Source organism: uncultured Senegalimassilia sp. (assembly GCF_902464545.1).
Classification (GTDB): domain Bacteria; phylum Actinomycetota; class Coriobacteriia; order Coriobacteriales; family Eggerthellaceae; genus Senegalimassilia.
Map to the genome: position 1 here is coordinate 1 of NZ_CABQJR010000023.1, position 42,376 is coordinate 42,376.

A 42,376-nucleotide genomic window follows, 5' to 3' on the forward strand; every position below is an offset into this window, starting at 1 on the left:
GGGGAAGGGGATGCCGCGCTCGCGGCCGACACCCCGTCAAAGCCTGGTGATAACGCGGTCTGCGAGGCCCGCTTCGACGGCTTCCTCTGCTTCGAAATAGGTGTCGGATGCCGTAAGCTCGAAGACGCGCTCGATCGACATGCCGCTGTGCCGCGCGATGACGCCGGCCGTGATGTCGCGGATGCGCATGAGGTCGTCGGCCCGGGCTTTCACGGAAAGCGCGCTGCCGCCGGCGCCGGCGCCGATGAGCGGGTCGTGGATCATGACCCGGCTGTGCGGCAAGATTTCGCGCTCATCGCCGGCGATGAACAGCAGCGCTCCCATGCTTGCCGCCATGCCAAGGCAAACGGTGCGGATGGGGCAGCTCACGGCTTGCATGACGTCGTAAAGCGCCAGGCCGGACTGGACTTCGCCGCCCGGGCTGTTGATATAAAGCGTGATGGGCGCCGTGGGATCTTGACGCTGAAGATGAAGCAGGCCGCGGATGACGACGGCGCAGGATTCAGCACCCACTGAGGTCATAAGCTCGAGTTCGCGTTGGTCGAGCATCTCGTCGCGGATGTCGAGGCGATTGAGGCCTTCTGCGGTTTCGCGGATGATCTGAGGTTGATAGACGAATGCATATTCGCTCATGACGAGCTCCTTCCGAGGGTGAGACGTGACAACCTAGGACGCAACAGGGAAAGCGCAAATCGGCAGCAAGCTAGCATGAGCTACCACGCGCAGGGCGCCGCTTATAAGGTTGTATGGGAAAATCCGATGCACGGCAGCTGCATCGGCAACTCCTATAGGCGCAAGGCCTATCTGCCAGGAGGCGGGTCTCGCGACCCTCGGGTGCTTATGACAGTAGCATGCGTCAAAGCAACACGCAAGTGGGGAAATGGAAAAGTTCCGAGGCTTGGGGACCGTGCCCGGCGATTGCCGCGCGACCTAAGCCTGGCTTGCCGCCCGCGCCCACCGTTTGCGCTCGGTGCCCGCGCTCGTTGCTTGTACCTTGCGCCCTCGCCATGCGACTTCTGGGCGGTTTTGCAGGTGGTTTTGGCTTGGAAGGACGCGGGGCGTCGGCGTTTCCCCAAGTCGACGATGTCTGTAGCGAGCCGCGCCTGCAGCAAACCGCCCAGAAGCCCAGACTCATGTCAAAATCAGAGCCCATTTTCTGCAAAACCGTCCAGAAGTCGTGGGGTGCTGGCATTGGGCATCGAGCGGTTGCGGTTGAGGCTGATTTCCGGGCGCCGGTGTGCACAATGGAAGGGTGTACCTTGCCAGGGTCTCCTTCTCTGTGTTTTTGTTCGGTAAAGCGATCTTGCCTGATCATGCGGAGCTGGCGGGCTTCCCGTGGCACCGTGGGCGCTTCGGCCGGTCCGCCGCGATTGCCATCGTCCCCGCCGCTCCCGGCGCGCCGTCTCTCATTCGCCTCCTTCCCCGTACTCCGAAAGCGGGGGCAATACAAGACTGCAATCGTTGAGCGGAATGGGGTACGCTGGCACCTGAGAACTGAAGCGGTCCCGCTGCTGCGGTACCGGTCGGTTCTCGTCACAAATCCCATGTGATGCGTCGTTGGACGCGGGGATGGGACGCATATTCGACCGAACGATCACCCGCCCAGTTGAACGCCAAGGTTGTATTGGAGCCGCCCTTCGGGGCTGCAACCTTGCCGATCATGAACAGGCGAAGCTGCATTGGAGCCGCCCGTAAGGGCTGTAGCTGCGTCTTTTCGAATCCGGGCTGGGGTTGATCATCTCGTTCACAGGGGTTTGCGATACCCCTTTCTCGGTCTGCGCAACGATTCGGGGGAATCTTGCGCTGCTCAGCTTGATCTGAACTGCGCCGCGTCGCTCAAACGTGGGGAAATCCAATATCACTTGCTGCGTTTTCGCAGTTCTCTTTCCAAAGGAGAATGTCATGGCTATTTCCACCGAGATCGTCGGGAAGACCTTTGGCCCGTTCGTGCGCGATTACACCTTCAAAGACCTTGAGATTTGCGCGCTTGGTTGTGGCGCCGGCTGGGACGGCCGCGTGGACCTGGAGTACGTCAACGAAGGCGACGCCAAGAACCCGGACCTGAAGGTTCTGCCCATTTTCGCCGTGCCGCTGACCGTCAACGAGGAGATGACCACCACCCTCGACTACGGCTTCGACTACTCCGGCTCGCTGCACTACGGCATCGACGTGCATTTCCATGCGCCGTTCAAGATGAACGACCACATCGAGACGTTCGTGACCCAGGAGGCCATCTGGGACCGCGGCGAGGGTCGCGGCTCGCTGTCCAAGCAGGTCGGCAAGTCGTATTCCGCCGACGGTACCCATCTGTGCACGGTCGACACCTACGACTGCTGCATCTACGATGGCGGTTGGGGCGGCGAGCAGCCGCCGAGGGACTCCGTGGAGTACCCCGACCGCGAGCCCGATTTCACGTACGAGGAAACCTACGGCTACAACTGGCCGCTGGTGTATCGCCTGATGGGCGACTGGCATCAGCAGCACATCGACTGGTCCTACACCGAGCAGACCGGCCTTGAGCGCCCGATCGCGCACGGCGTCAGCAGCGCCGGCGTGGCCATGCGTCACGTCATCTCCCTGCTGTTCCCGGGCCATCCCGAGGCTATGACGCGCTTCAAGTGCCGCTTCACCTCCCCGGTGCTGCCGGGCGTGCGCCTGCGCACCATCGTGTGGAAGACCGCTGAGGGCGAGGCGAAGTTCCGCATGGTCAACGCCGATGCGCCCGACTCCAAGCCGTTCCTGAACCACGGCATCGTCGAGTGGGACCCCGCTCGCGCCTAGCGGTTTTGCGCCGCAGCCGGGCGGCTGACGGCTGAGCGGCCGATCGATGCCGCGTAAGCTGATGACGAAGCGGCTCGCCCGGGCATTGGCTTCGTTTGAACGCGGGTTGCGCTTGAAACGGTAGCGACTTGAGCTCGGTTACGGCTTGGGAAGATCGTCCGTGGGTCGAGGATGGCTGAGACCGGGTTTCGGCTGCGAACGAAATATGATTTGCAACGTGTGGCAGGGATGCGTCCCTGCCACACGTGTTTTTGCCTGGCGTTTTACCGGCAGCGCCGGGGTGTTTTGCCGTGTCTGGCGCCAGCGTGCCCGTGTGCTCTTGTTTTCTAATGCAAATGTTGGGCTATCGGGCGGCATCGATCCTGTTAATGAGCGAATTCGCCCACGCGATAGCGTCGTCGACTTCGGGAATCAGGTTTCCGTCTGGCAACTGGTCGGCATAGATGGTTGCCCATTCCTGGCCTCCCGCAATAGTGGGAGGCCATGCTTGCATCTTGCGGTAGGCGAACAGCCTCATGCAGGTTTGACGCACGTCGGAGTAATCGCCTTCGTAAGCCTTGTCGAGCAGCTGCAAGTCGATGAGGTCGTGAGCCCGCATGCTGCTGGGCGCGCTCACGGCGTGTACCTTCTGGGCGATTTGGTGGCGCAGCGCCATGATGGGAATCGGGCCGAGCGGCGGAAACCCCAGGCCTTTGAGGATAGCGTTGGCGTCTTCGGGCGAAACGAAGTCGGGTTTGTCTGCGTCGCCGATTTCGTTGTGGCCTACTTCTAGGTCGATGGTTACTCACGGTTTGCCGTTGTATGATAGCTTCACCGAGAAAGGCTGCATCACATATTGCGGGGGAACGCCTTTGGGATGCGCCTGCCTCTCCTCGACCAACGCGCCCGTGAAGCCCTCCCATCCGGTTGCCAAAGAGCCGGCGAGCTGTTCGGAAAAGTCGTCTATGGCCGAGGCCCGCGCGATGTCGAGGTCGGTCGTGAAGCGCGTAGCCCCATCGCCCAGGCGCATCTTGATGGCGCTACCTCCCTTGACGGAGCCGTCCGGCAGCATTTGGGCGACGATCGTGTTCGCCATGATTGCTCGCTTAGCGATGAGATTCGGCTTCCCGACGAGTCTTTCGAGCGCGACGTCGAGGTTTCTCCTGCTATTCGGCCGTTTTGCTGACATCTGCGCCCTCCAGTTCCTTCTTCAATGAACGAAATTCTTGCTTGCTTACGAAGCCTTGCTTTCTGGCGGTTTCGGCTGCTGCCAGAAGGCGCTCCGGCAGCATCTTGCCTTTGCAAGCGATGATGGCGTCGTATGCGCTTTGGCACGGGATGCCATCGTACGTCGCGCCCGGTTCGATTCCGTCCACCCATTCCACCTTGAGGTTCTCCGGCAGCGCGCGGCGGCAGCGGCGGGGGGTTGCCACGAACGTGCGGGTGGGATTCGTGGGGGCCAGGCCGAGCATGGCGATGACGGATTCGCCGTAGAGCACGGCGCTCGGCCCGACGGACATGACCGCCCAGGCATACGCGTCGTTTTGCTCGGGGACCCACTGCGTGAGCTGGTAGAGGCCGTGGCCGACCTTCGTCACGCGCCCGCGCTTGGCGTATTGCACGAGCTCGTTGTTGGTGATGCCCGCTTCGCGAGCCTGGGCGGAGGTGATTAGGCCGTGGTTGTCGGCCGCGATGTCGAATATGTCTTCGTATTTCGTCATGGCAGGAGTATAACGAAAACATAATACATTTGACAACAATTGACTGTCGAAGAGGGGGTCGTCTTCAAGGCGCGCCTTCCCGCCTGAGCGCCTATGACCGCGGCGCGGGTGCCGGGGAAACTATTGTCGCGAATATGTCTCAGATTGCGAGTTTTCCGAATGGCGAACGCGGCACGGCGTGCGGTGGCTTGCGCTTGGCGCGACATACGCATCGCTCGTTACATCCCGCAAGCGAAATCGACCAGCAAACGCCCTCCCTGTCGCCGGCAAATTCGGAAAACTCGCAATCTGTGGCACGAAACGCTGAAAACGTTCCCGCTCTTCCTTTTTTTCCGCGGGGTTAACTCGGTTGTACAATGAGCGCGTTCTCTATATCGCTTGATGGAAGCGCGCGCGAAAGGATTTCGCTATGGGTACGGACATCGCTGCGGGCAACGCCATGGATGCTGCGGATACCGCCACGGACGTCGCTATGGACATGAAACAGGCTATGCGGCAGCGTCACACCGTGCGGAAGTTCACGTCCGAGCCGCTTTCGCCTGAGCTAATCTCGCAGCTTGACGACCGCGTTCGCGCAAATAACGAGCGCCTTGGGTTGGCGATCTCGCTGAAGGTGGGCGACAAGTCGGCGCTGCCCGGTGCGCTCAAGCTGTTCTTCGCCAAAGGCGTGCGCAACTATTGTATGCTGGCCGGCAGCGACAGGCCCGGGCTTGACGAGGACCTCGGCTACGCAAGCGCCGACTTGATGCTTTTTGCGCAGACGCTCGGGTTGAACACGTGGTGGATCGGCGGCACGTTCAGTCGCAAAAACGTCGAGCGGGCTGTGTCGGGGAAGAAGGTCATCGGCATCGTTGCCGTGGGTTTCGGCGCTACGCCGGGCGTTGCGCACAAGAGCAAGACGGCGCCCGAGGTCAGTTCGTACGAGGGTCCAGAGCCGCAGTGGTTTGCGGATGGCGTGCAGGCGGCGCTTCTAGCCCCGACGGCGCTCAACAAGCAGTGCTTCCGAATCGCCGGCGCAGGCAACAAGGTTTCCATTAGCGAAAACGGCGGCGCGTTCAGCGGCGCGGACATCGGCATCGTAAAGTACCACTTCGAGTTAGGTGCCGGCAACGAATTCGATTGGGCGTAGCCCTCCGCGCGTGACGCTTGTGAGATCGGGGGAGACGAGCATGGCGAAAATCGATACGGACGAGCTGCGCGATTACCTGGAGGACTATTGCGGCACGGCGGCGTCTTCTGGGTTTCCTGCGGCGTTGCTCGATGTTGCGGACATCGAGGACATGGACGGCTACGAACTCTGCGAGAAGGCGGAAGATCTCGAATCGACCTGGGGCGATTCTGGGTTGACTAGTAGTTTGCGCGCGGGTCAAGCGGGCGCGTTGGCGTTAAGGCGCTGCGACCTTTGACGCGCAAGCGCGTAACAAGTTCTCAGCAAGAAGGCGATGCGAATCGTTCCGCATCGCCTTCTTCGCGTTGTCGGGAGCGCCGCGCCGGCAATGGGCCAAGGGCCGCGATTGCGACCGCGTACCGGTTCGCAAAGACGCCTTGTGCGGGAAGGATATCTTGCATGGGGCAGATCACGCCCGCGCGGGCACGCCGACAAAACGAAAGAGCTCCCGTACAGAAGCTCTTTCGTTTTGTCGTTAAGGCTGGCTGTCGAGGTCGATCGAGGCTGTTAGCCCATGTAGTTGACGGAGTCCTCTTCGATCTGCTTGCCGGTTTTGGCGTCGACCCAGCCGTCGGGCACCTCGGACTCGGCATCCGCGTGGCAATCGGTGCAGATGAGCACCGATGCGCGATGCGACTTATGGCAGTCGCTGCACGTGTACTTGTCGTGATGCCAGGAATGCGGGTTGCGCACCATGTCGCTGGTCATCTCGGTCAGGTCGGCCTTCGTCAGCGCCTGGCCATCGCTGTTCACGTGGCAGCCGCTCTTCAGGCAGAACTGCTCGCCCGTGCCGGCATCGTTGCCGGAGTTCTGCATGAGCACTTCCAGGTTCGCCTCTTCAAGCGGGTAATAGTAGTCGCCCGTAAGGGTCGCCTGCACTTCGCCGATCTGCTGGCTGATGATGGGCTCGTGGCATGAAAGGCAGTTCTGGCCCGCTTCCTTGTGGGACACGACCAGCATGGCGCTGCTGTTGGAGACCTCGTTGCCCCATTTGTCGGTGCCCGGGGCGCCGGCCTGCTGATCGTACGTTTCCACGTAGTTGTTCATGGGCGTGTGGCAAAACACGCTGCAGAAGCTGGGGCTGTTATGCCAGGTCCAAAAACCCATGCCCGCCACCACGATGACCACAACCACAACGCCGACGATGGTGAGCTTCTTATTCTTGGGCAGCTTCTGCTTGGGCGCGGGATCTATGCGCTCTTCGCTCATTCGCTGACCTCCTCCTTGATAGTGAATCCGTTTCGTGCAAGCGTTGCGTGAAGCCCCTATCCGATTCGAATGACCGAAACTATAGGCAATCGGGAGCCTAAGGGCATCACCCCCGATGGGGGAAAGTTATGAAAGATTTGCATAATGCCTGATGAGAGTGGAGTTGAGAAGGCTTGCGGTGATGTGGGCGAGCAAGATGGTTCGCTAATCGCTGTGGCGATATCATCGCCGGGGGATCGGTCGCGAAGCGTCTGGCCGGTTTCACGTTTTCCCGTCAAGGTCGAGAGGGGCGCGGTTGAAGCAACGGCTCTTAGCGACTGCCCGACTCGGGGAGGGCCGCGATGCTACCGGCTTTCCCCGGTTGTGGCCAGGTCGATGAGCTCTTGGTGCGAATGGACCCCCAGTTTAGAGTAGATGTGCTTGATATGGCTCTTCGCCGTGTTGCGGCTGATGATCAGGTGGTCCATGATGTAGCGGCCGTTGCGCCCGTGGGCGAGCAAGCCGAACACCTCGCGCTCGCGTGCGGTCAGGCCGAACTCGTCGCTTAGGCGCGCGCAGTTCTCGTCAAGCTGGTTGGAGGCAGGCGCTGCGGCGAGGGCTTCGCGGGCGGATTCGTTCTCGATGCCCTTGCCTGCCGTGTCACCGTCCGCGGTAGCCGTGCGCTTCTCGCCCTGGCCGCACGCGGCAGACGCTTCCCCGGAAGCGTTCGGCGTTGTCCCGGCGGCTCCGCCCATAGCTGCACCAGATTCGGCATATGCTCCGTGGCCATGCCCCTGAACAGGGGATTCCTTGCAGGCCGATCGTCCGGGCTCGTGCCGGTCCGCCCGCTCTGCCTTGCTGCCCGCTGTCATTGTAGCGGCAAATGCCGCTACATCGTCCGTCGTCGCATCGGCCGGCATCTCCCCGTCGCCCGTCGCCGCGCGCACGGCATCCCCGGCGTGCTCGAAGCCGCCTTCGACACCCGCAGCCGGCGTCTTTCCGCGGCTGACCAGGGACCCTCCAGCAGGTTCGCCTTGCTCTCCGGAGCTGGGATGGCTGACCGCTGTGACCGACTCAATGGCATCGGTGAAGCTGAAGGAGCGGAAGCCGCACCACAGAAACGCGAAGAACGCGAACACCATGCTTAAGGCGAATCCGGTTGCCACGAAGAAATCGGTGTGCACGAAATCATTGGTGATATGGCCGGAAACGGCCCCGATCAGCGTGCCGATGCTGCTCATCATCTGCATCGCGCCCGCGGAAACCAGGTAGCCGTACACGTTGCGGCGTCCGATGGCCGCGATGACGGTCCAGGCAAGCACGTCGAAGCACTGCTCCCCGAAACGCAGCAGCGTGCCCGATGTGTTCGCGAATGTTCCGTTAAACGACAACGGTGTTGTCAAAAAACCTGCCATGACGATAAGCACCGAAAGAGTGAACAGCACGTCTTCGCGCTTATTTCCCCAGCTTAGCAGCAGGAAAAGAAGCAAAAGAGCCAAAAGCGGCGTGTTCGCCAGCAGCGTCGGCGGGGCGCTGGCGACTTCGTTGAACGTCAAGGCGAATCCCGAAGCTGCCGAGAACAGCAGGATGCAAACGAAGACGCCATGGAATAGCGGGAGGAACGCGGCGGGGTCGGTCAGCTTCAGGTCGTCGACCGAATCGCCGGCGCTGGTGATGTCGAGCACACGGCTTGCGGGTTTCGCAGCCCAAGCCGCCACGATGATTTGCACGGCCCCAAGCAGCAGGATGGCGTTCAGCGGCGTGCCAACGGCGCCCCTGAGCAGGTCAAGCACGCTGAAGATGAACAAACCCAATGCTATGGCGAAGCTGACCTGCTTACCGGATTCAAGCTGGAACAGGCATAATGCGAACAAACATAGGGTCAGGGCCCTTCCGGCGGATCGACAGAAGATGCCAAGCGAAAGCAGCGTGATGCTGTGGGCGCTCAGCCCTGCGGCCACGCACGCCATGGCGGCAAACGTGAACGCGCAAGCCAGCGCTACGAGCACGGGTGCGCGGACGATCCGGGGTTTTCGGTACGCGATTGCGGTTACCGCTAGGAAGGTTGCCGTGGTCACAAGCGTGGATATCTCCCTGATCCATCCGTCGGCAGAGGCGACCAAGGGGTAAAGGTACCCGTTGGTCATCGAGCCCACCAGCTTTATAGCGGCGTATGCGAATGCGCACGCAAGCATGCCCGGCGTGAAGATGGACGAGATATCATCTTTGGTGGATGCGATGCGCATGGGGCTCCTTCCTGCTTACGGTTTCGTGCATTATACTCGCTTCACGCTATCGGTGAAACCGAAGCAACCCTTCTCTCATCTGGGCAAACGTAAAGTTTCACCCTATTGGGGTGGCAAACAGGGCGCAAAACCCCTCTTTCTCATTTCGCTCCCCTTCGCAAGCTTCATCCTCTCGAAGGATGCCCCATGTGGGGTGGTGACGCTTCCGCGCCTTCTTCGTATGCTGCGGCTCAGCGTATTGCTAAAAGCCCGATCCGATTCGAACCCGTCGAGCGAGAACCATACGCATACACAATGGAGGGAATAGCATGAACGAACAGACTCGTGGGCTCAGCCGCCGCAGCTTCCTGACCGGTGCCGCCGGCATGGGCGCCCTGGCCGCATTGGGCTTGACCGGTTGCGCCGCGCCGAAGAACGCTGCTGAGCGCGCTGCCGATGTGGCCGCCATCAAGAACGGCAACGCCTCCGCCGGCGCTTCCGGCGTCGATTGGCTGGGCACCGCCCCGGAAATCGCCTCCGGTGACATCAATGAAACCGTCGAAACCGACGTGCTGGTCGTCGGCGCGGGCATGTCCGGCATCATGGCCGGTGCCACGCTGGCCGAGCTGGGCGCGAACTTCGTGATCGTGGAGAAGGGCGCTGAGTCCGCCGCCACTCATTACGACATCGGCGCCATCCATTCGCGCTGGCAGAAGGAGCAGGACCTCGACTTCGACGAGAGCCGTTGGATCAACGAGCATGCGCGTTACGCGTCCTTCAAAAACGACCAGTCCGTCCTGCGCACGTGGATCGAGAACTCCGGTGCCACCGTCGAGTGGATCGCCGACACGTACACGAAGCATTTCGGCCAGGAGTCCAAGGTCGTCGTAGACACCGAGAACGATAACGCCGGCGGCACTTCCTACTTCATCCCGCCCGAGTGCCATCACGTGTCCAACCCTGGCTTCGTGAACGAGCGCGGCCAGACCGAGCATGTCAAGGCCATGACGAAGGTCATCGAGGACGACGGCGGTCAGGTGTTGTACAGCCACGACCTGGTGAAGCTGGTGCAGGACGGCGACGGTGCCGTGACGGGCGCCATCTTCAAGGTGGAGAACGGGTACAAGCAGGTCAACGCGAAGAAGGGCGTTATCCTGGCTTGCGGCGGCTATGCTGCGAACGCCGACATGCTGCAGGCTCGCGACCCCGAGGCCGTGCGCTGCATCACGTCGCTGAACTACAACACGAACAACACCGGCGCCGGCATCAAGGCGGCGCTTTGGGCGGGCGCTGATATGGACGGTGTGGGCGCAACCATGGTGTTCGACCGTGGCATCGTCAAGCCCGGTCAGGACGCCGGCATGGACGAGTCTGGCAATTGGGCGACCAACGGCCAGTTCAACCTTGGCTCCCAGCCGTTCCTGAAGGTGGACCGCAACGGCGAGCGCATCGCCAACGAGTCCGCGAACTACGACGCCATCCCCTTCGCCGCCGCTTCGCATCCCGGCGGCGTGTGGTGTCAGGTGTTCGACGTGAACGCTCCCGCTGACGTGCAGATCTTCAAGACCCAGGGCTGCTCGGCGAACACGTGGAAGAGCGCCCTGAAGGACAAGACCGTCGACGAGGCGTACAAAAAGCAGCTGGACGGCGGCCTGATGATGAAGGCCGACACGCTTGAGGAGCTTGCGGGCAAGCTCGGCTTCGAAGGCGATGCCAAGGAGCAGTTCCTGAAGACCGTCGAGAACTACAACGCCATGTACGATGCGGGCGCCGATACGCAGTTCGGCAAGGAGGCTTATCGCCTGTCCGCTATTCGCCAGGCGCCATTCTATGGCGCGTGGTATGGCGGTTCGCTGCTGACCACCATCGACGGCCTGCGTATCAACAAGCATTGCCAGGTCGTCGATAAGAGCCGCAAGCCGATCAAGGGCCTGTACGCCGTGGGCACCTGCTCCGGCAGCTACTATGCCGGCAACTACCCGGTGTACCTGGTGGGCAACTGCCTGGGCCGTCAGGTCACGTTCGGCCGCTATGCCGCCCGCCATGCGGCCGGCGACATCGCGTAAAGGCCGCTTGTTACGGCGGGGCGCTGGCGGCAGCGTGCGTCGGCGAGGCCCCGGAGGCCGGTGACGCGGGTTCCGGGCGCCCTCCTTGAGGGGCGTCGGCATCGGCGCTGTGGGTGCCGACGGCGACCGGAGCAGCGGGCGCCGCGCCCGCTGCCGTTAGCTCACGCACACCACGTGCAGGACGTCGCCGTCCACGGTGAAGGCGACGTCCAGGCCCGCGTAGGCCAGGTGGTAGACGCGAGTCGGCTCGTGCTTGCTGCCGGCGCGCCGAGGGTCCTGGCGCAGCACCTCCGTCAGGCCAGGCAGCTTGCCGGCGGGCACTTCGGCCTGCAGCTGTTCGGGAAAGTCCACGTCAAGCTCGTGCCAGGGCGCGTCCTCGATCCACCCGCCGCAAGCGTCGGGGTGGCAGTCGGCGAAGGGGATGTAGGGCTTGATGTCGTAGATGGGCGTGCCGTCGCGCAGGTCCGCGCCCAGCACGTGGATGATGGGGCCGGCGTCCGTGAGCTCCACGCGGTCGAGTTTCACGCACGTCAGCCCGATGGGGTTCGGGCGGAACGGGCTGCGTGTGGCGAACACGCCTACGCGCTCGGCACCGCCCAGCCGCGGCGGCCGCACGGTAGGCGACCAGCGCGCGGGCTTGGGGGAGGCGGCGGGTGCGTGCCTGCTCGCTGCCGCCGCGGCGGCAGCTCGCGTGCCGGCGACGTCGGCGGCGCCTCCGCCGGGTTCGCCGTTCTCGAAACGCCAGAGCAGCCACAGGTGCGAGAAGCTGTCGATTCCGGCAACGGCGCTGTTCAGCGCGTATTCCGGCTCGAACACGATGCGCCCCTGCAGATGCGGGGCAAGGAAGCTGTTGCGGGGGATGCCGAACTTCTGCGGCAAATCGGTATGTATGTGAGCGATAGGTTTCATGCGCGCTATTGTATCGCGGCGCGCTGCGCCCAGCCGCGCCGCTCGCCGAAGGTTCTGCGGCATTTGCGTTGGAATCCGCTGGCATTTACTACTATGAAAGTATCAAATGCGGCGTCTGACGCCGTGCTCGGCGAAGGAGGCTTTCATGGCGGATTCGAAGCGGCTGTTGGCGGATGCGCTCACGGGCCTGATGGAATGCAAGCCGCTCGACCAGGTGCGCGTCGCCGAGATCGCCGCCGCGGCCGGCGTGAGCAAGCAGACCTTCTATCACCACTTCTCCGACAAGTATCACCTGATGGAGTACTGTTTCCGCGACATGTTCGCCGCCCCTTTCGAGCGGATGGGGACGCTTGCGCCCTTCGACGAGTGCTACATCGAGTTCCTCCAGCTGTGCCATGAGCGCAAGACGTTTTTGCGCAACGCCTTCACCTCCCAGGACGTGAACAGCCTGTATCGCGTGATGCACCACGCGCTGCGCGACGCGTTCGGCGCCCGCGTGCGCGTGCACGGCGTGCTCGATGAGGGGGAAACGGGGTTTTGCCTGGACTTCTTCTCGAAAGGCTGCGCAGGCTGTACGCGCCATTGGTTCGACCAAGGTATGGATTCAACGACGTCGAGCTGGTAGGCCTCATCCGCCAGTGCATCCCCGTAGGGGCCGCAGGGTTTTTCGAGTAGCTGGCTGCTAGGGGCGTGAACAGGGGACGGAGGTGTGTTCACGCTAGTCTTTTGGGAGCGCGGCGCATCGCCGTGAACACACCTCCGTCCCCTGTTCACGCGCACAGCCCATTTGCATGCGTTGTGTCGGGAGTTCCTAGGGCGTAGTTGCCGCTACAGTTCGACTTCTGGGCTGTTTTGCAGGTTTTGGCCCTTGTTTTCGCCTTGAAATCTCACTTCTGGGCGGTTATCGCGCGTCATTTTCGCGTTCGTCAAATAAGCCGCAAGAAAACCCCTGGTCAGGAAAATCCCAATGATGCGCTTATGATTTCGCGGCCTGCAAAACCGCCCAGAAGTAACGGGGTCGTGGTAGACGGGGGCGTGAACACGCCCTCAGCACGAAATCACGTGGTGAACAAGTTGACGAATCGCGTAAAACGTAAAGTACACCCTTTACAAAACACTGTTTGGGTCCATTCCTCCCACAATTCACGCTCCCTATAATCCTCCTCGTAGGGTCGAGCGCGCATAGGGCGTTTGCTCGAGGCGCCCGCGAGGTTTAGCGCTTTCGCCGGGGCGCACGTTGCCTGCCTGCTCCGAAGGGGGCTGCGAACCGCCGCGCTGAATCGCGTCGGCGACGCGGCAAAGCAGCAGGCGGGCGCAAGCAAGAGGAAGGAACAACATGGACAAATCCGGAATCAGCCGTCGTAGCTTTCTGACCGGCGCCGCCGCCATCAGCGCGGCGCTTGCCGGCGCGGGCCTGACGGGCTGCGCTCCGAAGGTGGTCGGCGTAGCGGGCGGCGCCGCAGGCGCAGCCGGCTCGGGCAGCGGCCAGACGATGGGCTTCGACGGCACGGGCACCATGCCGTGGCTCGGTGAGGCGCCGTCCATCTCCGACAGCGACGTGGCCGAGACGCTTGACGCAGACGTTGTGGTCGTAGGCCTTGGCTGCGCGGGCGTCCCCGCAACGCGCGCGGCCGCCGAAGCCGGCGCGAAAGTCATCGCTATCGAAGCGTCCGCCCAGCTCAACAGCGTGGCCAGCGACATGGCCATCCTGGGCGGCGAGACCATGGCCAAGTGGGAGCGCGGCGACGGCTTCCTGGACAAGCACATGGTGATCAACATGCACATGGAGGAGGGCAGCCACCACTCCAACTTCGGCATCATCAGCCGTTATTGCGACGAGTCGGGCAAGGCGTTCGACTGGTTCGTCAAGGGGTGCCCGGACATGTACATCGCGTCCGAAAGCTATGAGGAGGTCCCCGAGGCCAACCGCGCCCACTATCTGTTCCCGTACTTCTATCCCATGCTGGAGACGTACGACTACACGAAAGAGGACATGCCGTGCTACCCCACGTCCGTGGGCTTCTCCAGCCTGGCCACGGCCATGGCCGACAACCTCAAGCGCGCCCAGGAGGCCGGCGCCGAGGTTCGCTACAACACGAAGGGCGTGAAGCTCATCACGGCCGATGACGGCAGCATCGCGGGCATCTACGCGCAGGACACCAGCGCGGGCAAGTACCTGAAGATTAACGCGAAAAGCGTCATCCTGGCCACGGGCGACTACCTGGCCAACGAGGACATGATGAAGTACTTCGCCCCCGCGTGCGTCGAGAACGGCAACCAGATCCTGTCGCTGGACCTGGACGCGCAGGGCAATTACACCAACGTCGGCGACGGCCACAAGATGGGCGTGTGGGCCGGTGCGGCGGTGGAGCAGTGGCATGCGCCGATGATTCACCACATGGGCGGCGGTGCCGGCTCCGACGGCCGCGGCGTCATCGGCAACAACGGCTTTCTGTGGCTCAACCTGCGCGGCAAGCGCTTCATGAACGAGGATGTGCCTGGTCAGCAGCTCGAGAACCAGGTGGAGCTGCAGCCGCAGCGCACGGCCTACCAGTTCTTCGACAGCTCCTGGCCCGAGCAGCTCAAGTACTTCCCGGCCGCTCACGGCATCGCCTGCATCTACAAGGACGAGGCGATGCCCGACTGGACGCCGGCGGGCCTGAGGATCAACGTGCGCTGCCCGGCCGATATCGAGGCCGCCGTCGCCGAGGGCCGCTGCCTGAAGGCCGACACCCTCGATGAGCTGCTGGCGAAGATCGACGGCATGAACGCCCAGGTGGCGAAGGAGTCCATCGAGCGCTACAACCAGCTGGCGAAGGCCGGCTCCGACGACGATTTCGGCAAGAGCAGCCAGCGTCTGTTCGCCCTGGAGAACGGGCCGTTTTACGCCGCCGAGTGCGGCGTGGCGCTCACGCTGGCGAATCTGGGCGGCCTGGAGTCCGACAGCGACTGCCACGTGTACAACACCGAGCGCGAGGTAATCTCTGGCCTGTACGTGGCCGGCGCCCCGCAGGGCGGCCGCTTCAACGTGCAGTACCCCATCTCGCTCAAGGGCCTGTCCGCCGGCATGTGCATGGTGTTCGGCAAGATCGCCGGCGAGAACGCCGCGGCGGGCAAGTAGGAGGCTGCCATGACCGACGAGAACAAGGTTGCGGAAATCGTTTCCGCAGATGAGAAGGTTGCTGGCTGCGCCGGAGCGGGCGCGACCCCGTCGCGCAAGCGCAGCTGCCGCAAGGTGACGGCGGTTACGGCCACCGTGGCCGTGGTGCTGGTAGCGGCCGGGGCGGGTTTCATGGTGTGGCATGAGCAGCCCAGCTTCTGCAACGCGATCTGCCACACGCCCATGGACGGCTACTTGACCACCTACGAGTCCACGCCGGGCGAGGCCGCCACGGACAAGTGGGGCAACCAGGTCGCCGACGCGTCCAGCATGCTGGCGCCGGTGCACGCTCAGGAGGGCATCACGTGCGTGGGCTGCCACGTGCCGCAGATGTCCGAGCAGGTCACCGAGGGTTTGGGCTGGCTGACCGGCAGCTACAGCGTCGTGCAGACCGCTGATGAGCGCTTCGTGCCCGAGGAGAAGTCGCTGTCCGACCTGACCGCGGCGCGCGGCATCGCCAGCGAGGCGTTCTGCCTGAACTCGGGTTGCCACGTCAACGACGACGGCTCCGCCATGACGCGCGACGACCTGGTGGAGAAGACCAGCTACATGAAGCGCAACCCGCACGTGCAGGAGCACGGCGAGGTCGCCTGCAGCGAGTGCCACAAGGCGCACCGCGCGTCCACCGTGTACTGCAGCAAGTGCCACAGCGACGCCACCATCCCCGATGGCTGGATTAGCTACAAGGAAGCCGAGGCCCTCGAGCCCACGGCGGTCGAGTAGGAAAGGAGCACGCCCGCGAGCGTGCTGCGAGTCCACCCCGCTTGCAAGCCCCTGCCGGGAATCCCAGCAGGGGCTTTTTTGCTGCCAGGTGAACAGGGGGGCGTGAACAGGGGACGGAGGTGTGTTCACGCTAGCCCTTTGGGAGCGCGGCGCATCGCCGTGAACACACCTCCGTCCCCTGTTCACGCGCGTTCATCTTTGCCACCTAATCGTTACCGTGAGCGTTGCGATTTCTCCGGTAAACGGCGTGCGGTAGCGGTACACTGACAATAGCTGTAACGGTGCGGGCTTCGTCAGGGGAAACCGCAAAGTCCGCTCATGTGAAGGGGGTGCCGCCATGGCGGTCAATCGTTTCGTGCTCAACAACATCTCGTATCACGGTGCCGGTGCGATCGGGGAGATTCCCGGCGAAATCGCGCGCCGCGGCTTCGCGAAGGCGTTCGTGTGCTCCGACCCTGACCTGGTGAGATTCGGCGTCACGGGCAAGGTGACGGCTAAGCTCGACGAGGCAGGCATCCCGTGGGAGCTCTACGACCAGATCAAGCCCAACCCCACCATCAAAAACGTGCAGGACGGCGTGGCTGCGTTCAAGGCTTCCGGCGCCGACATGATCGTCGCCGTGGGCGGCGGTTCGGCTATGGATACCGCCAAGGGCATCGGCATCATCGCGGAGAACCCCGAGTTCGCCGACGTGGTCTCGCTTGAAGGCGTCGCGCCCACGAAGAACCACGCCACGTTCACCATCGCCGTCCCCACCACGGCGGGCACGGCAGCCGAGGTCACCATCAACTATGTGATCACCGACCCGGAAAAGGTGCGCAAGTTCGTGTGCGTCGACGTCAACGATATCCCCGACGTGGCGGTGGTCGACCCCGACATGATGGCCAGCATGCCGGCGGGCCTGACCGCGGCCACGGGCATGGACGCGCTCACGCACGCCATCGAGGGCTACACCACGAAGGGCGCGTGGGAGCTGTCCGACATGTTCCATCTGAAGGCCATCGAGCTGATCTCGAAGAACCTGCGCGCGGCATACGCCGAGGCGAAGTCGGGCAAGCCGGGCGCCGGCCGCGAGGGCATGGCGCTTGGCCAGTACGTCGCCGGCATGGGCTTCTCCAACGTCGGCCTGGGCATCGATCATGCCATGGCGCATACGCTGTCGGCGCACTACGACACGCCGCACGGCGTGGCGTGCGCAATGCTGTTGCCAGTGGCCATGGAGTTCAACAAGCCGGTGTGCGCCGAGCGTCTGGTTGACGTGGCGCGCGCTATGGGCGTCGACGTTGCGGGTATGAGCACGGAAGAGGCCGCCGATGCGGCCATCGCCGCCGTGCGCCAGCTGTCCGCTGACGTGGAGATTCCGCACACTTGCAACGGTTTGGTGGCGGAAGACCTCGAGCAGCTGGCAACCGACGCCATGGCCGACGCCTGCTTCCCGGGCAATCCCCGCGAAGCCGACCACGCCCAGGTGGTCGACCTGTTCCGCAAGGTGATGGCGTAAGGTTGCGTTTCCGGGTGCGGCCTCATGGATAAGACTGCGCGCGAAGGGTCGTAAACGCAGGAGAGCGTGAGTACGCCGCCAAAGGGCCAGCAGTTTGAGCGACGGTAAGGGCCAGCAACTCGTTTCGAGTTGCTGGCCCTTTTTTGGCGGCGAAGCGGTGTGGGCGCCGATGACGTCACGGTGGTGCGTCGGTGGGGTCGCCACGATGTGCTTGTTCGAGCTGCATGTTCGATATCGAGCTCGGTCTGGTGCTGCTTTGGGGTTTTGCGGCGCGGCGCGGGTTTCCGCTTTGCGGCCCAAGATGTCCTTTTCGCTATGGGGCGTGCCAATTACCAGGAGAAACCGTTCGTCGATGAAGTCATTTCGGCAATCTTGGGCATAGCTGTGCGTTTGCTATGCTGAAGCCCCCCAATTGAAGGAGGCGACATGCGCAAGAACGGCAACATGCTTGAATGGGCAATTGAGGTTGCGGTGGTCGTTGCAATCGTGCTCTTGCTGATGGGAGCATGCTTTTGGGTGGTTCCGCATCTTCAGAAAATGGATCGCTCAGCGTCGCCTACGTTCTCGGTCTTTGACGCCGAAGATGCACAATCGAAAAGGGGAAGCGTTCCGCAATCCGACGATATGGTTGGCGGTATCGACGATGTGGTCTTTCATGGTAAAGGGGTTGTGACGTCTTTGGACGCCGCCGCGCTCATTGCGTGCATTCGCATAACGTCAGAGGATTCTTATGGTCTTGAGCAAGGCGGAGAATATCGCTTCAATTTCGATGAGCGCTTCGAGCAAGTAAAGCTTACGCTCGATGGTATCGATGTTGGCAGCGTTGTGGATTTTCGCTATCGAGCCATTACCTGCGACAAGGAAGGAACCCTCGTGGGCGAGTTCATTACGCTGGCGCTATAGGCTGCGGAAGGGTTTCGCGGTGCCGCTTGTGTTTGGGTGAACAGGGTGGTGCGGCGCTTCCGGGGGTGTCTGCGGTGCTCGTGGCCGAAAATGCGAGAGATGCGCAACTGCGGGAGGGTTCGATAGGGTACCCGTGTGCAGTTGGGCAGCAAATGCGGCGTTCAAGGTCGATTTCGCCGCATCGAGACCCGGATTCGGCTCCAATCCGGGTCGTGTCGGTGCAACGCTCGGTTTTTTGTCCATCACGCGGTCTTTTACCAAGCGTGTTGCCCTCGAAGGGTCGCGTCCGTCGGGCGAGATTAGCTTTGGGGTGCTCTTGCGTGCTTCAAAGCGCGGACAGCAAACGCGTCAGGCGAACGAGGGGCGTCGGGCGAACAGGGGACGGAGGTGTGTTCACGACAGCGCGTTGCGCTCCCGAAGGGTTAGCGTGAACACACCTCCGTCCCCTGTTCGCCGTCTGCGGCAACCGACAGCCGGCAACTTGCAGCTTTGCGAAGCAGATCACGCCCAGGTGGTCGACATGTTCCGCAAGGTCATGGCGTAAGGTTGTTGGCGCTAGCCCCGAGCCGAGGCGCTGGTGCAAGACCAGAATGGCTGCGATAAAGGCATAACCTACTAGGGGTTGGCCCCGGAAAAACTCCGGGGCCGACCCCTTCTCGTTTGTTAACGATTCTCATGTGGGCTGCAGTGCATTTCGGTGGCCCTTGGGCGGATCGAATCCGGGTTTGGCTTAGGCCTCGAACGGGTTGCCTTCGCCCTCGGGTTTCTGCTGGGCGGCTTGCGCTGCAAGGATGTCCGGGAGGATCGAGGAGGAACCCTCGAAGCCTGACGGGAGCAGGATGGTCGAGGCCTTGCCGGATTCGGCGAACGACCCCATCATCTCCACCCACTGGGTGTACGTGAACAGGTCGTTCGCCTCCTTCGCGGACACGCCGGAGGACTTGATCACGTCGAGCGATGCGGCGATGCCGTCGGCGATGGCCTTGCGCTGGTTCGCGATGCCGATGCCCGTCTGCTCCATGGCCTCGGCCTGGGCGCGCGCCGCCACGACGGTCTTGGTGCGCTCGGCCTCGGCAAGCGCCTTCGCCGCCTCCTGGTCGCGCTGCGCGGAGTTGATCGCGTTCATTGAGCGCTCGACGTCCTTCGGCAGCTCGATGTCGGTGATGAGCGTGGTGATGATGTCGTAGCCGTAGCCCGCCATGAGCTCCGTCACGGAGTCCTTCACGTTCTGTGCGATGAGGTCCTTGTTGTCGAACACCTCGTCAAGCGTGTAGCTGGGGATGGCCGAGCGCAGCGCGTCGGCGATGTAGCTTTCCATCTGGTCGATGGGGTTGCTCAGGATGTAGTAGCTGCGGTAAACGCCCGACTGCTCGACGGTCTGGGCGGGCATCTGGTCGACGCGGAACTGGACCGAGACCGCCGTGCCGATGGTCACGTTGTCCTTGGTCTTGCCGTTGAGCGAGTAGCGCGCCTCCTGCGTGCGCAGGTTGACCTCGGCGGCGCGGCGCTCGATGATTGGGATCAGGAAGTGGAGGCCCGGCTGCACGATGCGGTTGAACTTGCCGAGGCGCTCGATGATGGACGCCTCCTGTTGCCGCACGACGAACAGCATCGGTGAGCCGGCGACCGCGGACCCGACGGCAGCGATGACGAACAGGATGAGCAGGGTAAGTACGATCATGGTGCTTCCTTTCTGCTTGGATGAGCTGATTCTACCGGATAGGGGCGCCCGGCAACGTAAAATCTCGCGCACGTCTCGTTCGCGAATGCTTTATCCTGCCTGGTCGACCTGCTTTTGTACGAGCGCCGTGAGCTCTTTCTTGCTGTGCACGTCCAGCTTGGCGTAGATGCTGCGGGTGTGGGCTCGGATGGTGTAGATCGACACCACTTCGCGGTCGGCGATCTCTTGGGCGGTCCGGCCGCGCGCCAGGCCAAGGAACACCTCGGTTTCACGGGCGGACAGGCCCGCGGCGCGCGCGACTTCCTCGCAAGCAAGCTTCCATCGGCCCGGTTGCCTAGCTGCGCCGATACCCGAAGCATCGTTCGCCGAGTCCGCGCCGCCCTCGTCCACGGGCAGCAGCATGCCGTTGATCTGCTTCTCGGAGAAGACGAACAGCACATCGATGAGCACAGCCACGCCGATCAGGGCGATGATGGCCTTCATCGCGTTTTCCGAGATGTGCGACGCTTGATACGCCATGGCCAAAAGACTTGCCACGAGCGTGCCGCCCGACAACGCCGCATTGCCGAACGCCACGATGCGCAGCGCGCCGCCGCGCCACTGATACACCAGGTAATACAGCATGGCCCACACCACCATGTTGTAGCACGTGCACACTACCCAGGCGCCCGACGCCACGGCGGGCGTGTTCAAGGAGAACATAGCGATGCACACGATGAGCACCGTCAGCGCACAGGCGGCAACGGAGTACATTTTGGCGAATCCGTCGCGTCGGGATTTCGCGAGCAGCACGGCGGCCATGATGGCGATCATGAGCGGGACCTCGATGAGCTGCGAAACCACGTTCGCGCCGATAGCGTACATAGGCGGCACGCTGATCAGCACATATGCGCGAATCAGCTCAAGCGCCGTGGAGCACAGGCCGATGGAGGCGAGCAGCACCCAGAATCTGCGCGTCAGCTTCACCGGAGTGGCGAGCACCTGTTTCTCGCCGCGCACGTCCTTGCGGCGTATGCAGAAGAGCGCCGCCCCTATCACGGGCAGTGCGATGAACGCTGCGACGGCGATCGGCTGCGGGCAGCCGTTCAACACGAAGTAGATGGCAATCGAAAATAGCGTGCATTCGGCCAGCCGGTAGAGCGCGCGGTGGGGCGGCAGCGTGCCGAACAGGGCGGCGGCGCGTACGAACAGCATGGTGGTGCCGATGCCTGAGAGCACGCAGCCGGAGTTGAACAGCACGGTGAGCGCGGAGTGGGGGACGGCTGCGCCCAGCACTTCGCTACGCGCGTTGCAGATGAGGAGTGTGCCCACAGCTGCCACAAGGCCGCCGATGAACGTGGTCCGGTTCTTCGCGACCCATTTGGAGAAGCGGTCGGCGAACAGCGCGACGAGCGACAGCGTGATGAAGCATGCCAGCAGGTGCACGAGCATGAGGTTCTCGGTGATGTTGCTGTTGTCGGTCTCGTGCAGCCAGAACGATCCGGAGAACGCGATGGTGTTCCACGCGATCCAGCAGCCCAGGCCCAGATACGTCAAGCTGGGCGCCTGCCGGTCGATGGACGCAAGCGCCGTCGAGAATCGCTCGGAAACGCTCGCGGTCGCCTTCCCTTGCGCGCGCTGGTTCTGCGTTGTGTCGTCCTGTTCGCGAATTGCCATATCCCCCCGATTCCCGATTGGCTTTCGTGTTGTTGACCGGAAGAAGGTGTGACGCCACCGGGCGAACAGGGGACGGAGGTGTGTTCACGTGTTAGGCCCTTGGGAACCCGAGATTCCGCCGTGAACACACCTCCGTCCCCTGTTCACGTGCCCCCTTCTTCGTCTACCTATTCTAAACCCCTACGTCCATATTCGACTAGTTAACAACTGACCATACAGCGGTATCAACATCGTTAACTAGTGACGTAGCTGGGGTTTTGCGGAAAACGTAAGGTGGTGACCGTTCCGAGACGAGGGGGTCATCATGAATATCAAGAACAAGCCGCTGCCGAGGTTCGAGGTTCCGTCGAGCTACGAGAAGTATGCGGAAGGCGGCTATCTGATGGATGTGCGCGAACCCGAAGCCGACAGCTTCGGCGATCGCAAGCCCACCATCGCCTCGGGCGCGGGCGCTGCTGCCGTCGACCCCGCCGCCATCGCGCAGGGTGCGGGCGCGGATGCCGAATACGAGCTTCCCGACGCGCCCACGTTCGCTGATCGCGTGAACGCGGTGGTCATGTGCGTCGGCTCGCAGAACGCGTTGCGCGAAGCGCTGTACAAGACGCTGGCGTTCTGCCAGCAGCCCCATGAGTTCACAGAGGTAGAGGACTTCATCGCTCAGACCGACGAGTTCATCTACAGCCACATCATGCAGACGCCGTTCTCCATGATCCAGATGCTCATCGATGCCGGCGGCCTTTCGCAAACGCCGCTCGATGGCGAAGGCAGCCCCATCGCCGAGGAGCAGCTGGCGAACCTTTCCGAAGACGAGGCCGACGACCTGATCGCCACGTACCGCATCCAGGCCACCGGCGCCGGCGTCGAAACCGTGCGCCTGCTGGCGCCCGAGCGTCGCATCGAGGCGCAGCTTTCCCTGCGTCCGCATCGCCGCGACACCTATTTCGCCGTGCTCGATTTCTGCACGCAACCGCGCAAATTCCCGGAAATCGAGGCGCTCTTCAAGACCACTCCCGGCTTGTCGCAAGACATCGTGGCCGATCATCACAAGCTTTCGCCCGACTTCTACGTCGATAAGCTCGACAAGGCCGGCGCGCTCGTGTGGCGCGGCGCCTGGGTCGCAACCGACGCGGGCAAGCGCATGCTGCAAGCCCACAAACGCGAACAGGCAACCGCATAACCGCATCCGCCGGCGAGGCGGCTGGTTGCGGGCGCGCTGGGAACTCCCGCCAGCCCGCCGATCGGCTCGCGGCCCCACGTGAACAGGGGACGGAGGTGTGTTCACGTAGATGCGTCGCACTCCCAAACGGCCATTGTGAACACACCTCCGTCCCCTGTTCACCCACCCCACCCGAAAAGCAATATGGCAGCAGGAGAAACCCGCTGCCTATCGCAATAGACGAGTAAGCAAGGATCAAAAGGAGGAGGAAGCTTTGTCTACGACTATGACACGTCGCTCGTTCATGAAGACGGCAGCGGTCACCGGCGCGGTTGGCGCGCTGGGGCTGGGCGCCGCTCACAACATGGCACCGAGCGACAAGGCATGGGCCGACAACGACGTGCACGAGGTTCGCACGTCCTGCCGAGCCTGTATCGCCAACTGCGGCGTCATCGCCACGGTGAGCAACGGCCGCGTCATCAAGCTGAGGGGCGATTCCATCGACCCGATGTCGAAGGGCCGCATGTGCCCGAAGGGCCTGTCGGGCATCCAGGCGCTGTACCACCCCAACCGCAACAAGTACCCTATGAAGCGCGTGGGCGCCAAGCCCGGCAACCAGTGGGAGCGCATCAGCTGGGATGAGGCGGCGAAAACCGTGGCCCAGCACATGATCGACATGCGCGACAAGACCGGCAAGCACGGCCTTCTGTGCACCACCGGCGGCGGTGGCAACCCGCAGTTCTTCAGCCCGCCGCGTTTCCGCAACTTCTGGGGCGCCGGCAACGTGTTCGAGCCCGGCTGCGCGCAGTGCTACCTGCCGCGTAACTTCACCATGCCGCTGGTCAACGGCATCGGCGATACCTCGATCGCCGACTCCGGCTGCTCGGAGCTGTACAAGCCGGCCAAGTACGGTGGGCTGACGGAAGTCTACGTCATCTGGGGCACCGGCCCGGCGTGGCACTCGCCTTCCACCTCCGGCCGTTGCGTGGCCGAGCTGCGTGACAACGGCTGCAAGACCGTCGTCGTCGATCCGCGCTTCACTGCCGACGCCAGCAAGGCCGACGTGTGGCTGCCCATCAAGCCCGGCACCGACATGGCCATGATGCTCGGTTGGATGCACTACATCATCGAGAACAAGCTCTACGAGAAGATCCCCGGTTACGAGACCTTCTGCGAGCAGTGGACGAACCTCCCGTTCTTGGTTGATCCGCGCGACAACGTCAGTCTGCCGCCCATCGCCGAGGACATCACCAAGGACGGCCAGCTGCTGCGCGCGTCGGCCGTGTTCGACGACGTCGACGCCACCAACGAGGGCTACGTGTACTTCGACACCGAGAAGGGCGAGGTCACGAAGGCGTTCGCCCTGGGCCCGGACAACGACGGCACGTACCACCCGCAGATGTTCGGCACCGTGGATGTGAAGCTCAAGGACGGCTCCACCATCACGTGCAAGACCGCGTTCGAGGCCTACAAGGACCGTTGTGCCGACTTCGACTTGGACACCGTGGCCGAGATCACCGGCTGCAAGAAGGAGAAGATCATCGAGGCCATCGAGCTGTACTGCTCGAGCGCGCACGGCGGCATCTCCCTGGGCGTTGCTACCGACATGTACCCGGGTTCGGCGCAGGCCGCCATCGGCGCCGCGGCGCTCGATTGCATGACCGCGCACCTGTGGCACAGCGGCTGCCCGGCCAACAAGGTGGGCGGGCAGGGCTCGAAGGGCCTGACCAGCTGCGAGTCCACCATCTTCCCCTCCGGATTCATCGGGGACACGACGTACGAGTTCCAGACCAACGACGCCATCCTCGAGCGCCTCGGCTATTGCGAGCACAAGGGCCTTGGCGGCTGGATGCACTCCCACATCCCCACGGTGCTCTCCGCCGTGCTCACCGGCGAACCGTACCAGCCGAAGGTGTGGATCGAGCGCTCCGGCAACAAGATGGCCGCGCTGGGCAACTCCAGCTCCTGGGTCGATGCGTTCCCGAAGTTCGACCTGATCGTGCACGGCTACATGTACCCGACCAGCTTCACCACCGAGGCCGCCGACATCGTGTTCCCCGTGTGCGAGTGGCTGGAGAACGCGTTCGCGCAGAACCGCTTGAACGTCAACCTCATGCGCAAGCCGGTGACGAACCTGTTCGAGGCCGCCGACGAGATCATGATGTGGGGCAAGATCGCCGAGGCCATGTCCGACCCCAGCTCGGAGCTCTACGACGCCAACATGGAGGCGTGCATGGACGACGAGAAGATCGGCAGCCCCATGGTGCCTGCGTACTGGAAGACCATCAACGAGTACTGGGATTGGGTCGCCCAGCAGGGCGGCGATAAGTCCGTCACCACCATGGAGCAGGCCATGGAGGCCTTCCCCATGAAGTGGGCGGAAGACGACGAGTACTGGGGCGGCACCACGTATGACGGATACTGCCAGGTCAACGCCGGTGCCGGCGTTGCAGGTAAGGTCGATCCGGGTATGGAAGGCTCCGGCGCCGATGACGGCAAGGTCACCTACACCGGCTTCTCCACGGCGGCCCGCGACATCAAGGACAATCCGAAGAAGTGCGGTCCGTACGCCGACACCATGCTCTACCTGGGCCGTCACGGCAACGAGAAGTTCGACATGCCCGCCGCGGTGGTGGACTACAACCCCATGCCGTACTACTTCACGCCCGAGGACCAGTCCGAATACGGCGACGAGTACCCGCTGCGCCTGACCGAGGGCCGCATCCCGTACTTCCATCACGGCACGCTGCGCAACAACCCCTACCTGCGCGAGCTGTATCCGGCTCCCGAGCTGTGGATCTCCCCGGAAAACGCCGGCAAGTACGGCATCGTCGACGGCGACTGGGTGAACATCAAGAGCCCGCGCACCGACGGCAAGGACGTGTTCCGCGACATCACCACGGGCCTGTCCACCGATACGGTCATGGCAGGCGGCAAGGACGCGAAGTTCGGCCCGAGCGAGTTCGCCCCCGGCGAGGAGCTGACGGCTAACGGCCAGAGCGTCGTCAAGGACGGCATCTTCGCCGTGGCGCGCGTGACGAAGGGCATCGCGGAGGGCACCGTGTACATGGAGCGCTTCTGGAACCCCGAGTTCTTGGAAGACGGCTCCGATGGCCGCAAGTCATGGACCACGGAGAACATGAACGTGCTGACGAAGAACACGGGCTACTTCAACCCCGAGTTCGGCACCTACACCCTGCGCGGCATCCACGTCAAGGTTGCCAAGGCGCAGCGCCCGGAGGGCATCTGGTACGAGCCGACCGACTTCGAACCCTGGATACCTGAGCCCACGGAAAACACGGGAGGAGCGTTTTACACCAAATGAGCCGCAATTGCTTAGTTGTTGACCTGGATAAATGCATCGGCTGCCACGCGTGCGAGGTGGCCTGCAAGAACGAGAACGGCATCGCCTTGGGCGAGTACTGGAACCGCGTGCTGCAGATCGGCCCGCACGGGACCTTCCCCGACCTGGAGCAGTATTGGCTGCCCGTGCAGTGCCAGCAGTGCGAGGACGCGCCCTGCGTGCACGTGTGCCCGACCGGCGCGAGCTACCGCGACGCCGACGGCAAGGTGCTGGTGGACAAGGAGAAGTGCATCGGCTGCAAGTACTGCATGATGGCCTGCCCCTATGGCGTTCGTTCGTGGAACACCAAGGAGAAGGCCGTCGAGAAGTGCACCCTGTGCGGCCAGCTGACCAGCGCCGGCCAGGAGCCCGCGTGCGTGGCCGCGTGCTGCGCGAACGCCCGCTTCTATGGTGACCTGGACGACCCGAGCTCCGACGTGTCGAAGGCCGTGGCGGCAGCCGATCCGGCAAGCGTGCACACCCTGCACGATGCCGGCAACAAGCCGCTGACGCGCTACATCCTGTCGGACAAGATCGCCACGTGGCACGACGTGGACGCCATCAAGCCGGCGTCCGACGCGCAGGACGCCGCGTGGTTCGCGAAGGAGGCGTAAGGCATGGAGATCCAATGGTCCCTGGTTTTGTTCACGGCCCTGACCGGCATGGGCGGCTGCATGTTCGCATGCGTCGCCGCCGATGAGTTCCTCGGCCGTGCGAAGGCCGCGGCGTTTCCCGCGGCTGTGGCGGCACTGGTGATCGCGGTCGTTGGCGGTCTGGCTTCCGTGACGCACCTGTCGCACCCCGGCCGCATCATGGGCGCCCTGAGCCACCCGACGTCGGGCATCTTCACCGAGGCGCTGCTGGTGGGCTGCCTGTGCGTGTGCGTGGCGGTGTACCTGGTGCTGGTCAAGCGCGGTGCCGGTGCGTCCGCCCGCAAGGCCATCGCCGTCATCGGCGCGGTGCTCGGCGTGCTGCTGAGCTTCATGGCGGGCGAGTCCTACCTGATGGAGGCGCGCCCGAACTGGTGTAGCCAGCTGCTGCCGCTGGGCTATCTGCTGACCGCAGTGCCCGAGGGCATCGCCGCCTACCTGGTGGTAGTTACCGCTAAGGCAAAGGACGCCGATGTTGCGCCGTACGGTCGTGCGCTGCTGGTCGGCGGCGTGCTGGCCGCGGTGGGTGCTGCCGCCTACGTGTTGTGGGCGGGCCCCGCCGATGGCGTGCAGTGGGCGCTGCTGGTAGTGGCGGTGCTGGGCGCCGGCGTGGTGCCGGCCGCATGCGGCGCGCTGCTCGGCAAGAAGCCCGAGAGCTTGATGGCTATGGCGGGCGGCTCGCTGGCCTGCGCATTCGTGGGCGCGGTGTCCTACCGCTGCATCATGTGGCTGATCACGGTCCCGATCGCGAACCTGTTCCTGAACGTGCTGTAAGCGCAAGGCCGGGGGAGGGGGATTCCCTTCCCCGGCCGGTTCGCCCAGCGAGCGGCCCGGAGGCCAACCGGGGCGCCGTGAACAGGGGACGGAGGTGTGTTCACGTTAGCCTTTTGGGAACGCGGCGCATTCCCGTGAACACACCTCCGTCCCCTGTTCACCCCTGTTCACCCGACGTGTAAGCGTCCCTTCGGGCTTTTCCTCCTGATGTATTCGCGGTTCGTATTCGCCTCTCCCCATCTCCCTCCCTTCCTCCGGCGAATGCGAACCGCGAGCGCATCGAGCGTGGCAACGGGCCGTGTCCGCGACGCGGCTAACGAAAATCGATACTCGGCTCTTGCGCACGGTTTGCCCGTTCGCGCGGGGCGGCAATGGACGTGAGCGCCCGAAGACAAACGGGCGCTTCGGCAGAAAGGGGCGATCATGACCGACGGTAACGCGGTGCAGGTGCAGCAGCAGGAAGAGCGCGATCAGCTGATTTCCCAGCTCATCGAGGTAAACGCTGGGCGTGCGGCGTACTACCGCATGCTGGGCGAGCTGTTCTTCCGCGAGCTGACGCAGGAACAGGTCGAGCATCTGGCGGGTATGGATTTCGCCGGAATGGACGGCGACGACGACCTCATCGCCGAGGGTTATAACGACATGCGCCGCTATCTTCGCCATGTGAATTCCGGCACGCGCCAGGCGCTGGCCTGCGATTACGCGCACACGTTCCTGGCGGCGGGGAATTATGAGACGTTCGCCGCCACGCCGTTCGAAAGCGTGTTCACCAGTCAGCTCGGGCTCATGATGCAGGAGGCGCGCGACGATGTCTACAAGATGTATTGCGAGCAGGGCATCCAGCCGCAGGCAGATTTGCATGTGCCCGAGGATCATGTGTCGTTCGAGTTCGAGTTTTTGGCGACGGTCATCGAGCGCACGAACGCCGCGCTCTTGACGGGCGATTTTGCGCGTGCTCAGGCGCTTGCCGAAACGGTCTCCGATTTTCACCGGTTGCATCAACTTAGCTGGATCGACGATCTGTGCGATGCCGTGCTCGACGTGGCCGAGACCCGTTTCTATCGCGGAGTTGCGAAGGTGACGCGCGGGTTCGTGCATATAGAGACCGAGGTCGTCGCCGACGAGCTCGAGGTGCTGCAAGGCCTGGCGGACAAGCAGGCTGCGTAGCGCGTTTCGCCTGATGGTTGACGCTCGCAAGTGCGGGTGGGCTGCTGTCGTCAAGTTCGCTGCGGGAATCGGGGAGCGTGAACAGGGGACGGAGGTGTGTTCGCGCGTTTGCCTCCGGAGGGTCCGGCGCATCGCCGTGAACACACCTCCGTCCCCTGTTCACCTGTTCACGTCGGGGCAAGCTGCGGAAAGAGGCCGTGGGGGGTGCGGCCGTAAGACGAGAAAGGATAGGGTTATGGGCGATCAGCCGAGCATCACGCGTCGCGGGGTGCTGGTCGGTGCCGGCGCCGTGGCTAGCATGTTTACGGTCGGCGGCGTGGCATACGCGCTTGAAGGCGAGGACCGGGGGCTTTTGCGTCCTCCCGGCGCGCAGGACGAGGCGCATTTCCGCGCCACCTGCTTGAAGTGCAACCGTTGCGAAACGGCCTGCCCACAGCGTTGCCTGCGCACGGGCGTGCTCGAGGACGGCGTGCTCAACTGGCGGACGCCCATCATGGATTTCCATCGCGGTGCATGCGACTTTTGCGGGATTTGCGAGGATGTGTGCCCGGCGGGTTCGATCGCGGGCGCGCACGATCCGGCGCAGGTCATCGGCATCGCGGTCGTGGACCGCGAACGCTGTATCGCGTGGTTGCAAGGCGGCTGCCAGGTGTGCGTCGACGCGTGCCCGTATGGGGCCATCACGCTCGATGATGCGAATCGACCCATCGTCGACCAGGCGAAATGCAACGGATGCGGCGCGTGCGAGAACGCATGCCCGTCGAACAGCTACCTCGCGTTCGCCGGCGGCACCGACCGCGGCATCAACGTGCGCGCAGCAGGGAAGGAGGCATAGGCGATGAGCGATAAGGAAAACAGCGCGCCCAAAAAGTCCCGCTTCCGCACAGCGCGGGGCTGGGTTGCGTTCGCGTGCGTGGGGTTCGCGCTGGCGGGCATGGCGTTTCGCGTGGGAATCGGCACGCCCTCGGCGTTCGGCATTCAACAGATTTCGGCCATTTGCCCGTTGGGCGCCCTCGAGACCATGGCGGGCGCAAAGGGCGTCATGCTGCATGCCTTTCTGCTGTTTGTGCTGGTCGTGGTTCTGATCGCCCTCGTGGGCAAAGCGTTCTGCGCCTGGATGTGCCCCGTCCCGTGGCTGCAGAAGTTCTTCCGTCCGAGAAAACGTGGCGAGGCGAAGGGCGGTGCCGGGCACGATGTCCCGGCAAAGGGCGGGGCAGGGCTTGATTCCTGGGCGAAGGGCGATGCCGGACGCGAGGCGTCGGAATCGAGCGTCCCTGGGTACGATATCCCGGCTTCTTGCGGCAACCCTGATGCGGGTTCTGCCCAGGCGAAGCCGTTGGCTTTTAGCGCGGCGCAAGCTGTTGAACCCGCGGGGAAGCAGGCGGCTTGCTCACCATCCGCATGCGCCGCGTGCGCGGGTGCGGCGGCGTGCGCGAAGGCGCTGGCCCCGGTGGGAGGTGCGCGCGACGGCGTGCAGTTGGATAGCCGCCATGCGGTGCTGGTGGGGACGTTGGCTTCCGCTGCCGTGTTCGGCTTCCCGGTGTTTTGCCTCATCTGCCCGGTCGGCTTGACGTTTGCGACCATCATCGGGCTGTGGAATCTGGTGCAGTTCAACGAGCCTTCTTGGGCGCTCATCATCTTCCCGATCATCCTGATCGCGGAGGTTACCGTGCTGCGCAAATGGTGCAGCAAGATCTGCCCGATCAGCGCGCTGGTCAGCCTGCTGTCGAACCTCAACGTCACGCTGCGGCCGCGGGTCAAGGCCGATGTATGCCTGCGTAGCCGCGGCGTGGATTGCCATGCATGCGTCGATGCCTGCCCCGAGCAGCTCGACCCGCATTCGGGCCGCATCCCCGAGTGCTCGAAATGCGGCAAGTGCGTGGAGGCCTGCCCGGCCAAGGCCATCAGCATCAAGCTGCTGAAGTAGTCGGCGGCCAGTTCGCCCTGCAAGTTCGCATTGCCCCGCGTGCTTCGCGGCGCATAGCTTGCGCTCAGCGGATGCGCTGGCGAACAAGCGACGCGTATCCCCGCGCGCCTGCCGCCCCACCTGCTTTCGTCGGTTCCGTGAAAACGACGCCCTGCGCGGGTCTGCTCCGCGGCGCGGCTTATCATGGATGGCAGACGAGAGAAACATGCGCGGTCGTCGGATGGGAAACGCCGCGCTGATATGGGGGAATACATGCTGCTGAGCGAACTTGCGCGCGGACAGGCGGGCGTGGTCGAGGCTGTGCACGGCGAAGGTTCCGTTCGCCGTCATTTACTGGATATGGGGCTTACGCCCAATGCGGTGGTCACGCTGCAGAAGGCGGCCCCCATGGGCGACCCCATCCAGGTGACGGTGCGCGGCTACGAGCTGACGCTGCGCTTGAGCGAAGCCGACAACGTGCACGTCCGGGCGCTCGACTTGCAAGACCACCCCGACGCCCTGACCGGCGTCGATGCCGCGCGATTGCAGGCCGCCGGCACCGCCGCCGCGCCCTCGGCCCGTGCCGACCGCGCCCCGCTGCCGCACCCCGGTCTCGGCGAGTTCGGTCCGGCCGAGGAGGCGTACCGCGCCCACGCGCGCCGCGCCGCCGCGAAGACCGGTCCGCTCACCTTCGCGCTGGTGGGCAACCAGAACTGCGGCAAAACCACGCTGTTCAACCAGCTCACGGGCGCGAACCAGCACGTCGGCAACTTCCCGGGCGTCACGGTCGACCGCAAGGACGGCACCATCCGCGGGCACGCTGAGGCCACCGTCACCGACCTGCCGGGCGTGTACTCGCTGTCGCCGTACTCCAACGAGGAGATCGTCACGCGCGACTTCCTGCTCGACGAAAAGCCCGACGGCATCATCAACATCGTCGACGGCACCAACATCGAGCGCAACCTGTACCTGACCATGCAAATCATGGAGCTGGGCATCCCCATGGTGCTGGCGCTCAACATGATGGACGAGGTCGAAGCCAACGGCGGCACCGTGCGCGTGAACGAGCTCGAGGCTGAGCTGGGCATTCCCGTGGTGCCCATTTCAGCGGCGAAGAACGAGGGCGTCGACGAGCTGGTCGACCACGCCCTGCACGTGGCGCGCTTCGACGAGGCGCCCGGCCGCATCGACTTCTGCCCCGCAAGCGCGCAAGAGCATGACCCGCTCGGCGCGGTGCATCGCTGCATCCACGCCACGGCGCACATCATCGAGCCGTACGCCGGGCAAGCGTCCGTCCCTGCGCGCTTCGCCGCCACGAAGATGGTCGAGGGCGACGAGCTGATCGCACGCAAGCTCGACCTGCCGGAATCCGCCGTCTCGTCGGTGCGCGAGCTGGCGGCCGCCATGGAGGCCGACGCCGGCATGGACGCCGAGGCGGCGCTCGCCAACATGCGCTTCGCCTTCCTGGCGAACCTGTGCGCCAACACCGTGGTCCGCCCGCATGAAAGCCGCGAACACAAGCGCAGCGTTTCCGTCGACAAGCTTCTGACCGGGCGTTATACCGGCATCCCGTGCTTTTTCGCCATTATGGCAGCGGTGTTCGTGCTTACGTTCAGCGTCGTGGGCGCCGCGCTTTCCGACCTGGTGGGCGCCGGCGTCGACGCAGCCCTCGAGGCGTTGGCCGCCGGTTGCGAGGCGTGGGGCCTCAACCCCGTGGCACAATCGTTGCTGGTCGACGGCATCGGCGCCGGCGTGGGCGCGGTTATCGGCTTTTTGCCCACCATCGTCACGCTGTTCTTCTTCCTGTCCATCCTTGAGGACTCGGGCTACATGGCGCGCGTGGCGTTCGTCATGGACCGCCCCATGCGCAAGATCGGCCTGTCCGGGCGCTCCATCGTGCCGCTGCTCATGGGCTTCGGCTGCTCGGTGCCGTCGATCATGGCCACGCGCACGCTGTCGAGCGAACGCGATCGCAAAATGACCACCATGTTGGTGCCGTTCATGAGCTGCAGCGCGAAGCTGCCCATATATGCCCTGCTCGTGGGCGCGTTCTTCCCGCGCGCGCTGCAGCCGGTGGTCATGATCGGCCTGTACGCGTTCGGCGTGGTGGTGGGCATCTCGTTCGCGGCCGTGCTCAAACGCGCGCGTTTCCGCGGCCAGCCCGTGCCGTTCGTGATGGAACTGCCGAACTACCGCCTGCCCGCCGCGAAAAGCGTGGCGCGTCTGGTATGGGATAAGGCGAAGGGCTTTGTGAAGAAGGCGTTCACCGTGGTGCTCGCCGCGTGCGTGGTCATCTGGTTTTTACAGACGTTCGACGCGCGTCTGAACGTGGTCGACGACGTCGACGCCAGCCTGCTCGCGGGCATCGGCGGGTTGATTGCCCCGCTGTTCGCGCCGCTGGGCTTCGGCGATTGGCGCGCGGCAACGGCTCTCATGACGGGCTTCATGGCGAAGGAGAGCGTGGTGTCCACGCTGACGCAGGTCATGGGCGAGGGCGTGGACCTCACCATGCTGTTCACGCCGGTGACGGCCATGGCGTTTTTGGCGTTCGTGCTGCTGTACACGCCGTGCGTGGCGGCCATTGCCACCGTGCGCAGCGAGCAGGGCGGCGCACGCGCGGCGCTCGAGATGGTGCTTTTGCAGTGCGGCATCGCCTGGGTGGTCTCGTTCGCGGTGTATCTAGCGGGTTTGCTGGTCACGGGCGGGATCGCAGACGCGTTCAGCCTGCCGGGCCTGGTCGCGGCCGCGGTTATCGCGGTGGGCATCGGCGTGTACCTGAAGCACCAGCGCACTGACGGCGAGCTGAAAGTAGGCTGCAAAACCTGCCCCGCCAGCTGCAAGAACTCCAGCGGCTGCTGCCATTAAGGCAGGGAAGTTGCTCCCTGCTTCCACCCAAGCACAAAAAATCGCCCCGTCTCCACTGGAGGCGGGGCGATTTCGCATACGAGGTAAACTCAACCGAACGGTAAATCGCTCGCTACGCAGCTTTCACGTCGTCGAGCTCGCGGCCGGCGTTCGGGTCGTTGAACACGTCGGCGTCCATGCGCCCGGCGCGCTTGGCCACGATGGTGGTGCACACGGCGTCGCCGGTGATGTTCACGGCGGTGCGCGTCATGTCCAGGATACGATCGATGCCCATGATCAGCGCGATGCCCTCAAGCGGCAAGCCGACGGAGTTGAACACCATCGACAGCGTGATCAGGCCGACCGACGGGACGCCCGCCGTGCCGATTGACGCCAGCGTGGCGGTGGCGATGACGGTGGCGTACTCAACCGGCCCCAGCTGCACGCCGAACAGCTGCGCGGTGAACACCACGGCAACGCCCTGCATGATGGAGGTGCCGTCCATGTTGATGGTAGCGCCCAGCGGGATGGTGAACGACGAGATGCGGCGGTCGACGCCCATCTTCTTCTCCAGCGTCTCGATGTTCAACGGGATGGTGGCGTTCGACGTTGCGGTGGAGAACGCGAACATCATCACCGACACGAACTTCTTCAGGAACTTCACCGGGTTGATGCGCGCGAACACCGTCAGCAGCACCATGTACACCACCAGGCACTGCACGGCCAGTGCCAGCAAAACGCCCAGCATGTACTTCACCATGGGAAGGAACGCGTCGAAGCCGATGTTGGCGAACGTGCGCGCCAGCAGGCAGAACACGCCGATGGGGGCCACGTACATGACCATGGAGGTCATCTTCATCATGATGTCGTTGAACTGCTCGAAGAAGCGGTGAACCACTTCGACCTTGCGGCCCATGGTGGACAGGATGATGCCCACGAACAGCGCAAAGAAGATGATGGCCAGCATATCGCCCGAGGCCAGCGCCTGGATGGGGTTCTTCGGGATGATGTTGAGCAGGGTGTCGGTGAACGACACGTCGGTGTTGGCGCTGCCCGACAGGGCGGAGGTGTCGGATGCCACCATGCTGGACATATCCACGCCGCGGCCGGGGTTGATCAGGTTGCCGATGGTCAGCGCCACGGTGACGGCCAGCGCGGTGGTGCACAGGTAGAACGCCAGCGTCTTCAGGCCGATGGTGCCGAGCGTCTTCGTGTCGCCGATGGACGACGCGCCGCACACGATGGAGCAGAACACCAGCGGCACCACGAGCATCTGCATCAGGCGGATGAAGCCCTGGCCGACAATATAGAAGATGCCGTTGACGAACACGTCGTCGCGCACCGTGCCCGCGGGCACCAGGTAATGGAAGATGACGCCGCACAAAAGGCCCAGGCCAAGCGCGATGAGGATGGATCCCGTCAGCCCGATATGCAGGCGCTTGGGCTTTTCGCCCATGTTGATCTCGGTAGACACGCGCCCCTCCTATTCCTGCGCGCCGCGGGTCAGCGCGGCAAGGTCATGCTCGGCGGCGAACGCCGCAAGGTCGTCTTCCCAGGTGGGGAACTCGTAGACGCCGGTGAGGCGGGTCATCATGTCGTCAAGCTCGATGCGGTAGCCCTGCCAGGGGTTGGCGGTGCCGCGCAGGTTGCCGGTAGGCTGGCCGGCCAGGGCGAACGCGCGCTCGAAGAACTCGAAACGGCTGGTCACGCCCGTGCATGCGGCATGGAACGTGCCGAACTCGTCGGACTCCATGGCGGCGATGACGAACTTGGCGAACGTGTCAACCGACGTGGGGCAGGCGAACTGGTTCGCGGGCACGGGCACCGTCTTGCCCTGGGAGCTTGCCAGCAGCGCGCGGCCGAGCAGGTCGTCGGGGCGGGCGGTGTAGACCCAGCTGGAGCGCACGATGATGTGGTGCTGGTTCAGCTCGTTGACGAAGCGCTCGCCGGCCTGCTTGGACTTGCCGTACACGTGCGGCGGGTTCGTGGTGTCGAACTCATTGAACGCGCGGTCGGCGTTCTCGGGGAACAGGTCGTCGGTGGACAGGTGCACCATGGTGGCGCCGACGTTGTTGCTGGCGATGGCCAGGTTGCGCGCGCCAAGGGTGTTGACCTTGTAGGCCTTGTCGGGGTTCTCGTCGGCCTCGGTGCGGCTGGCCAGTGCCGCGCAGTTGATGACGAAGTCGGGGCGGTACGATTCGGCGAAGTTCAACACTTCGTGCAGGTTCGACACGTCGATCTCGATGTCGCTGGTCATGACCTTATAGCGGCTGTGGTCCAGGAAATGCTCGATTGCCTGGCCCATTCGCCCCGCCGCGCCGGTGATCCACACGGTGTCCTGAGGACCCATTTTCATAGGGCGCCTCCTTCCGGATGTGCTGCGCGCGGCGCCTGCGGAAGGAGCGTCGCGCAAGGGGTAAGTGGTAAGCCTGCCTATTCTACCGCTCCCGAAGCCCCAGCGCAGCAGCCGTTTCGCAGTAAATTGCAATCGGACCAGTCGGAAAAGGAACCGGCTGGCGAAGAGGAGGCGAAAGGGGAGCGAGTCGGGGCGAAACAGGCTGAGGGGACGAAGGGGGAAGCGGGCACTTTGGGCCTGCTTCCCGGCTGACGGCTTGGGCTCCGCTCCTCTCCAGTGCCGCGACCCCCCCCCCGAGTTCTGGCCCGTTTTGCAGGAAACGGACCAGAATTTGACGTCCTTCCGGGGTTCTGGGCGGTTTTCCGGCTCTCCGCCGTGGTTCGCGCTATCAGCCGCGACATAATCCCAGGTCAGAAGCTTCCGCATCATCGACGTCCAGCTCTGCAGCCTACGAAACCGCCCAGAACTTCGCCCGCGCGATCAAGGCGACCCGCTACGTCCCCTAAGTGTCAGGACGGCGGCTGGGAACACCGGACCTCGAAACGCATTTGAACGTCAGCCCAAAGCGTCGGGACTGCCCGCGAAGCCCAAAACCCCACCTGCGTAGTCGGAAATGTCAAGACTCTGTGACGATGGGCGCGGCTTGGGTTGACGTTTTTCGGCGGAGTGCGAATATAGGCCCATCGAACGCAACGGGCGTTCGGGCGAGCGCTTTTGCGCTTCGCAAATCGCGTCGTTTTGGCGCACAAAGCAGGGTTTTGCGGTTTCGCCGCGGCCCGCAAACGTTAGGAAACATGATGACCTGCACCAATCTGGATATCCGAATTATCAGCTCCATTATGTAGGGTCCGGGTTGCATTTCAGCTGCCCGAACCCTAAACGGGCAGCTGATGGTTCTTCAAGCCGGAGGCTGTTTGAGAAAAACGGCCTCTGGCTTTTTTTGCGCCGTGTCCTGCGGCGCCGGCATTTTGCCTGATGTGTTTCGCCTTCCGTCTTATGGCTTTCCCACCTGGTCTTTTGCCCAAGCCTTCCGTTTTTCCCAAGCAACGTTCGCTTGCGGGGCCGGTCATCGACCGCACGTGCCGCGCTGCCAACCGGCAACGCGGCAGGAAAGGAAAGGCAAGGAAAATGAACGATCAGCAACAGCGAAAGCCCCTGTTCGGTAGGGGGAAGGCGAAGGGGGCGAACGGGCAGCTGCGCGGCGCAAACCCCCTGGCAAGCATGCCACAGCTGGGCGTGAAGCCGGCTTTGGCCGGCGCCCCGGCAGCACCCGCACCCGCGCCCGCATACGCGGAAACCTCATCCGTCAAGCTGGCTGTTTGTCAGACCCCTGCAGCCGCTACCGCCGGTGTTGCGTCCCCGGCAACTGCAGTTGCCGCAAAGCCGCAGGTCAAACGCGACTCCACCCTTGAGGTCATGGTCGCATCCATGGTCGGCACGGCCATCGAGTTCTACGACAATTACTGCTACTCCATTGCCGCGGCCAGCTACTTCGGCCTCATCTTCTTCACCGACGTCGCTAAGTCCGACCCGGTGCTCGCCACGCTGCTGGCGTTCGTCACCTTCGCAGTGAGCTTCCTGGCCCGCCCGTTCGGCAGCCTGCTGTTTGGCCACTTCGGCGACCGCCTCGGTCGTAAGAAAACCCTGGTCGCAGCCCTGATGCTCATGGGCACTGCAACGTTTTGCGTCGGCCTGCTGCCCGGATACGACGTGCTCGGTCCTGCGGCAGTCGTGCTGCTGTGCGTCTGCCGCGCCTGCCAGGGCTTGGGCCTTGCCGGCGAGTGGTCCGGCGCCGCGCTGGTGGCCACCGAGAACGCCCCGGCCGATAAGCGCGCGCTGTTCGGCAGCTTCCCGAATCTCGGCGCGCCCATCGGGTTCTTCTGCGCGTACGGTGTGAACCTGCTGCTCGATACGCTGCTGCCTGTTGACGCGATGGTCGCCTGGGGCTGGCGCATCCCGTTCCTGCTTTCGTGCCTGCTCGTGATCGTCGGCCTGGTCGTGCGCATGCGCATGAGCGAGACGCCCGTCTTCCAAAAGGCCGCCGCTGAGAACCGCACGACGAAGACTCCGCTGCGCGACCTGGTCCATCATTGGCGCCGTCTTGTGCTCGGCACCTGCACGATGAGCATCACCTACACGCTGTTCTACGTGCTAGGCACCTGGTCGCTGTCCTACGGCGTGTCCACGCTGGGCTTCACACAGCAGCAGTACCTGGGTATGCAGATGATCTCCGTGTTCTTCTTCGCTGGGTTCATCTTGGTCGGCTGCCTGACCGCCGATAAGCGCGGCCGCAAGCCCGTCTTGGTGGTCGGCAACGTGTGCACCGTGTTGTTCGCCCTGGTGGCGCCCATGCTGCTGGCCGCTCATAGCGTGCTGTCCGTGATGGTGTTCCTGTGCGTCGGCTTCGCCTGCATGGGCACGATCTTCGGCCCTTGCGGCAGCTATCTGCCCGAGCTGTTCCCCGCGAAGGTGCGCTACTCCGGAGCCGGCCTGAGCTACAACCTGGCGGCCATCACCGGCGGCGCGTTCGCCCCGACGATCGCATCGGCCCTGGTCATGAACTTCGGCATCCAGTCGCTCGGCTGGTACCTGGGCGGCATGGCCCTGGTCGCCCTTGTGGCGCTGGCCTTCTTCCGCGAAAGCAAGGACGTCGACTTCGAGCGGTAAGGGAGCGAAACGCCACGCGGCAAGACCCTCGAGTTTGCGGAAGCGCAAAAGCGCGCAAAATCGCGAAACTCGCGAGCTGTGGAGGCGGGATCAGCGGATTGCGGGCCCGCAAAAGCGTGCGAAATGGGCAACGCCCCTGCAAGCCTCTTCGGCTCGCAGGGGCGTTGCCCATATAGGAAGGGGCGCGCCGCCGTTTGCCGCGGCCCCGCCGGCCTTCCCTCGCATCCGACGGCAGCCGCTAACGCACAAGCCCCTTCGCCTGCTACTCCTGCACCTTCAGCGCCAGCGCCAAGGGCACGCGCTTGATACGGCGGATGTGCAGCAGCGCTACCGCCAGGTACGTTGCGAACCCGATGGCGATGACCTGCGCGATCGCCGTCATCGGCACGTAGATCTCGATGTTGCCGTTGTAAGCGAGCAGCATGGCGCGGAAAAGCAGCGTCAATCCGCCGATGATCAGCGGTTGGCATACTACCAGCGACACGGCAACCGTCAGCGTGATGGAGCGTACGTACAGGCGGCTGATTTCGGAATCGCGGTAGCCGAACACCTTCATGTAGCTGATCGAGCGCGCGGAGCGGTCGATCACCGATTTCGTCAGCAGGTATATGAACACCAGGAAGATGAACACGGAAAGCCCCATCAGCATACCGATCATATCGTCCATCATGCCCACGAACTGCTCGCCGATGGCATCCATGCTCGAGGGAGTCAGGTCGCTGGCAAGGTAGCGAGCGTCCAGGTCAAGCGCCTGATCGGAGGCGTATCCGTTGAAGTACCCGGCGTCGTTTCCGAAGAAGCGGTTGAAGTCGTCGAGGCTCATGTACACGGCCATGTCGGACTTCGTCCCCCAGGTGTACGCGTCGCCCTCGTAGGTCACCTCGCGTGTTCCGTCCTCATACTTGTCGTACAGGCTGACTGCCTGCCCGTCGGCGAAGCCGAATTTGTCGATCAGCCCGTTGCCGAACACCACGCGCCCGTCGCCCACGGCAAGGCCGTCCCAATAGCGTGAACCCTCGGGCACGCCGTACACGGCGATCGTCTCCGTGCCCGAGTCCTCGCCGCGGTCGTAATCCAGCGAATATACGGCGTACTTCTCGGCCTGCGCGATCTTCCCCGCCCCGTTGTCCACGGTGTTCACGGGGTGGACGTTGTCGGAATCCGCATCGATGTCGGCGGACTTCTCGACCATGTCCAACACCTCATCGCGCGATTTACCCAGGTCAGCGGCTACCGAATCGACTTTCTTATAGAATGAATCCTGCGCTGCGTTAAACGCGTCCCGCGCGCGGGCAAGGTCATCTTGCGCATCTTGCGCGGTCTGCATGGCGTCTGCGGAAGGTGCCGCGGCAAGCGCCGTTGCGGCATCCTGAAGCTTGTCGGCGGCGGTTTGCAACGCATCGCCCGAATCCTCGAGTGCAGCTCCCGCATCCTCCACGGCGGTCAGCTTGTCGCCTTCCACGCCTTGCAGCTCGTCGATGGCGGTCCACGCCTCGCGGTCGGCTTGCGTGCCGTCCAGCTCCAGCGGCGCCTTCAGCGTGTACATGTGCTCGGCCACCACGTTGTTGTGCAGGTTCTCGGCGTAGTGCGTCATGGTGGGCAAAATGGCCAGCGAGAACAGCAGCAGCATGCTGGCGAACCCGATGCCGACGAACAGGGTGGCGAAGTTGCCCAGGTTGCGCAAGAACACGCGCAGGCGGAAGCGCGTGGTGAAGCTCAGGCGTTCGGGCAGGGCAAAACCGCGTTTCACGCCGCCCTTGCTGGTCTCGTGGCGCAAAAACTCCAGCGGGGTGTGGCCCATCTTGCGCAAAAGCCCTAGCAACGTGATGCCCACCAGCGTTGCCACGGGCAGCGCGGTGGTTTGCGCGAACACGCTCCAGCTCCAGGTGGCGTGGTAGGGAGGCAGGCTGTAACTGCCGTAATACAGGTTGCGCATCGGCTCGCTCATCAGGGTATAGCCGGCCACGTTGCCCACCACGGCGGCCGCGATACCCACCGCCGCGGGCAGCGCCAGGTAGTGCGCCACCAGCTCGCGGCGACGATATCCGCTGGCCAGCAGCGTGCCGATGATGGCGCTTTCCTCCTCGATGGTGCCCGACGTCAGCACCACGAACACGAACGCCATGATGGCGATGATCATATACAGAAGCACGCCCCACATGGTGGAGTCGCCCGCAACGTCGTCGGCGGCGTAGCCGATGCCCTGATTCGCGCTCGAGTCGGTCAGGTCGTCCACGGTCGCCCCGGTATCGGAGAGCGCGCGAACCATGTCCTTCTCGGCATCGGTTCGTTGCGCCACGGTCAAGTCGCGATCGGTGAAACGCACCGAGTACGTATACGCCGGCTGATGCCCCGTGGTCTCAAGCGCCGCGAAACCGCTTTCGGAAACCTCGGCCACGCCGAACGTCAGCGTGTTCACCGTGAAATCGGAGTTGCTCTGGAACAGCGCTTGGTTATCGGAGGTCGTCATGATGCCGCACACGGTGAAGCGCTGGCCGAACAGCTCCACCTCCTCGCCGACGCTTATGTCGTTGTTCGTGGCGAACACGCGGTCGATGGCCACCTCGTCGGCTGCCTCGGGCACGCGCCCCTCGGCGTATGCGGCCAGGTCGACCTGGGTGCGGTGCTGGTAGACGCGCAGCGTGCGGTCGCGGCCGTCGTCGCCTTGCGCATGGTCGAAGTCGGCGTCGAAGGACCAGTTACGGAAGACTTTGGCGTCTCCCGCGCCGCCATCGCGTGCCGCGTCGGCGACAGCGTTCAGCTGCTCGTCGGTGGCCTCGAAGGCGGTGGTGAAGCGCACGTCCTCGATCGAGTATTGCTCGGGCATGTCGTCGATGATGACGGCGATGGAGTGCGCTGCCAGCAAAAAGCCCGACGTCAGCGCGATGGTTACGGACATCAGCAGGAAGATGCCCAGGTATTTCCCCAGGTTGTTTTTCAGCTCGCGCGGGAAGCGCTTGCGCAAAGGCGATGCCATGGCGCGCCTCCTACCAGGTCAGGTCGCGCGCGGCCATGCGCTCGACGTTCGCCGTGTCCTCGGCCAGCTTGCCGTCGCGCAGGCGCAGCACGCGGTGCGCCATGTGCTTGATCGCGTCGTTGTGCGTGACGATGACCACGGTGCACCCGTAATCGCGGTTCACGTTCTCCATCAGCTCCAGGATTTCCTTCGACGTCTGGTAATCAAGTGCGCCGGTGGGCTCGTCGCACAGCAAAAGCCCGGGATTCTTCACCAGCGCGCGGCCGATGGCGCAGCGCTGCTGTTGCCCGCCCGAGACTTGGCGGGGGAACTTCGCGCGATGCTCGTAGAGCCCAAGCGAGCGCAGCAGATCGTCTATGGGGAGGGAGTTTGCGGAAAGATGCGCCGTGACCTCGATATTCTCTCGAATGGTCAGGTCGGGCACCAGGTTGTAGAACTGGAAGACGAAGCCGAGCTTGTCGCGGCGATACTCGCCCAGTTGCTTGGACGTCAGGCTGGTCAGCTCCGTGCCGCCCACGTTTATCGAGCCGCTATCGGACGCCTCCAGGCCACCCACCAGGTTCAAAAACGTCGATTTGCCGCTGCCCGATGGGCCGAGCAGCACGCAAATCTCGCCTTTGTTGACGGTGGTGGTGACGTCGTGCAGCACCGTGGTGCGCGCCTCGCCTTCGCCGTAGTGCTTGCACAGGTCGCGGACTTGCAGGTAGGGCGTGGGGGAGGAGGCGGTATCGGCGGTGGCGGCGGATGCGGCGTACGCCGCCCCGGGTGCGTCGGTTGCCGTGGAGTTCGCGCTGTTTGCGGGGTCCGTTCCCATGTGGTGCTCCTATCTTTTAGTTGTTGCATTTGGGAGCCGAATATCGAATGCTTTCAGGTGC

At 63.7% G+C, this 42,376-nt stretch carries 31 protein-coding genes; 18 read left to right on the forward strand and 13 right to left on the reverse strand.

From position 1 onward, the window contains the following. Window positions 1–36: 36 nt before the first annotated feature. Window positions 37–633, reverse strand: a complete 597-nt coding sequence (locus tag RDW26_RS07110; protein ID WP_307983049.1) for an ATP-dependent Clp protease proteolytic subunit — start codon at window positions 631–633, stop codon at window positions 37–39. A 1,269-nt stretch (window positions 634–1,902) separates the two neighbouring features. Here RDW26_RS07110 and RDW26_RS07115 point away from each other — a divergent pair. After that, complete coding sequence (locus RDW26_RS07115) at window positions 1,903–2,781, forward strand: MaoC/PaaZ C-terminal domain-containing protein (protein ID WP_276668507.1); 879 nt, start codon at window positions 1,903–1,905, stop codon at window positions 2,779–2,781. 343 nt (window positions 2,782–3,124) lie between these two features. Here RDW26_RS07115 and RDW26_RS07120 read toward each other — a convergent pair whose 3' ends face one another. The 3 genes from RDW26_RS07120 to RDW26_RS07130 form a co-directional block, all read right to left on the reverse strand. Further along, the gene (locus RDW26_RS07120) at window positions 3,125–3,397 is read right to left on the reverse strand and encodes a hypothetical protein (RefSeq protein WP_307983050.1); all 273 of its coding nucleotides are present in this window, start codon (window positions 3,395–3,397) and stop codon (window positions 3,125–3,127) included. A gap of 168 nt (window positions 3,398–3,565) precedes the next feature. After that, window positions 3,566–3,856 (reverse strand): hypothetical protein, encoded by a 291-nt coding sequence (locus RDW26_RS07125; protein WP_307983051.1) that lies wholly within the window; start codon window positions 3,854–3,856, stop codon window positions 3,566–3,568. A gap of 70 nt (window positions 3,857–3,926) precedes the next feature. After that, the gene (locus tag RDW26_RS07130; RefSeq protein ID WP_307983052.1) at window positions 3,927–4,481 is read right to left on the reverse strand and encodes a type IV toxin-antitoxin system AbiEi family antitoxin domain-containing protein; all 555 of its coding nucleotides are present in this window, start codon (window positions 4,479–4,481) and stop codon (window positions 3,927–3,929) included. A gap of 409 nt (window positions 4,482–4,890) precedes the next feature. On the opposite strand from RDW26_RS07130, the gene RDW26_RS07135 reads away from it, so the two are divergent. Both RDW26_RS07135 and RDW26_RS07140 read left to right on the forward strand, forming a co-directional pair. Next, window positions 4,891–5,610, forward strand: coding sequence for a nitroreductase family protein (locus RDW26_RS07135; RefSeq protein WP_307983053.1), 720 nt, complete (start codon window positions 4,891–4,893; stop codon window positions 5,608–5,610). Between the two features lie 40 nt (window positions 5,611–5,650). Beyond that, entirely contained in the window at window positions 5,651–5,887 is a 237-nt protein-coding gene (locus RDW26_RS07140) for a hypothetical protein (protein ID WP_307983054.1), read from the forward strand. 269 nt (window positions 5,888–6,156) lie between these two features. Here RDW26_RS07140 and RDW26_RS07145 read toward each other — a convergent pair whose 3' ends face one another. Together RDW26_RS07145 and RDW26_RS07150 are read right to left on the reverse strand one after the other, a co-directional pair. Continuing rightward, a complete protein-coding gene (locus RDW26_RS07145) occupies window positions 6,157–6,858 on the reverse strand; it encodes a cytochrome c3 family protein (protein WP_307983055.1) in 702 nt (233 codons plus the stop codon). Window positions 6,859–7,202: 344 nt separating this feature from the next. Then, entirely contained in the window at window positions 7,203–9,083 is a 1,881-nt protein-coding gene (locus tag RDW26_RS07150) for a helix-turn-helix transcriptional regulator (protein WP_307983056.1), read from the reverse strand. Between the two features lie 308 nt (window positions 9,084–9,391). Here RDW26_RS07150 and RDW26_RS07155 point away from each other — a divergent pair, with 308 nt between their 5' ends. Continuing rightward, complete coding sequence (locus RDW26_RS07155; RefSeq protein WP_307983057.1) at window positions 9,392–11,128, forward strand: FAD-dependent oxidoreductase; 1,737 nt, start codon at window positions 9,392–9,394, stop codon at window positions 11,126–11,128. A 156-nt stretch (window positions 11,129–11,284) separates the two neighbouring features. Here the strand turns inward: RDW26_RS07155 and RDW26_RS07160 are convergent, their stop codons facing one another. Continuing rightward, window positions 11,285–12,037: a TrmO family methyltransferase gene (locus tag RDW26_RS07160; protein ID WP_307983058.1), complete on the reverse strand. Its 753-nt coding sequence runs from the start codon at window positions 12,035–12,037 to the stop codon at window positions 11,285–11,287. Window positions 12,038–12,182: 145 nt separating this feature from the next. Between RDW26_RS07160 and RDW26_RS07165 the strand changes: the two genes are divergently transcribed. The 5 genes from RDW26_RS07165 to RDW26_RS07185 all read left to right on the forward strand — a co-directional run bounded on the left by RDW26_RS07165 (window position 12,183) and on the right by RDW26_RS07185 (window position 18,324). Then, entirely contained in the window at window positions 12,183–12,662 is a 480-nt protein-coding gene (locus tag RDW26_RS07165; protein WP_307983059.1) for a TetR family transcriptional regulator, read from the forward strand. Between the two features lie 711 nt (window positions 12,663–13,373). Further along, window positions 13,374–15,158 (forward strand): FAD-binding protein, encoded by a 1,785-nt coding sequence (locus RDW26_RS07170; RefSeq protein ID WP_307983060.1) that lies wholly within the window; start codon window positions 13,374–13,376, stop codon window positions 15,156–15,158. 9 nt (window positions 15,159–15,167) lie between these two features. Continuing rightward, entirely contained in the window at window positions 15,168–15,920 is a 753-nt protein-coding gene (locus RDW26_RS07175; RefSeq protein ID WP_307983061.1) for a cytochrome c3 family protein, read from the forward strand. 337 nt (window positions 15,921–16,257) lie between these two features. Continuing rightward, window positions 16,258–17,421, forward strand: a complete 1,164-nt coding sequence (fucO, locus tag RDW26_RS07180) for a lactaldehyde reductase (protein WP_307983062.1) — start codon at window positions 16,258–16,260, stop codon at window positions 17,419–17,421. Between the two features lie 426 nt (window positions 17,422–17,847). Next, complete coding sequence (locus tag RDW26_RS07185; RefSeq protein WP_307983063.1) at window positions 17,848–18,324, forward strand: hypothetical protein; 477 nt, start codon at window positions 17,848–17,850, stop codon at window positions 18,322–18,324. 730 nt (window positions 18,325–19,054) lie between these two features. Here the strand turns inward: RDW26_RS07185 and RDW26_RS07190 are convergent. Beyond that, window positions 19,055–20,005 (reverse strand): SPFH domain-containing protein, encoded by a 951-nt coding sequence (locus RDW26_RS07190; protein WP_307983064.1) that lies wholly within the window; start codon window positions 20,003–20,005, stop codon window positions 19,055–19,057. 90 nt (window positions 20,006–20,095) lie between these two features. After that, a complete protein-coding gene (locus tag RDW26_RS07195) occupies window positions 20,096–21,661 on the reverse strand; it encodes a helix-turn-helix transcriptional regulator (protein WP_307983065.1) in 1,566 nt (521 codons plus the stop codon). A gap of 304 nt (window positions 21,662–21,965) precedes the next feature. Between RDW26_RS07195 and RDW26_RS07200 the strand changes: the two genes are divergently transcribed. The 8 genes from RDW26_RS07200 to feoB all read left to right on the forward strand — a co-directional run bounded on the left by RDW26_RS07200 (window position 21,966) and on the right by feoB (window position 33,522). After that, window positions 21,966–22,838: a hypothetical protein gene (locus RDW26_RS07200; RefSeq protein WP_307983066.1), complete on the forward strand. Its 873-nt coding sequence runs from the start codon at window positions 21,966–21,968 to the stop codon at window positions 22,836–22,838. Between the two features lie 253 nt (window positions 22,839–23,091). After that, the gene (locus tag RDW26_RS07205) at window positions 23,092–26,142 is read left to right on the forward strand and encodes a molybdopterin-dependent oxidoreductase (protein WP_307983067.1); all 3,051 of its coding nucleotides are present in this window, start codon (window positions 23,092–23,094) and stop codon (window positions 26,140–26,142) included. After that, window positions 26,139–26,774 (forward strand): 4Fe-4S dicluster domain-containing protein, encoded by a 636-nt coding sequence (locus RDW26_RS07210; RefSeq protein ID WP_281624626.1) that lies wholly within the window; start codon window positions 26,139–26,141, stop codon window positions 26,772–26,774. Before RDW26_RS07205 ends, RDW26_RS07210 begins: the two co-directional genes overlap by 4 nt. Window positions 26,775–26,777: 3 nt before the next feature. Continuing rightward, window positions 26,778–27,584: a DmsC/YnfH family molybdoenzyme membrane anchor subunit gene (locus RDW26_RS07215; RefSeq protein WP_307983068.1), complete on the forward strand. Its 807-nt coding sequence runs from the start codon at window positions 26,778–26,780 to the stop codon at window positions 27,582–27,584. Window positions 27,585–28,007: 423 nt separating this feature from the next. After that, a complete protein-coding gene (locus tag RDW26_RS07220) occupies window positions 28,008–28,751 on the forward strand; it encodes a molecular chaperone TorD family protein (protein ID WP_307983069.1) in 744 nt (247 codons plus the stop codon). Between the two features lie 235 nt (window positions 28,752–28,986). Next, the gene (locus RDW26_RS07225; RefSeq protein WP_307983070.1) at window positions 28,987–29,586 is read left to right on the forward strand and encodes a 4Fe-4S dicluster domain-containing protein; all 600 of its coding nucleotides are present in this window, start codon (window positions 28,987–28,989) and stop codon (window positions 29,584–29,586) included. A 3-nt stretch (window positions 29,587–29,589) separates the two neighbouring features. Continuing rightward, entirely contained in the window at window positions 29,590–30,678 is a 1,089-nt protein-coding gene (locus tag RDW26_RS07230; protein WP_307983071.1) for a 4Fe-4S binding protein, read from the forward strand. 252 nt (window positions 30,679–30,930) lie between these two features. Then, window positions 30,931–33,522: a ferrous iron transport protein B gene (feoB, locus tag RDW26_RS07235; protein ID WP_307983072.1), complete on the forward strand. Its 2,592-nt coding sequence runs from the start codon at window positions 30,931–30,933 to the stop codon at window positions 33,520–33,522. A gap of 112 nt (window positions 33,523–33,634) precedes the next feature. Here the strand turns inward: feoB and RDW26_RS07240 are convergent, their stop codons facing one another. Together RDW26_RS07240 and RDW26_RS07245 are read right to left on the reverse strand one after the other, a co-directional pair. Then, window positions 33,635–34,975, reverse strand: coding sequence for a dicarboxylate/amino acid:cation symporter (locus tag RDW26_RS07240; RefSeq protein WP_307983073.1), 1,341 nt, complete (start codon window positions 34,973–34,975; stop codon window positions 33,635–33,637). Window positions 34,976–34,984: 9 nt separating this feature from the next. Next, window positions 34,985–35,857 (reverse strand): NAD(P)-dependent oxidoreductase, encoded by an 873-nt coding sequence (locus tag RDW26_RS07245; protein ID WP_307983074.1) that lies wholly within the window; start codon window positions 35,855–35,857, stop codon window positions 34,985–34,987. 1,128 nt (window positions 35,858–36,985) lie between these two features. On the opposite strand from RDW26_RS07245, the gene RDW26_RS07250 reads away from it, so the two are divergent. Further along, window positions 36,986–38,524: an MFS transporter gene (locus RDW26_RS07250; RefSeq protein WP_307983075.1), complete on the forward strand. Its 1,539-nt coding sequence runs from the start codon at window positions 36,986–36,988 to the stop codon at window positions 38,522–38,524. 262 nt (window positions 38,525–38,786) lie between these two features. On the opposite strand, the gene RDW26_RS07255 is transcribed toward RDW26_RS07250, so the two are convergent. Together RDW26_RS07255 and RDW26_RS07260 are read right to left on the reverse strand one after the other, a co-directional pair. Further along, entirely contained in the window at window positions 38,787–41,501 is a 2,715-nt protein-coding gene (locus RDW26_RS07255) for an FtsX-like permease family protein (RefSeq protein WP_307983076.1), read from the reverse strand. Window positions 41,502–41,511: 10 nt separating this feature from the next. After that, window positions 41,512–42,315 carry an ABC transporter ATP-binding protein gene (locus RDW26_RS07260; protein WP_307983077.1) on the reverse strand — a complete coding sequence of 268 codons (804 nt, stop codon included), beginning with the start codon at window positions 42,313–42,315 and terminating at the stop codon, window positions 41,512–41,514. Between the last annotated feature and the right edge of the window lie 61 nt (window positions 42,316–42,376).

What these genes read in the sequence shown, in the direction of transcription:
- RDW26_RS07145 (WP_307983055.1), bottom strand. Translation starts at nt 6,858, where the DNA reads ATGAGCGAAGAGCGCATAGATCCCGCGCCCAAGCAGAAGCTGCCCAAG.
- RDW26_RS07200 (WP_307983066.1), top strand. Translation starts at nt 21,966, where the DNA reads ATGAATATCAAGAACAAGCCGCTGCCGAGGTTCGAGGTTCCGTCGAGC.
- RDW26_RS07225 (WP_307983070.1), top strand. Translation starts at nt 28,987, where the DNA reads ATGGGCGATCAGCCGAGCATCACGCGTCGCGGGGTGCTGGTCGGTGCC.
- RDW26_RS07165 (WP_307983059.1), top strand. Translation starts at nt 12,183, where the DNA reads ATGGCGGATTCGAAGCGGCTGTTGGCGGATGCGCTCACGGGCCTGATG.
- RDW26_RS07260 (WP_307983077.1), bottom strand. Translation starts at nt 42,315, where the DNA reads ATGGGAACGGACCCCGCAAACAGCGCGAACTCCACGGCAACCGACGCA.
- RDW26_RS07150 (WP_307983056.1), bottom strand. Translation starts at nt 9,083, where the DNA reads ATGCGCATCGCATCCACCAAAGATGATATCTCGTCCATCTTCACGCCG.
- RDW26_RS07255 (WP_307983076.1), bottom strand. Translation starts at nt 41,501, where the DNA reads ATGGCATCGCCTTTGCGCAAGCGCTTCCCGCGCGAGCTGAAAAACAAC.
- RDW26_RS07210 (WP_281624626.1), top strand. Translation starts at nt 26,139, where the DNA reads ATGAGCCGCAATTGCTTAGTTGTTGACCTGGATAAATGCATCGGCTGC.
- RDW26_RS07250 (WP_307983075.1), top strand. Translation starts at nt 36,986, where the DNA reads ATGAACGATCAGCAACAGCGAAAGCCCCTGTTCGGTAGGGGGAAGGCG.
- RDW26_RS07110 (WP_307983049.1), bottom strand. Translation starts at nt 633, where the DNA reads ATGAGCGAATATGCATTCGTCTATCAACCTCAGATCATCCGCGAAACC.
- fucO (WP_307983062.1), top strand. Translation starts at nt 16,258, where the DNA reads ATGGCGGTCAATCGTTTCGTGCTCAACAACATCTCGTATCACGGTGCC.
- RDW26_RS07155 (WP_307983057.1), top strand. Translation starts at nt 9,392, where the DNA reads ATGAACGAACAGACTCGTGGGCTCAGCCGCCGCAGCTTCCTGACCGGT.
- RDW26_RS07135 (WP_307983053.1), top strand. Translation starts at nt 4,891, where the DNA reads ATGGGTACGGACATCGCTGCGGGCAACGCCATGGATGCTGCGGATACC.
- RDW26_RS07125 (WP_307983051.1), bottom strand. Translation starts at nt 3,856, where the DNA reads ATGGCGAACACGATCGTCGCCCAAATGCTGCCGGACGGCTCCGTCAAG.
- RDW26_RS07170 (WP_307983060.1), top strand. Translation starts at nt 13,374, where the DNA reads ATGGACAAATCCGGAATCAGCCGTCGTAGCTTTCTGACCGGCGCCGCC.
- RDW26_RS07115 (WP_276668507.1), top strand. Translation starts at nt 1,903, where the DNA reads ATGGCTATTTCCACCGAGATCGTCGGGAAGACCTTTGGCCCGTTCGTG.
- RDW26_RS07130 (WP_307983052.1), bottom strand. Translation starts at nt 4,481, where the DNA reads ATGACGAAATACGAAGACATATTCGACATCGCGGCCGACAACCACGGC.
- RDW26_RS07215 (WP_307983068.1), top strand. Translation starts at nt 26,778, where the DNA reads ATGGAGATCCAATGGTCCCTGGTTTTGTTCACGGCCCTGACCGGCATG.
- RDW26_RS07195 (WP_307983065.1), bottom strand. Translation starts at nt 21,661, where the DNA reads ATGGCAATTCGCGAACAGGACGACACAACGCAGAACCAGCGCGCGCAA.
- RDW26_RS07140 (WP_307983054.1), top strand. Translation starts at nt 5,651, where the DNA reads ATGGCGAAAATCGATACGGACGAGCTGCGCGATTACCTGGAGGACTAT.
- RDW26_RS07185 (WP_307983063.1), top strand. Translation starts at nt 17,848, where the DNA reads ATGCGCAAGAACGGCAACATGCTTGAATGGGCAATTGAGGTTGCGGTG.
- RDW26_RS07190 (WP_307983064.1), bottom strand. Translation starts at nt 20,005, where the DNA reads ATGATCGTACTTACCCTGCTCATCCTGTTCGTCATCGCTGCCGTCGGG.
- RDW26_RS07160 (WP_307983058.1), bottom strand. Translation starts at nt 12,037, where the DNA reads ATGAAACCTATCGCTCACATACATACCGATTTGCCGCAGAAGTTCGGC.
- RDW26_RS07175 (WP_307983061.1), top strand. Translation starts at nt 15,168, where the DNA reads ATGACCGACGAGAACAAGGTTGCGGAAATCGTTTCCGCAGATGAGAAG.
- RDW26_RS07220 (WP_307983069.1), top strand. Translation starts at nt 28,008, where the DNA reads ATGACCGACGGTAACGCGGTGCAGGTGCAGCAGCAGGAAGAGCGCGAT.
- RDW26_RS07230 (WP_307983071.1), top strand. Translation starts at nt 29,590, where the DNA reads ATGAGCGATAAGGAAAACAGCGCGCCCAAAAAGTCCCGCTTCCGCACA.
- RDW26_RS07245 (WP_307983074.1), bottom strand. Translation starts at nt 35,857, where the DNA reads ATGAAAATGGGTCCTCAGGACACCGTGTGGATCACCGGCGCGGCGGGG.
- feoB (WP_307983072.1), top strand. Translation starts at nt 30,931, where the DNA reads ATGCTGCTGAGCGAACTTGCGCGCGGACAGGCGGGCGTGGTCGAGGCT.